Source organism: Ferruginibacter lapsinanis (assembly GCF_020783315.1).
In the GTDB taxonomy this organism is placed as follows: Bacteria; Bacteroidota; Bacteroidia; order Chitinophagales; family Chitinophagaceae; genus Ferruginibacter; species Ferruginibacter lapsinanis.
In genome coordinates this window covers 692,057-749,727 of sequence record NZ_CP086063.1, presented here as the reverse complement: position 1 = coordinate 749,727, position 57,671 = coordinate 692,057, and the positions used below count along the sequence as shown (strand labels likewise).

At 36.1% G+C, this 57,671-nt stretch carries 54 protein-coding genes (2 of these 54 running past the window's edge); 32 read left to right on the top strand and 22 right to left on the bottom strand.

All coding sequences use genetic code 11. From position 1 onward, the window contains the following. Both serS and LK994_RS03225 read left to right on the top strand, forming a co-directional pair. A protein-coding gene (serS, locus tag LK994_RS03230) for a serine--tRNA ligase (protein ID WP_229761450.1) crosses the window boundary here: on the top strand, positions 1-794 show its 3' portion. Its footprint begins 478 nt before the window's first position; only the last 794 of its 1,272 coding nucleotides appear in the window; its start codon lies beyond the left edge, outside the window; the stop codon is at positions 792-794. Positions 795-856: 62 nt separating this feature from the next. Beyond that, the gene (locus tag LK994_RS03225) at positions 857-1,183 is read left to right on the top strand and encodes a cytochrome c family protein (RefSeq protein WP_229761449.1); all 327 of its coding nucleotides are present in this window, start codon (positions 857-859) and stop codon (positions 1,181-1,183) included. Here LK994_RS03225 and LK994_RS03220 read toward each other — a convergent pair. Next, positions 1,180-2,229: an alkane 1-monooxygenase gene (locus tag LK994_RS03220; RefSeq protein ID WP_229761448.1), complete on the bottom strand. Its 1,050-nt coding sequence runs from the start codon at positions 2,227-2,229 to the stop codon at positions 1,180-1,182. The genes LK994_RS03225 and LK994_RS03220 overlap by 4 nt on opposite strands. A gap of 133 nt (positions 2,230-2,362) precedes the next feature. Between LK994_RS03220 and LK994_RS03215 the strand changes: the two genes are divergently transcribed. Both LK994_RS03215 and LK994_RS03210 read left to right on the top strand, forming a co-directional pair. After that, positions 2,363-3,817, top strand: coding sequence for a DUF1800 domain-containing protein (locus LK994_RS03215; protein ID WP_229761447.1), 1,455 nt, complete (start codon positions 2,363-2,365; stop codon positions 3,815-3,817). A 153-nt stretch (positions 3,818-3,970) separates the two neighbouring features. Then, positions 3,971-5,164 (top strand): DUF1501 domain-containing protein, encoded by a 1,194-nt coding sequence (locus LK994_RS03210; protein WP_229761446.1) that lies wholly within the window; start codon positions 3,971-3,973, stop codon positions 5,162-5,164. An 8-nt stretch (positions 5,165-5,172) separates the two neighbouring features. Here the strand turns inward: LK994_RS03210 and LK994_RS03205 are convergent, their stop codons facing one another. Beyond that, positions 5,173-6,660: a peptide MFS transporter gene (locus LK994_RS03205; protein WP_229761445.1), complete on the bottom strand. Its 1,488-nt coding sequence runs from the start codon at positions 6,658-6,660 to the stop codon at positions 5,173-5,175. Between the two features lie 115 nt (positions 6,661-6,775). Beyond that, complete coding sequence (locus tag LK994_RS03200; protein WP_229761444.1) at positions 6,776-8,281, bottom strand: peptide MFS transporter; 1,506 nt, start codon at positions 8,279-8,281, stop codon at positions 6,776-6,778. A 194-nt stretch (positions 8,282-8,475) separates the two neighbouring features. On the opposite strand from LK994_RS03200, the gene purD reads away from it, so the two are divergent. The 8 genes from purD to LK994_RS03160 all read left to right on the top strand — a co-directional run bounded on the left by purD (position 8,476) and on the right by LK994_RS03160 (position 18,039). Next, positions 8,476-9,759, top strand: a complete 1,284-nt coding sequence (gene purD, locus LK994_RS03195; RefSeq protein WP_229761443.1) for a phosphoribosylamine--glycine ligase — start codon at positions 8,476-8,478, stop codon at positions 9,757-9,759. Positions 9,760-9,987: 228 nt separating this feature from the next. Continuing rightward, a complete protein-coding gene (locus LK994_RS03190) occupies positions 9,988-11,013 on the top strand; it encodes a rod shape-determining protein (RefSeq protein ID WP_229761442.1) in 1,026 nt (341 codons plus the stop codon). A 160-nt stretch (positions 11,014-11,173) separates the two neighbouring features. Then, the gene (gene mreC, locus LK994_RS03185; protein ID WP_229761441.1) at positions 11,174-12,031 is read left to right on the top strand and encodes a rod shape-determining protein MreC; all 858 of its coding nucleotides are present in this window, start codon (positions 11,174-11,176) and stop codon (positions 12,029-12,031) included. An 18-nt stretch (positions 12,032-12,049) separates the two neighbouring features. Further along, positions 12,050-12,583 carry a rod shape-determining protein MreD gene (mreD, locus tag LK994_RS03180; protein ID WP_229761440.1) on the top strand — a complete coding sequence of 178 codons (534 nt, stop codon included), beginning with the start codon at positions 12,050-12,052 and terminating at the stop codon, positions 12,581-12,583. Between the two features lie 147 nt (positions 12,584-12,730). Then, the gene (locus tag LK994_RS03175) at positions 12,731-14,869 is read left to right on the top strand and encodes a peptidoglycan D,D-transpeptidase FtsI family protein (protein WP_229761439.1); all 2,139 of its coding nucleotides are present in this window, start codon (positions 12,731-12,733) and stop codon (positions 14,867-14,869) included. An 81-nt stretch (positions 14,870-14,950) separates the two neighbouring features. Then, positions 14,951-16,300, top strand: coding sequence for a rod shape-determining protein RodA (gene rodA, locus LK994_RS03170; protein ID WP_229761438.1), 1,350 nt, complete (start codon positions 14,951-14,953; stop codon positions 16,298-16,300). Between the two features lie 59 nt (positions 16,301-16,359). Further along, the gene (locus LK994_RS03165) at positions 16,360-17,148 is read left to right on the top strand and encodes a hypothetical protein (RefSeq protein ID WP_229761437.1); all 789 of its coding nucleotides are present in this window, start codon (positions 16,360-16,362) and stop codon (positions 17,146-17,148) included. A gap of 147 nt (positions 17,149-17,295) precedes the next feature. Beyond that, positions 17,296-18,039 (top strand): MBL fold metallo-hydrolase, encoded by a 744-nt coding sequence (locus LK994_RS03160; RefSeq protein WP_229761436.1) that lies wholly within the window; start codon positions 17,296-17,298, stop codon positions 18,037-18,039. An 8-nt stretch (positions 18,040-18,047) separates the two neighbouring features. Here the strand turns inward: LK994_RS03160 and LK994_RS03155 are convergent, their stop codons facing one another. The 9 genes from LK994_RS03155 to LK994_RS03115 all read right to left on the bottom strand — a co-directional run bounded on the left by LK994_RS03155 (position 18,048) and on the right by LK994_RS03115 (position 25,474). Further along, positions 18,048-18,485, bottom strand: a complete 438-nt coding sequence (locus tag LK994_RS03155; protein WP_229761435.1) for a tail fiber domain-containing protein — start codon at positions 18,483-18,485, stop codon at positions 18,048-18,050. 81 nt (positions 18,486-18,566) lie between these two features. Further along, positions 18,567-18,893: a hypothetical protein gene (locus LK994_RS03150; RefSeq protein ID WP_229761434.1), complete on the bottom strand. Its 327-nt coding sequence runs from the start codon at positions 18,891-18,893 to the stop codon at positions 18,567-18,569. Positions 18,894-19,085: 192 nt separating this feature from the next. Continuing rightward, positions 19,086-19,514 carry a hypothetical protein gene (locus tag LK994_RS03145; protein WP_229761433.1) on the bottom strand — a complete coding sequence of 143 codons (429 nt, stop codon included), beginning with the start codon at positions 19,512-19,514 and terminating at the stop codon, positions 19,086-19,088. Between the two features lie 2 nt (positions 19,515-19,516). Next, positions 19,517-20,266: a hypothetical protein gene (locus tag LK994_RS03140; RefSeq protein WP_229761432.1), complete on the bottom strand. Its 750-nt coding sequence runs from the start codon at positions 20,264-20,266 to the stop codon at positions 19,517-19,519. A 33-nt stretch (positions 20,267-20,299) separates the two neighbouring features. Further along, entirely contained in the window at positions 20,300-20,854 is a 555-nt protein-coding gene (locus LK994_RS03135; protein ID WP_229761431.1) for an RNA polymerase sigma factor, read from the bottom strand. 78 nt (positions 20,855-20,932) lie between these two features. Continuing rightward, positions 20,933-21,892 carry a transketolase family protein gene (locus LK994_RS03130; RefSeq protein WP_229761430.1) on the bottom strand — a complete coding sequence of 320 codons (960 nt, stop codon included), beginning with the start codon at positions 21,890-21,892 and terminating at the stop codon, positions 20,933-20,935. A 57-nt stretch (positions 21,893-21,949) separates the two neighbouring features. Continuing rightward, positions 21,950-22,975 carry a UDP-glucose 4-epimerase GalE gene (gene galE / locus LK994_RS03125; RefSeq protein ID WP_229761429.1) on the bottom strand — a complete coding sequence of 342 codons (1,026 nt, stop codon included), beginning with the start codon at positions 22,973-22,975 and terminating at the stop codon, positions 21,950-21,952. Between the two features lie 54 nt (positions 22,976-23,029). Then, entirely contained in the window at positions 23,030-24,736 is a 1,707-nt protein-coding gene (locus LK994_RS03120) for an inorganic phosphate transporter (protein ID WP_229761428.1), read from the bottom strand. 87 nt (positions 24,737-24,823) lie between these two features. Next, entirely contained in the window at positions 24,824-25,474 is a 651-nt protein-coding gene (locus LK994_RS03115; RefSeq protein ID WP_229761427.1) for a DUF47 domain-containing protein, read from the bottom strand. A 160-nt stretch (positions 25,475-25,634) separates the two neighbouring features. Here LK994_RS03115 and LK994_RS03110 point away from each other — a divergent pair, with 160 nt between their 5' ends. Then, positions 25,635-26,900, top strand: coding sequence for a porin (locus LK994_RS03110; RefSeq protein WP_229761426.1), 1,266 nt, complete (start codon positions 25,635-25,637; stop codon positions 26,898-26,900). A gap of 1 nt (position 26,901) precedes the next feature. On the opposite strand, the gene LK994_RS03105 is transcribed toward LK994_RS03110, so the two are convergent. Together LK994_RS03105 and LK994_RS03100 are read right to left on the bottom strand one after the other, a co-directional pair. Then, positions 26,902-28,860: a TonB-dependent receptor plug domain-containing protein gene (locus LK994_RS03105; protein ID WP_229761425.1), complete on the bottom strand. Its 1,959-nt coding sequence runs from the start codon at positions 28,858-28,860 to the stop codon at positions 26,902-26,904. Between the two features lie 48 nt (positions 28,861-28,908). Then, positions 28,909-29,238, bottom strand: a complete 330-nt coding sequence (locus tag LK994_RS03100) for a DUF6660 family protein (protein WP_394799436.1) — start codon at positions 29,236-29,238, stop codon at positions 28,909-28,911. Positions 29,239-29,367: 129 nt separating this feature from the next. On the opposite strand from LK994_RS03100, the gene LK994_RS03095 reads away from it, so the two are divergent. From LK994_RS03095 to LK994_RS03085, 3 genes are all read left to right on the top strand, one after another. After that, entirely contained in the window at positions 29,368-32,166 is a 2,799-nt protein-coding gene (locus tag LK994_RS03095; RefSeq protein ID WP_229761423.1) for a TonB-dependent receptor, read from the top strand. Positions 32,167-32,215: 49 nt separating this feature from the next. Next, on the top strand, positions 32,216-33,616 hold the full coding sequence (locus LK994_RS03090; protein WP_229761422.1) for a hypothetical protein: 1,401 nt from the start codon (positions 32,216-32,218) through the stop codon (positions 33,614-33,616). A gap of 142 nt (positions 33,617-33,758) precedes the next feature. Then, a complete protein-coding gene (locus LK994_RS03085) occupies positions 33,759-34,163 on the top strand; it encodes a hypothetical protein (protein WP_229761421.1) in 405 nt (134 codons plus the stop codon). A 5-nt stretch (positions 34,164-34,168) separates the two neighbouring features. On the opposite strand, the gene LK994_RS03080 is transcribed toward LK994_RS03085, so the two are convergent. Both LK994_RS03080 and LK994_RS03075 read right to left on the bottom strand, forming a co-directional pair. Further along, positions 34,169-35,218: a sensor histidine kinase gene (locus tag LK994_RS03080; RefSeq protein WP_229761420.1), complete on the bottom strand. Its 1,050-nt coding sequence runs from the start codon at positions 35,216-35,218 to the stop codon at positions 34,169-34,171. Positions 35,219-35,335: 117 nt separating this feature from the next. Beyond that, positions 35,336-36,010, bottom strand: coding sequence for a response regulator (locus LK994_RS03075; RefSeq protein WP_229761419.1), 675 nt, complete (start codon positions 36,008-36,010; stop codon positions 35,336-35,338). Positions 36,011-36,174: 164 nt separating this feature from the next. Here LK994_RS03075 and LK994_RS03070 point away from each other — a divergent pair, with 164 nt between their 5' ends. From LK994_RS03070 to LK994_RS03030, 9 genes are all read left to right on the top strand, one after another. Continuing rightward, entirely contained in the window at positions 36,175-38,388 is a 2,214-nt protein-coding gene (locus LK994_RS03070) for a hypothetical protein (protein ID WP_229761418.1), read from the top strand. A gap of 41 nt (positions 38,389-38,429) precedes the next feature. Further along, complete coding sequence (locus tag LK994_RS03065; RefSeq protein ID WP_229761417.1) at positions 38,430-40,223, top strand: ABC transporter ATP-binding protein; 1,794 nt, start codon at positions 38,430-38,432, stop codon at positions 40,221-40,223. Positions 40,224-40,319: 96 nt separating this feature from the next. Then, positions 40,320-41,444: a F0F1 ATP synthase subunit A gene (gene atpB / locus LK994_RS03060; protein WP_229761416.1), complete on the top strand. Its 1,125-nt coding sequence runs from the start codon at positions 40,320-40,322 to the stop codon at positions 41,442-41,444. A gap of 34 nt (positions 41,445-41,478) precedes the next feature. Continuing rightward, positions 41,479-41,727: an ATP synthase F0 subunit C gene (gene atpE, locus LK994_RS03055; protein WP_229761415.1), complete on the top strand. Its 249-nt coding sequence runs from the start codon at positions 41,479-41,481 to the stop codon at positions 41,725-41,727. An 88-nt stretch (positions 41,728-41,815) separates the two neighbouring features. Then, entirely contained in the window at positions 41,816-42,310 is a 495-nt protein-coding gene (atpF, locus tag LK994_RS03050) for a F0F1 ATP synthase subunit B (protein ID WP_229761414.1), read from the top strand. Positions 42,311-42,395: 85 nt separating this feature from the next. Further along, positions 42,396-42,959 (top strand): ATP synthase F1 subunit delta, encoded by a 564-nt coding sequence (gene atpH, locus LK994_RS03045; protein ID WP_229761413.1) that lies wholly within the window; start codon positions 42,396-42,398, stop codon positions 42,957-42,959. Positions 42,960-42,983: 24 nt separating this feature from the next. Beyond that, positions 42,984-44,561 carry a F0F1 ATP synthase subunit alpha gene (gene atpA / locus LK994_RS03040; protein WP_229761412.1) on the top strand — a complete coding sequence of 526 codons (1,578 nt, stop codon included), beginning with the start codon at positions 42,984-42,986 and terminating at the stop codon, positions 44,559-44,561. 509 nt (positions 44,562-45,070) lie between these two features. Further along, positions 45,071-46,123, top strand: coding sequence for a glutamine synthetase beta-grasp domain-containing protein (locus LK994_RS03035; protein ID WP_229761411.1), 1,053 nt, complete (start codon positions 45,071-45,073; stop codon positions 46,121-46,123). Positions 46,124-46,242: 119 nt separating this feature from the next. Continuing rightward, the gene (locus tag LK994_RS03030; protein ID WP_229761410.1) at positions 46,243-46,938 is read left to right on the top strand and encodes a zinc metallopeptidase; all 696 of its coding nucleotides are present in this window, start codon (positions 46,243-46,245) and stop codon (positions 46,936-46,938) included. Positions 46,939-47,007: 69 nt separating this feature from the next. Here the strand turns inward: LK994_RS03030 and LK994_RS03025 are convergent, their stop codons facing one another. From LK994_RS03025 to LK994_RS03005, 4 genes are all read right to left on the bottom strand, one after another. Next, a complete protein-coding gene (locus LK994_RS03025) occupies positions 47,008-47,568 on the bottom strand; it encodes a hypothetical protein (protein WP_229761409.1) in 561 nt (186 codons plus the stop codon). A gap of 180 nt (positions 47,569-47,748) precedes the next feature. Next, positions 47,749-49,296, bottom strand: a complete 1,548-nt coding sequence (locus LK994_RS03020) for an Rne/Rng family ribonuclease (protein ID WP_229761408.1) — start codon at positions 49,294-49,296, stop codon at positions 47,749-47,751. A gap of 298 nt (positions 49,297-49,594) precedes the next feature. After that, positions 49,595-50,446 carry a tetratricopeptide repeat protein gene (locus tag LK994_RS03010; protein WP_229761407.1) on the bottom strand — a complete coding sequence of 284 codons (852 nt, stop codon included), beginning with the start codon at positions 50,444-50,446 and terminating at the stop codon, positions 49,595-49,597. A 27-nt stretch (positions 50,447-50,473) separates the two neighbouring features. Continuing rightward, positions 50,474-50,782 carry an HU family DNA-binding protein gene (locus tag LK994_RS03005; protein WP_229761406.1) on the bottom strand — a complete coding sequence of 103 codons (309 nt, stop codon included), beginning with the start codon at positions 50,780-50,782 and terminating at the stop codon, positions 50,474-50,476. 205 nt (positions 50,783-50,987) lie between these two features. Between LK994_RS03005 and mutY the strand changes: the two genes are divergently transcribed. The 4 genes from mutY to gldD are packed head-to-tail and all read left to right on the top strand — an operon-like array spanning position 50,988 to position 54,621. Further along, positions 50,988-52,070 carry an A/G-specific adenine glycosylase gene (gene mutY / locus LK994_RS03000; protein WP_317206740.1) on the top strand — a complete coding sequence of 361 codons (1,083 nt, stop codon included), beginning with the start codon at positions 50,988-50,990 and terminating at the stop codon, positions 52,068-52,070. A gap of 34 nt (positions 52,071-52,104) precedes the next feature. Next, positions 52,105-52,530: a single-stranded DNA-binding protein gene (locus LK994_RS02995; RefSeq protein WP_229761405.1), complete on the top strand. Its 426-nt coding sequence runs from the start codon at positions 52,105-52,107 to the stop codon at positions 52,528-52,530. 29 nt (positions 52,531-52,559) lie between these two features. Continuing rightward, a complete protein-coding gene (gene gldE / locus LK994_RS02990) occupies positions 52,560-53,903 on the top strand; it encodes a gliding motility-associated protein GldE (RefSeq protein WP_229761404.1) in 1,344 nt (447 codons plus the stop codon). 13 nt (positions 53,904-53,916) lie between these two features. Further along, on the top strand, positions 53,917-54,621 hold the full coding sequence (gene gldD, locus LK994_RS02985; protein WP_229761403.1) for a gliding motility lipoprotein GldD: 705 nt from the start codon (positions 53,917-53,919) through the stop codon (positions 54,619-54,621). 1 nt (position 54,622) lies between these two features. Here the strand turns inward: gldD and LK994_RS02980 are convergent, their stop codons facing one another. Both LK994_RS02980 and LK994_RS02975 read right to left on the bottom strand, forming a co-directional pair. Further along, positions 54,623-55,027 (bottom strand): hypothetical protein, encoded by a 405-nt coding sequence (locus LK994_RS02980; RefSeq protein WP_229761402.1) that lies wholly within the window; start codon positions 55,025-55,027, stop codon positions 54,623-54,625. Positions 55,028-55,098: 71 nt separating this feature from the next. Beyond that, positions 55,099-55,785, bottom strand: a complete 687-nt coding sequence (locus tag LK994_RS02975) for a DUF2306 domain-containing protein (protein ID WP_229761401.1) — start codon at positions 55,783-55,785, stop codon at positions 55,099-55,101. Between the two features lie 129 nt (positions 55,786-55,914). Between LK994_RS02975 and LK994_RS02970 the strand changes: the two genes are divergently transcribed. The 3 genes in view from LK994_RS02970 to ispG are tightly spaced (at most 32 nt apart) and all read left to right on the top strand, a layout consistent with a single transcriptional unit that may run on beyond the window. Next, positions 55,915-56,493, top strand: a complete 579-nt coding sequence (locus LK994_RS02970) for a DUF3109 family protein (protein WP_229761400.1) — start codon at positions 55,915-55,917, stop codon at positions 56,491-56,493. 32 nt (positions 56,494-56,525) lie between these two features. Further along, entirely contained in the window at positions 56,526-57,344 is an 819-nt protein-coding gene (blaOXA, locus tag LK994_RS02965) for a class D beta-lactamase (protein ID WP_229761399.1), read from the top strand. Positions 57,345-57,374: 30 nt separating this feature from the next. Then, on the top strand, positions 57,375-57,671 hold the start of the coding sequence (gene ispG / locus LK994_RS02960; protein ID WP_229761398.1) for a (E)-4-hydroxy-3-methylbut-2-enyl-diphosphate synthase. 1,686 nt of this gene lie beyond the right edge of the window; 297 of the gene's 1,983 nt are visible here — the first part of the coding sequence; the start codon lies at positions 57,375-57,377; its stop codon lies off the right edge, out of view.

The window sequence follows — 57,671 nt, the reverse complement described above, 5'->3', positions numbered from 1 at the left end:
AATTGACCGGTAGCGGGTTTCCTTTATATAAAGGGAAAGGGGCAAAATTACAAAGAGCGTTGATCCAATATTTTTTAGATTTTAATACAGCAGCAGGCTATACAGAATATTTACCACCATTGATGGTGAATGAAGCCACAGCATATGGTACAGGACAATTGCCGGATAAAGAAGGGCAGATGTATCATGTAACTGCCGATGGATTTTATCTGATTCCCACGGCCGAAGTGCCGGTTACGAATATTTACAGAGATGAGATCATAAAAGAAAATGAAGTACCTGTAAAGATGACGGCTTATACGCCATGTTTCAGAAGAGAGGCTGGTAGCTTTGGTAGTGATGTTCGTGGATTGAACAGAGTACATCAGTTTGATAAAATTGAGATTGTACAATTGGTTCATCCCGAAAAGAGCTACGATGTGCTGGAAGAAATGGTGCTGCATGTAGAGAAATTATTAAATACTCTTGAGTTGCCATATCGTATTCTTCGTTTATGCGGTGGTGATATGAGTTTTGCCAGTGCCCTCACGTTCGATTTTGAAGTATATAGTGCTGCTCAGCAAAAATGGCTGGAATGTAGCAGTGTTAGTAATTTCGAAACTTTTCAAACCAACAGGATGAAGATCCGTTATAAAGACGCTGCAGGTAAAACACAGTTGCTACACTCTTTGAATGGTTCATCTTTGGCATTACCACGTATTGTTGCTTGTTTATTGGAGAACAATCAAACAGAAAGCGGAATACAACTACCTAAAGTATTGCATAGTTATTTTGGTGCAGAAACAATTGGTTAATTTTTTGTAAACGATACGTTTTGTGCGGTAAAAATTGTATTTTCATTACCTAAACTCGTTACATGAAAAAAGTATTTGTTCTCTCCATATTGGCGTTTACCATTTTTAGTTGTGCTAAAAAAGTAACTCCTGCCACTGCGGCTGAAAAAAAACCTACAGAAGAACAAACAGTTGTGGTTGCTCCTGAGGCCATGGCAACAAATGTTGCATCTGGAAAGGTTACCTACGAAGCCAAATGTGGCAGATGTCATGGACTTAAAGAACCTGGTGAGTTTACTGCTGAAAGATGGGTTGGTCTGGTTAACTGGATGGCACCAAAAGCACATCTTAGCGATACCGAAAAAGCGGATGTGTTGGCATACGTTCAGGCAGGGGCTAAAAAAGGTTAATGAGTTTTTTCTAATTCCTTTATTTTCTTATTCATTACATAAAACCATACTGGCGGAATACAAGCCAACATCATACTGCCGGGGTATCCTGTTGGTAATTGAGGGGCATCATCGTGATGTCGTAAGGTTTGATATTTTTTACTGGCAAGATAATGGTGGTCGCTATGGCGGCTGAGTTCAAACAGCATCAATCTTCCTAAAATATGATCACTGTTCCAGCTATGCCATGGCATTGCTCTCTCATATTTATTATCGGTTATTTGCTTACGCTGCAGGCCATAATGCTCAATATAGTTTACGGTTTCTAAAAGTCCGATGCCAATTCCAGCAGCACATAAATAATAAAGAGTAACTATCGGTCCGAATAATATTAAAATGCTTATCACAAAAGCAGCCTGAATGATATGCGCTGAAAACATTTCATTTCTCCAGTGCAAAACCGGTAATCCTTTTTTTCTCATTTCCTCATTGGCAATTTTCCAGGCAGATAAGTAAGAAAAAATGATTGTTCTAAAATAGAAAGCATAAATAGGTTCATTGTATCTGGCACTACTTGGATCTAACGGAGTTGCTACATTTTTGTGATGGCCTTTATTGTGCTCAATAAAAAAATGCATGTATAACGAGCTAAGTAAAGAGGCTTTTGCTAAGGCCTGTTCAAATTTATTGACCCTATGTCCTAATTCGTGCCCGATATTGATGCCAAATGTGCCGCAAAGTAATCCCATTGTCCATACCCTTCCAATGATTTCCCACCAGTTCAATACATCCTGTTGCATACTTCTAAGAAATACCCAAAGCACCACAAATTGAAGCACCACAAAAAAATAAAGCATGTAATCATACATCTTGTCTTTTTTTGCAAGTTCTTCTTCTGCTGCGTCGAAATTTTTGGGATCTGGTTTGATGAATAATTCCGCTAATGGTAATAATAAAAAGGCATACACCAATGGTGACCAGGTAAGCAATCCCTTGTTAGTAAATGCTAGCCAGGCAAGTATATATACGGTTACAGGAGATAAATACTTAAATGCTTTAATATTCATCGGAAAAATTGAGATATACAAGTTAGTAAAATTAATTTAGATATGTAAAGAACAAACTATTGTTAAACTTTTATGCTTAATCAAAGTCTTATACCAGTTGCATACATTTGAAAGATAAAACACACTTACTCCTATGGCAGTTTCTAACCGCATAAAAAATCAACATCTTTTATGGAGAGCAGGATTTGGTCCAATGGCCGAACTGGCAGCTGATCTGGATACGATGCCGCAAAAAAAATTATGGAACCTGCTTGTTAAAACATCAGAAAAATCACCACAAAAATTAGATGTAGCCAGCGATCTGTTTGGAGGTTTGGTAAAAGGAATGCAGGACTTTTCACAATTTGATCAGCTAGATAAATACCAAAAGAAGGAACTGCAGCAGCAGTCTAGAGAAGATCTAAAAAATCTTAACCTACGCTGGCTGGATGAAATGATCAGTAGTGAAGCGCAGTTGAGAGAACGAATGAGTTTATTCTGGCATGGCCATTTTGCCTGCAGGGTGATCAATATTTTTTATCAGCAGCAATTGCTTGATGTGATCAGGACAAATGCACTCACTAATTTTGGCGACTTGCTAAGAGCAGTAAGCAAGAGTCCGGCGATGTTACAATTCTTAAATAATCAGCAAAATAAAAAGAAACATCCCAATGAAAACTTTGCCCGAGAGGTAATGGAATTGTTTACAATGGGTAGAGGAAATTATACGGAGAATGATATTAAGGAGGCCGCCAGGGCTTTCACAGGATGGGGGTTTAACCTGCAAGGTGAATTTGTTTTCAGAAAAAATCAACATGATGACGGAGTTAAAACTGTTTTAGGTAAAACGGGCAATTTTACCGGAGATGATATAATTGATATCTTATTGGAACAAAAACAAACAGCTAAATATATTACTCAAAAAATGTATAAATATTTTGTAAATGAGAAAGTAGATACTGCAAAAGCTGACTTGTTGGCAACCAGGTTTTATGCAAGTAAATATGATATTAAAAAGCTAATGGAAGATATTTTTACAAGTGATTGGTTTTATGACGAAAAAAATATCGGCACTAAAATAAAGTCTCCGGTTGAATTATTGGCGGGTATCAGGCGTTTACTTCCATTACAGTTACAAAATGATACGGCACAATTATTATTTCAACGGGCTTTAGGACAAATTCTTTTTTATCCGCCCAATGTAGCCGGATGGCCGGGAGGCAAAAGTTGGATAGACAGCAGCACGTTAATGTTACGATTACGGATACCACAGATCATTACGGCCAATGAAACCATTAATATTCGTCCTAAAAGTGATGATGATACAATGATGGGGCAAATGATGGAAGAGAAAATGAAACAACGACAAAATAAAGAGTACGCATCAAAAGGAGGAACAGCAATTGTTGATTGGGAGATGGTTGCAAAGGTTTTTGCTAAAACACCAAGAGAGCAGTTATTGCAGAAAATTTCAGATACAGTTTTACAAACAAAAAGCAGGGTGAGCAATGAGGTGCTGAATAAATATCTGAATAATGAAAGCAGAGAAAATTTTATAAAGAGTGCTATCATTAATTTGATGAGTACACCGGAATATCAACTTTGCTAAAAGAATGTACGATTTGAGATTTGGGATTTACGATTTTTCAAACTTTGAAATGTTTTTGAAAATAATAACATCTTTTAATTTAATGAAATCGTAAATCGTACATTCCAAATCGTACATCCAAACAATCCAACAACCACCATTAAAATTGAAACCATGTTTATCAAACGCAGAGAATTTATACAGATCGGTTCATTAGCTACAGCATCTTTAATGCTGCCTCAATTTTTAAAAGCTTTTGAAAAACCTACTTTGGTTCCAAAAGGGAATAAGGTAGTAGTAGTTATTCAATTTAGTGGAGGCAATGATGGGCTGAATACAGTGATACCTATCCGCAATGATATTTATTATAGAGAACGTCCTAAGTTGGGAATTGTAAAAGAAAATGCATTGCAGCTAACCGACGAAGTGGGATTAAATCCAGCATTGGTTGGCTTTAAGGAATTATTTGATAACGGTGATCTAAGTATTTTAAATAGTGTGGGATATCCCAATCCCGACAGATCGCATTTCAGAAGTATGGATATATGGCAAAGTGCCAGTGAAAGTAATGAATACATCAGCACTGGCTGGCTTGGCCGTTATCTCGATGCACAATGTCATGGTTGTGATAAGCCAACGCAGGCACTTGAAGTAGATGATATTTTAAGTCTGGCGTTGAAAGGAGAAAACAATAATGGGATTGCGGTAAAAGACCCGAGAAGATTGTATAGTAGCAGCAACGAAAAGTTCTTTAAAGATATCTGTGCTGCACATCATACAGAAGAGGAAACTGCTGATTATTTGTATAAAACGATGAGCAGTACGCTTAGTAGTGCTGATTACATTTTTGAGCAAAGCAAATTACATCCTACTAATGAGATATATCCTTCCACAGAGTTAGGGAAAAGCTTAAAAACAATAGCTTCACTCATTCTTTCTGATATCAATACCAAAGTGTATTATGTTTCTTTGGGCAGTTTTGATACCCATGTAAATCAGGATAATCAACAAAAGAGATTATTCACAGAATTGAATGATGCGGTAAAAGCTTTTACCAATGATCTGAAAAAGAATAATCGTTTTGAAGATGTATTGATGATGACCTTCAGTGAGTTTGGAAGAAGGGTAACACAGAATGCAAGTGGAGGTACGGATCACGGCACAGCAAATAATATGTTTTTCATTGGCGGTGCATTAAAAGAAAAAGGAATACTCAATGCAATGCCCGATCTGTCTGATTTGAAAGAAGGTGATTTAAAACATACAATCGATTTTAAAGATGTATATGCTACTGTATTGAACAAATGGTTAGGAGCAGATGATAAAACTATTTTAGGTAAGCAATACGATTATTTGAAATTTATTTAACGTCGTTATTATTTTACTTCCTGCATTAATTTTTTTACTAAAGGGGATATAATTAATAAGATGATTCCTGCAATTAAAGCATAGATGGCCAGTTGCTTATAACCTGTTGTATAAGAGATGAGTTTTTCTGTCAGTGATGCATGTTCATCCGGATTGCTCATTCCTGCGCCTAATATCCCGGCCACATATTGTCCATATGCACTTGCTAAAAACCACATACCCATCATTACACCTTGTAATGGTTTAGGTGATAGTTTTGTCATAATGGAAAGTCCGATAGGTGACAAGCACAACTCTCCAAATGTGATAATTAAATTGGCAAATGTGAACACATTCAAAGAGGTAATACCTTTTTCATTAGCAAAAAAACGAGTAGCATAAAACACATAAAATGCACCTGCTAAAAAAAGAAATCCTATCCCGAATTTAACAACAGTATTCGGTTCTTTTTTTCTATTACTTAACCATAGCCATAGTAATCCAAACAATGGACTACATGCAATGACGAACAATGAATTAGCAGCATTATTTACTCCATTGGGGTCTAAATGAATACCTGCAACAGAATCATTCAGATTAGTAGCAGCAAACAAACTCAGCGAACCGCCACCTTGTTCAAAGAATGCCCAGAAAACGATAGAAAACATTATGAAGATCAATGCCGCAAATAATTTTTTTCTCTCTGGCGCAGAGAACTTAGACATCTCATAAAAAATATAGATCAATGCACATGGACCGATGATGTACATGAACCAATCGGTGTATTCGGTTTTTGCAACCATGGTCATTATAACCGGAATAACTAATAATGAGCCTGCATATACTGCATAGCTATGCCACTTTTTTTGAGTATTCCCATTTTCACTTCTGCCCGGAGGAAGCCCTATCGGTCCCATGCTCTTTTGCGTATACATGAATGTAATAAGACTTAACACCATTACAATGGCGGCAAAACCAAATGCAAGATGCCATGAATAACTTTTACCAATGGCTACACATGCATATCCGCCAATGAGAGCCCCGATATTGATCCCGGAATAAAAAAGAGAGAAGCCGGCATCTCGTCTGTTGTCGCCGTCTTTATACAAACTGCCTACCATGGTAGAAATATTGGGTTTAAAAAAACCGGTACCAATGATCGTAAAACTTACTCCTAAAAAGAAAAACTGTTTTGGGTCTACTGCCAAAATACAACTACCGGTTATCATTAACAACCCACCCCAGAATAAGGATTTTCTAAAGCCGAGGATTTTATCTGCAAACAATCCTCCTATAAATGTAAAGGCATAAACAAAAGCTTGCGTGGCACCATATTGTAAATTAGCAACACCTTCTTTCATCAATAGCTGATCAACCATAAAGAAAGTTAGCATGCCTCTCATTCCATAAAAACAAAAACGCTCCCACATCTCACAAAAAAAAAGATACCATAATTGCTTAGGGTATTTACCTTTAAAATTTTGTATTTCTTCCAATGAGATTTGAGTTGTATTCATATATTGAATGTATGATTTTTTTTGCTGATACACATATCCTATAGAAAATGTTGAGTTTTCGCATAAAAAAAAGCTGCCCGTTAAGGCAGCTTTTTTTGTGTTTATAAATGATGAGTTAACCTAAGCCATGCATCATAGTTTTTAATTTTGCACTAAGTACATATAAGATGCCGGCCGCTGCACCGGTCATTATAATGAAAAGCATAAAGAACTCATAAAGGTTAGTGATTTGAAAACCTAAAAAAGATGGAAATACAATAGGGCCGGTAGCTTTTGCCACATCTTCGGCATTTGGTGGTATCAAAGCACTAAGTGTGCCAGCAAATTTATTAGCTGCAGCATTAGCTAAAAACCAGGTACCCATCATTAATGACGATAATCTTAAAGGTGCTAATTTAGATACCATAGATAAACCGATAGGTGACAAACATAATTCACCCATTGTATGAATAATATACAACGCTACCAACCACCACATACTCACTTTATCTGTAATACCAATACCTTTAACCGCTATTGCAATAATAACATAGCCAATTGCAACAAGTAGTAAGCCTAGAGCCATTTTTTTAGGAGAAGATGGTTCCAGCTTTCTTTTGTATAAATAGCCCCAGATAACAGTAAATAAAGGAGCTAACAAAATTATTGCTAAAGGATTAACTGATTGAAAATAAGAGGCTGAGATTTCGGTTCCTAAAAAGTTTCTGTTAGTTTGTCTGTCAGCAAAAAGTGTTAACGAGGCTCCTGCCTGCTCGAAAGCACCCCAAAAAAAGATAACAAAAAAAGCAAGGATAAAAACTACCCATATTCTTCCTTTTTCTTCTTTGGTTAAACTTTTATCAGAAAGAATAATGATAGGCATTATAATGATTGCACCGTATATAACATAACCGATGATATCGATATCACTTTTAAAAACCTTCTGAAAATTCAACATAAAAAATACGATACCGATCGAACCGATGATCACCAAGATATTTTTCAGATCCAATTTTTTAACTGGCAATCCAATTTCTTTTCCTTCTTCAGAGATCAAATATTTTTTTTGATAGATGATGAAAGTCAATAGTCCAATTAACATACCAATACAAGCGGCAAGAAACCCCCATTTATAATCCATACTTCCGCAAACAAGCGGAGAGAAAAATGCACCCAGATTAATCCCCATGTAAAAAATTGTAAAGGCGCTGTCCACTCTGCGATCTCCTGCAGGATACAATTGTCCCACCATCGTAGAGATATTAGGTTTGAAAAAACCGTTACCAATAATGAGAGAAGTTAACCCTATCCACATTAGCGCTATACCATCAGCACCTGCAGTAGCACTTAAAAACATAAAAAATTGTCCAATGGCCATCAACAAACCTCCAATAATAATACTTCTTCTGTTACCTAGGTAACGATCACAAAGATATCCCCCTAAGAGAGGAGTTAGGTATACAAGACCGGTATAACTTCCATAAATGTTTGATGCGGAGGCGTCACTGAGTAATAAAACTTTGGTCATAAACAGAATAAAAATTGCCCTCATTCCATAATAACTAAATCGCTCCCACATTTCTGTAACAAATAAAAAATATAAACCTTTTGGATGTCCTTTTTGTGTTAATTGCTCACTCATATAATTTGAATTTTATATCAATCAAAAATAAAATATCTCTCAAAGTAGCGAATTTCTCTTTTATTAGTATAAAAAATGCAGCTTAAACAGTTTAAAAAATAAATTTGACCGCTTGTAAAAATATTATTGCTGGAAACGTTGGTAAGATTAATTTTGTGCCCACAACTTATCCTAATAAAAAACTAACTATATAAATGAATATACTTATTATAGGTAACGGCGGCAGAGAGCATGCCCTGGCATGGAAAATAAATCAAAGCGACTTATGCAAACAATTGTATGTGGCTCCTGGTAATGCGGGTACTGCAGCATGTGCTCAAAATATTGATATAAAAGCAACAGATTTTGATGCGTTAGCAAAATTTTGTTTATCTAATAAAATTGATATCATCCTGGTAGGTCCGGAAGAACCTTTGGTAAAAGGGATTTATGATTTTTTTACAACTAATCCCGAAACAGCTCATATATATGTGATCGGTCCTTCACAAGAAGCAGCACAATTAGAAGGTAGTAAGGCTTTTGCCAAAGCATTTATGGATCGAAATAAGATTCCTACTGCAGCATACAGGGAGTTTGACAATACCAATTATGAAGAAGGAGTGGAGTATGTTCGTAATCATGCTTTACCAATTGTTTTAAAGGCAGATGGATTAGCTGCTGGTAAAGGAGTGCTTATCTGTCATAACCATATTGAAGCGCTGGCCGAGTTTGAATTAATGATCCAGCAATCAAAATTCGGCGATGCAGGCCGTCGTGTGGTGGTTGAAGAATTTTTACATGGAATAGAGATGAGTGTGTTTGTGGTAACTGACGGAATAAACTATGTTTTGTTACCTGATGCTAAGGATTACAAGCGTATCGGGGTAGGTGATACAGGCCTGAATACAGGCGGAATGGGTGCTGTAAGCCCTGTTCCATTTGCTGATGCCGCATTTAAGGACAAGATCATCCAACGAATTGTTGAGCCTACTATCGCAGGATTAAAAAATGAAAAACTTGAATACAAAGGGTTTATTTTTATCGGTATCATTAAGGTAGATGATGATCCGTATGTGATTGAATACAACTGTCGCCTTGGCGATCCGGAAACAGAAGTAGTGGTGCCAAGGATAGAGAGTGATTTTGTAGAAATTCTAACAGCAATAGCCGAAAAGCGTGTAAATGAACTCAACATCGCTATCAGTAAAGATGCGGCAGCTACTGTGGTAGCAGTAAGTGGAGGATATCCCAATCAATATGAGGTAGGAAAAGTGATCAGCGGATTAGAAGTGACCAGTTTTAAAGACACGGTAATTTTTCAATCAGGTACAAAAATATCCGGAAACGATATTGTTACAAATGGCGGTCGGGTGCTGGCTGTAACCTCTTTTGGCGACAATATTTCAGAAGCGGTAGAACAATCTGTATATATGCTTGAGCAGATCTATTTTGATGAAATTTATTTCAGGGAAGATATTGGATATGAATTCAAAAAATAGCCTGCAAGTATTGGTAACGGCAATGTATAACCTATATTTTTTTGCTTAAATCAAAAGACAAATACTAATTTGTTTAGTATTTAGTTTTTTCTAATAGATTAGGCAGCTTTTAACAAATTCACAATTTTGCCCCAAATGTTTAAAAATAAAGGGTTTGCCGTTGTTATTTCGAATAATTTCCATCACCTTTGCTCACATTAAATAAAACTTTATTTTCACAAATAATATATGGGTCTCTTTAATTTTTTTACACAAGAAATTGCCATGGATTTGGGTACTGCAAATACCCTTATCATCTTCAATGACGAAGTAGTGGTAAATGAACCTTCCATTGTTGCTTTAGACAGAAACAATCCGAAAAATATTTTAGCTGTGGGTAAGAAGGCATTGATGATGCATGAAAAAACCCACGAAAGCATACGTACGGTTCGTCCGTTAAAAGATGGTGTAATAGCCGATTTTAATGCAGCGGAGTTGATGATCAGAGAGATGATCAAAATGATCTACCCTAAAAAGCCATTGTTTGCGCCAAGCTGGAGAATGATGATCTGTATTCCAAGCAGTATCACAGAAGTTGAAAAACGTGCCGTAAGAGATAGCGCAGAACAAGCTGGTGCTAAAGAAGTTTACCTGATACATGAGCCGATGGCAGCTGCACTAGGTATTGGTATCGACGTAGAAGAGCCAGTGGGTAATATGATCATTGATATCGGAGGTGGCACTACAGGTATTACCGTAATTGCATTGGCAGGTATAGTTTGTGATCAAAGTATACGTATTGCCGGTGATGAGTTTACTGCGGATATTATGGAAGCACTTCGTCGTTATCATAGTTTATTAATTGGAGAACGTACTGCTGAACAGATTAAAATTCAGGTAGGTGCTGCAATGAAAGATCTTGACAATCCGCCGGATGATATTCCTGTGAATGGTCGTGATCTGGTAACCGGTATTCCTAAACAGGTAATGGTTAGCTATCAGGAAGTTGCCGAAGCGTTGGATAAAAGCGTGTTCAAAATTGAAGAAGCTATTCTGAAAGCGTTGGAAACGACTCCGCCTGAATTGGCTGCTGATATTTATCGCAGAGGATTGTACTTAACTGGTGGTGGTGCTTTATTACGTGGGCTGGATAAAAGAATTGCCGCTAAGATCAAATTGCCGGTACATGTTGCCGATGATCCACTTAAGAGTGTGGTAAGAGGTACAGGTATTGCGTTGAAAAATTACGACAGGTATCCGTTTGTAATGAGATAATGGTATATTAAAAATTGAATGCTTTTATATTTAGTTCTTAGTTTATAGTTTTTAGTTGATTAAATACAACAGAGAAAATCAATTCTTTCAGTTAAAAGGTTTAAGCCTTCAATGAACTACAAACTAAGAACTATAAACTAAAAATTTATAACTCCCCGAGGTGCGTAATATATTTCTCTTCATCCGCAGGTATTCAAATTTTATTTTCTTCCTGTTATTGCAGGGGTTTTGCGTTTATTTAATTGTTCACTATAACCGTTATCAAAATGCTGTCACTACTGCTTACATGACAGAACTTACCGGTAAGGTAAATACTCAGTATGATAGAGTCGAAGATTTTTTTCATCTTAAAAATGAAAATAAAAGACTGGCTACTGAAAATGAGCGGTTGAGGAATTTGTTGAGACAGAATTTTGAGAGTCCTGATACCATAAACAAAATCGTTACCGATTCTATTCCTTCTGATACTTTAGGTACTCATCGTAAATGGTTATATAAAATGGCAAAGGTGGTAGCTAATTCAGTTACTTCTCAGGAAAATTACGTTGAATTGGGCAGAGGCTCCAATCAACAGATGAAAAAAAATATTGGGGTAGTGGATGCAAACAATGCAGTGGTAGGAATCATAACAGATGTAAGCGAAAATTTTTCTGTAGCCATGAGTTTATTACACAAGGATAGTCATTTAAGTGGTAAACTTTTAAAAGGCGGTGAAATTGGCACATTGAATTGGGATGGTAAAACACCCAATATTGTTTCTTTAGTGGGCATTCCAAAAAGTGCGAAAGTGGCAAAAGGAGATACTGTTATTACAAGTGGCTACAGTAACGCATTTCCGCAGGGGATGAAGATTGGTTATGTTTATTCAGTGGTCTCTGATAAAACAACCAATAACTATTTGATTGAAATAAAAACTGCTGCAGATTTTTATAATCTGCAATATGTGTATGCGATAGACAATTTGCAAAAGGAAGAACTGAATAATTTGATGGATAAAGTAAAAAAGCAAAATCAATAATTATTACAGTAAGTAATTATGAGTGTATTGGTAAAAAATATATTAAGATTTGTATTGCTGATCCTGGTGCAGGTTTTTGTGCTGGATAAAATACACTTGCATCAGATGGTTACTCCATACATTTATATGTTGTTTATTTTATGGATGCCATTTCAGTTGGGACGTATGTGGCAAATGATATTGGCCTTTGCGCTTGGGTTTGCTCTAGACAGCTTTAGGCATAATCCCGGATTTCATGCATCTGCCTGCGTTTTAATTGCTTACCTGCGACCGTTTTTTATCAATGTACTTATCCCCCAGGAAGGAGCTGATACCAACTACGATGAACCCTCAATTAAAAGTATGGGAGGATTTTTCCCTTACTTAGTATACACCGGCTTACTTATAATAGTGCATCATGGATGGCTGTTTATGTTAGAAGCCTGGCAAATTGGTAATGTTTGGTATTTTATCATCAAAACTTTCTTCTCCGCAATCATTAGTCTATTGTTAATTGTTATTACAGAATTATTGTTTAACCGTAAGCAACAGTTCAAGACAAATACGGTTTAGATATTTACGATTAACGAATGTTGAATTACAAATGCATTTAGTTGAATGCTTTTGCTGTTTCAATGAAAGTATTATTCAGAATAAAATCGTCAATCGTACATCAAAAATCGTAAATTGAGAATCTCATTGCTAAATTTATAATTTCAAGTGCCAGCATTTAATCAGAGTCGTAAAAATATCATTCGAATGATCTTTGTAGTGATGTTCATCATCATCATTGCAAGACTTTTTACATTACAGGTAATTACTTCCAAGTATAGAATAATGGCGGATGATCAAGGGAAATTCCGTAAAGTGATCTACCCCGATAGAGGGATTGTATTTGATAGAAATCGAAAAGCGATTTTAGAAAATACTACTATTTATGACCTGATGGTTGTGCCCAATAAAGTGAGAGGAATAGATACGTTTTCTCTTTGTAAAATATTAAACCTCGATACCGCTCAATTCAATAAAAAAATTGTTGAATTAATTATCAAAAATGGCAGAAGCAGACCCTCGATATTTGATGGTTTATTAAGCGACGAAAAAATGGCCAAGCTGAATGAGGCCATGTATAAATTTTCTCCCGGCTTTTATTTGCAGGAGCGTTCTGTGAGGAGTTATCCATTTGATGCAGCAGGTAATATTCTTGGCTATCTTTCTGAGGTTGACACCAATTTTTTAAAATCACATCCTGATGATGGGTATCAGATAGGTGACTATGCAGGGAAGACAGGCATTGAGCGTACCTATGAAAAAGTGTTGATGGGGCAACGTGGTATTCAGTATTGGAAAAGAGATAATAAAAATCGTTTAACGGAAAGGCTTGAAAAAGGAAGGTATGATACGGCTGCCGTAGCCGGACAAAATATGTATACTTCTTTGGATATAGAGTTACAGGAATTGGGAGAAAAATTAATGGAGAATAAGTTGGGGTCGATAGTAGCGGTTGACCCTAAAACGGGGGGCATCTTATGTATGGTAAGCAGCCCAACCTTTAAACCAAAATTACTCACCGGAGCAGAAAGAAAAAAACATATTGCTGAATTATTGTTGAATCCTGCATTGCCATTGTTGAACAGAACTGTAGGAGCAAGCTATTCTCCGGGTTCTACATTTAAAACACTACAAGCATTGGTGGGGTTACACGAAGGGGTGATCACTACAGATTTCAAAGTGTCTTGCGGCGGGGCATTTTATGGCTGCGGTAGTGGCAAACCTATGCGGTGCCTGGATTTCGGAACATTCGATCTGCGTAATGCGATCCGTATTTCTGATAATACTTATTTTGCTACGGTAATGCAACGGGTGATTAATAATCCTAAATATCCTAATATCGATAGTAGTTTGGCGGTTTGGGACAGGTACATGTATGCCTTTGGGTTAGGCCACAAATTAGGAGTAGATGTTCCATCAGAAAAAAGAGGAAATATACCAACGCCAGCTTACTTCAATAAAGTATATGGTAATGGTAAATGGAATTACTGTAGTTTCCGTTCAGTAAGTATTGGTCAGGGAGAGGTAGATGTTACACCGATACAGGTGGCCAACGAAATGGCTTTTATTGCAAATAAAGGTTGGTATAAGATACCGCATTTGGTAGATTCAATCGAAGGTGGAGATAAATTCGACATGTTGTCAAAATTTAAAGACAAACACAACACCACCGATATACCTGATAGTGTTTTTGAAGCAGTGCATGATGGAATGCAGGGTGTGGTGGATAATGGAACAGGTGTTGCAGCAAAAGTTAAAGGGATTGTCGTTTGTGGTAAAACAGGTACAGTAGAAAACTACTATCGTGGTGTAAAGCAACCCAACCATGCTTTCTTTTGTGGTTTTGCTCCAAGAGACAATCCAAAGATCGCCATCATGTGTGTGGTGGAAAACAGTGGTCGTTTTGGAGGTACATATGCAGCGCCTATTGTGGGGTTGATGATTGAAAAATATTTAAACGATTCTATAACCGATAAAGCAAGGCTGGCGAGAATAGATCAGTTGTCAAAATTGAACCTGATACCTAAAAGGATATTTACAGAAATGCAACGACAGGATTCTCTGATGCATGCCAAAGATTCTGCGTATCTTATTGCTAAAGGCTATATTAAAATAATCAAAGACACACTTGATCTGGATGCGGAAGATGAAGCAGATGCATTAGATAAAATGAAAAAAGATAAAGAGCTGGCCAAAAAAGATCAATCTAAAAAGGACAGCGGTGATAATAAATTAAAAATAAAATCACAAGCAATTTTACCAGACGAAAGAAAAAGAGCAGAGCCAAAGGATACGGTTAGAATATAATGTCTGAAGTAATTGAATTACGAATGTGTTTCTTAATGAGGTCCCTATAAAAACCAGAGGGGTAAATAAATTTATAAAGCAGTGAATCAGAGAAATCCTGAAATAGGAAAAGGAATAGATTGGGTAATAGTATGGTTATACGCCATACTTGTGATCATCGGACTGTTGTGTATTTTTTCAGTAGAGTACAGAAGTGGTGACGGAGTGATACAAAGTTTTTTAGGCTTCAAAAAAAATTACAGTAAACAATTATTTTATTTTGGCGCTTGTATTGTTATAGCCACATTTATTTTATTAACCGACAGTAAATTTTTTACAGCAACGGCCAATTTGTCTTACCTCATCGGTATTGTATTGATATTAGCCACATTTGTAGTAGGTAAAGAGATCAAAGGTTCAAAAAGCTGGATACCATTAGGGTTCATGAATTTGCAACCGGTAGAGTTATGTAAAATATTTGCTTCGCTGGCATTGGCAAAATATCTATCCATGCAGGAAACGGATTTTGAAAAGCCCAGATCACAAATGATCGCTGCGGCCCTTTCATTTACCCCTGCATTATTATCTATTTTGCAGGGAGAAACCGGATTGGCATTGGTGTATTTTTCTTTACTGATACCCATGTATAGAGAAGGATTACCCCCGGGCTATTTGGTGGCTGGTTTTGCTATGGCAATACTACTCATTGTATCGTTATTATTTAGCACTAAAACATTATTGATCGCTTTTGCGGTGGCGGGCATATTGTTTCTTTATATGAATCGCAGACAGATAAGACGAAATCGGCAGTTGTTGGTGTTAGTAGTAAGTGTCTGGGCATTCTGTTCAGTATTTGTAGGAATAGTTGTGCCGTTTACATTTAAGCATGTATTTAAAAAATATCAGGCGGACAGGATCTTCAGCATGGTTGGCGTTGATAATCCTTTTGTAGATGCCAAAACAGCGGGTTTGAGTTCAGAAGAAGAAAAGACCAAACAGAAAAAAAATGATCAACAGAATTACAATGTGAAACAATCTAAAATTGCAATTGGCTCCGGAGGGTTTTTAGGGAAAGGGTTTTTAAAAGGGACACAAACACAAGGAGATTTTGTACCTGAGCAACATACCGATTTTATATTTACTTCTGTAGGAGAGAATTTTGGTTTTTGGGGAAGTACTCTGTTAATGCTCATTTACATGGGCTTATTACTTCGTATTGTGAATATTGCCGAACGGCAACGAAGTACCTTCAGCCGGGTATACGCTTATTGTGTAGCAGGCATTATATTTTTTCACGTTGCAGTGAATATTTGTGTAACCATCGGATTGGCTCCTGTAATTGGTATCACTCTTCCTTTGTTAAGTTACGGAGGATCTTCCCTGGTAACATTTACCATTCTTATTTTTATTTTAGTTAAATTAGATGCTGATAGGCAGATGGTGCTTCGGTAATTATATATAACGACGAGGAAGTATGAGTGTTGAACAGGGGCAGATTACTAAAAATATTTATGAGAATACTGGCAATTATATTGATCATTTCTCTCAGTGCTTGTTCAAGTTATCCAAGACTTGACGGGCTATATTTTTCTAACAGACAAGACTGCCTGATGATCCAGGATGAAAACAATGCAGCCCAAATAGAAAATATTGATGATGTTGTGTTGGATGATCTCCACGTAAAACAAAAGCGGAAAAAAATAACGTTCACTTCAGGAACTACTCCGCTTTATGGAAAAAAATCAAAGAAGGATATAAAAAAATACATTTTTAAGTATGTGTATAACAGAGACGATAGTTTTATGCTAGCACCGGTATCTAAACTGGCTAAGAAATATTTTTCACCTAGAAAATCTATTGTTTTTAAATCTAAGTATTTATATGCTGATCGAAATTTTGCTTTTGATTCGATCATTTATCATTCCAGCAGATGTATGGGAAATTGCTACGGACTTCATTTACAGATTGATAAGGAAGGAAACTTAAAGGTTACAGACAACGGAGATGGCATTACTGATACCACCAGAAATGATAATTATTCAGGTAAGCTTAATGTTTACGAACTGGAAAAGCTCAATAAAATATTGCGTTATGCTCAGATAAAAACGCTACGATGGCCTCCACGTATGTGTTGCGACGGCCCAATGGTTACCCTGATCATTTATCAGAATAAAAAAAGATATTATTTTAAAGCTATGTTCTTACCGTTGATCAGCTATGATCTTCGCCAATTTTTAGACAGGCAATTTTTTAACAAAAGCTTGCAGAAAGTAGAAGAGACATTTATATATGAAGAATAGCTGACTGGCAGCATAGATAACTCCAATTAACAAAAGCGATCTTAAGCTACAAGATCTGTTTCGATTTATGGAGAATACAAATGATGAGTTATAGAATCTCTGCCGTAATTTTGCGGAGAATAATTTATCATTTATAATTTATAACTCTTGAAGATCATTCCACTTAGCGAAGGTGCTTTTACAGTAGATAGAACCAAGCAATTTATTCCTTTTAACAAAGAAAAAGATGATTTACAGCAAAGACCTGTGGGAAGCTTGCTGGTAGAAGTACAGCCATTTTGCGTAGTAACTTCAAAAGATATTATTGTGATAGATGCAGGGTTGGGGTTTACTCAAAACGGTATTTTGCAAATACATAAAAATTTAATGGATAATGGCATCGGTGCATTAGAAGTAACTAAAGTACTGTTGAGTCACTTGCATAAAGACCATACCAATGGGATGGCTATTAAAGATGAACAATTGAATCAGTTTTTTTTAAGTTTTCCCAATGCGACCTATTATGTAAATAAAAATGAATTAGACGCAGCATTAGAAAAAGGAGAGCCCACCTATGTAGTTGAGAAAATACAACTATTGCAACATTCCGATAAGGTTCATTTAATGGGAGATGTTGAAACCATTGATGATTATATACAATTTGAGGTTACTGGCGGACACTCTCCGCATCATGGCGTTTTTTGGATAAAAGAAGAAGGGGAAATTATTTTCTTTGGCGGAGATGTGGCACCTCAATTGCAACAAATGAAAAATAAATTCATTGCTAAATATGATTTTGATGGCAGAAAATGCATGGAGTTAAGACAACAATGGTGGCAACAGGGAGAAACAGAAAACTGGACCTTTTTATTTTACCATGATATAAAAACCCCCTTTCTAAAAAGGGGGTGAATACTTCTTTAACTTTTTTTCATAGTCTCTATTAATTCTTTTAGTCGCTGGATCTCTTCATGCAACTCTTTAATGGAAGCAACCAGGAATGGAGTAAGATTGTTATTGTCTATTGTACTGATCAATGCATTCCTGGTATCATTTTTTCCGTAGCTGTATCGTACATTTTTTTTAGTTACTAATTCGGGTAAGATATGTAGAACGTTTTCGGTCAAAAATCCATACTGTACTCCTTTTGGAAGGTTTAATTGTTTGTATGCATTAACATTATACTCAAATTTTTGAGGTTCTAATTGTATTAAACTGGCGGTTGCATTTTCAATGGGAGTGATATTTTTTTTGATGTCTTTATCAGTTGTGCTTTGTGAAGAAGCTGTAGACCCGGATAAAGAAATAACGACAGAAAATAGTAAAGCTCTTACATACTTTATATGAATTGGTTTCATGATTTTAATATTTAAAAAGTAATAAAATAGTACTACCTGCCATCTTTGATAGCAGATACACGAGTCAATTAAAAACGAAAACTAAGTAACAATCGGTTTTTCGGGAGGAGGGGTTAGGATAGTACGGATAAATAACTGAATACACTTATCAGTATACTCCTGAGGTTTGATCAGTTCAACAAACTTGATATCCGCAGGTAGAATATTATTTGTATGTAAATGATAATATTCTTTACAGGGCTTTTCAATTTCTTTTTCAGTTTCAGCTTTTTCAGCGTCAGTTTTTATATTTTGTATACAGGAAAACTGGCGAGAAAGGATAGGCAGTATAGATGTAAAACCGGCTGTAAGGAATATGCCGACGAGAAATACAGCAATAATGTATGTATAGGTAAGTCGTCTTTTCACAAAATTTAATACTGAAGTATAAAGATACTAAATCAACATACATAGCTCTTTGTTTAAAATTATAAGTAAAGAGGTTTTAACAAAAAATTTCAGATTAATTTGTTTTGTTATACTGATAAAGTTTTTACGCAATAATTAAAAGAGCACAGATTTTATCTGTGCTCTTTTTGTATTCTATTTTCGCTCTCAATCTTAAAAACTTCTCTTTAAATAGGGACGATTAGGTTTATTTTGGTGCATATTCTGTTGTTTACGCATTGCTTTTATCAGCAGCTTATGAAAGCGTCCTTCAGCTCCATACATCTTATTTATCCTGGGTTGACCAAGCACTTTTACAAATTGTTCTTTGTAACGTTTTCTTACATTCAATACTTTTTCATCCCTGTCTAATACATCCGGGTTGTCTTGCGAAGCAACTGCCAACTCTTTGGAATATTGATTATAGATCGGCCAAAATTTTTGTGCTTCTTCTGGAGTAAGGTCTAGCTCTTTGCTGATGAAGGCAACTTTCAACGCTTCAATATTATCCTGTTGTTTTTTTTCATCAACCGGGGGTTGTTGTGCTTTTGCTACATTGAAAAATGTTGCAAAAATGATCAATATAAAGTAGATTTTTTTCATGGTTAATTATTTGTACTGCTTAGATATTTTTCAAGGGTTTTTTCATCTAATAAATAATCATCTTCATTAGGCAGTGAACTTTGATCAATTGAAGACACTAATACGGCAACATCTTTTTCGCTTGCATTCTTCTCTAAATATTTAGCAATGGCTTCTTCAGATAAATTATTAAGTGTTTCATTAAACTGTTTATCATTCATATTTTTTCCCTGTTCAATAATGGGGTCTAATGTTGCAAAAGCTTGCGATTGTTCCACTTGTACAATATTTACAGGCTTATCAAAAAGTTTATAAACTCCCAATGCTACAGCACCGGTAAGCATAGCAGCAACAGCATATTTAGCTATGCGGCTTGACATACGTACCAACTTGCCGGTTTGTTTTGTTTGTGTTTTGCTGCTGATGGTTTCAGGCAGATCAGCAAAATAATTTACAGGTACTTCAAATACATTTTTATGTTGAATGCTATGTAGAACCGGTGATAATTCTCTTATTTCATCTGTAGCATTTATTGGTTGATTTTTTATTTTATCTAAAATAGATGAAGCAAGGTTATCGAAATAACCTTGAGGAACGCTGCCTGTATTAACTGTTGTTGAAATGCCGTGTTCTTCTTTAATGCAGATCAACACCGTATCACTTATGTTATCGAAATAACCTTGCGGAACAGAGAAAATATTTTCCCTTCCGATCTCCGCCAATAAAGGACTGATATCTTTTAACTCATTTAATATGTCGGTGCTTCTTTCCATCACTTTAGTAAGACATTTTTTTGATCCCTAAGTTTAATTATTAAGTATATAGCTTTCTATTTTTTTCACTGCATGATGATAGCTTGCTTTTAAAGCACCCTCACTGGTTTCAAGTACACGGCTCATTTCTTCGTATGGCATTTCATCATAATATCTAAGATTGAATACAACTCTTTGTTTTTCAGGCAATTGCTGCATAGCCAATTGCAGCTTCCATTCTATTTTATTGCTGTCGTAATTTGTATCGGCCTTTAGTTTATTGCTTATGCCATTATCAACATCACTCAATGATATTGAACTCCTTTTTTTCTGCTGTTCCAGGAATGTTAGGCATTCATTAGTGGCGATTCGATACAACCATGTATACAATTGACTATCCTCTCTGAAATTATCTAATCCCTTCCAAACTTTGATGAACATATTCTGCAATACATCATTTGCATCTTCATGGTCTACAACCATCCGGCGGATATGCCAATAGAGCTTCTCCTGATATTTTTTTATAATACCGGTATAGGCTCGTTCTCTTGTAGCAGCTTCTTTAAACTGAAACAACAGCTCTTTGTCATCTAAATGTTTGTCAGCCATAAGTGTTAAGCAAGTATAAAAGTAAAAAAACCAATCGTATGATTGGTTTTTTATCGAAAAGTTTAACGGTGATTTGTATTAAGCATTCTTTCTTGCAATAACTCTCTCCACAGCGTCAACAATATTTGGAGCATCTAAACCATATTTGGTCAATAATTCAGAGGGCTTTCCGCTTTCTCCAAAAGTGTCATTAGTACCAATATATTCAATAGGTATAGGTAGATGTTTAGCTGCAACTTGTGCAATGCTGTCTCCTAATCCGCCAATGATATTATGTTCTTCGCAGGTAACAGCACATTTTGTTTTGCTGATAGAAGCAATAACAGCATCAACATCTAAAGGTTTGATAGTGTGAATATTAATTACTTCAACGCTGATACCTTTTTCTTCTAAAATTCTGCCGGCTTCAACTGCTTTCCAAACCAAGTGACCACAAGCAAAAATGCTCACATCTTTACCATCAGATAATTTTTGTGCTTTACCAATTACAAAATCTTCTTCTTTAGTAAAAATAGGCCATACCGGTCTGCCAAAACGTAGATATACCGGACCTTCATATTCAGCGATCGCTTTAGTAGCAGCTTTTGTTTGGTTGTAATCTGCAGGCACGATCACTGTCATGCCCGGTAACATTTTCATTAATCCAATATCTTCCAATATCTGGTGAGTAGCACCGTCCTCTCCCAATGTTAGTCCGGCATGTGATGCACAGATTTTTACATTTTTTCCGCTGTAAGCAACAGATTGACGGATCTGATCATACACTCTGCCCGTACTGAAGTTGGCAAAAGTAGTGGTATAAGGAATTTTGCCACCAATAGTTAAACCAGCTGCTACACCTATCATGTTAGCTTCTGCAATACCGCACTGTATAAAGCGTTCAGGGAATTCTTTAATGAAGGTGTTTAACTTCATTGAGCCCAATAGATCAGCTGTAAGCGCAATAATATTTTCATTTTTTCTGGCAGCTTCTACAATGCCATCTCCAAAACCGCTACGGGTATCTTTGTTGCCGGTAACCTCTATTTCTTTAAGCATATAAATAATTATTCAATTGTATAGGTAATAAATGGGGTGCAATATACTTGCTTGTTTTTAATTTAACTCGTTTTTTAGCTTTAATTCCCATTGCCATGCTGTGTGCATCATATCTTCCAGGGTATATTGAGGGTTCCAGCCCAATTCTTTGGTTGCTTTATCCCTGTTAGCGTAAATGGCAACTACATCGCCGTTTCTTCTTGGTCCGATGGTATAGTTAAGACGTTGCCCTGTTACTTTTTCAAATGTTTTTATCACTTCCAGCACTGTATAGCCGTTACCTGTTCCTAAATTGAACACAGTACAGTTGGTCTTATTTTTTTTATCAATAAGATAGTTGAGTGCTAATGTATGTGCATGTGCAATATCGCATATATGTATATAATCCCTCAAACAGCTTCCATCTCTTGTAGGATAATCATTACCATGTACCTGCATGGCAGGTAATTTACCTATTGCTGTTTGTGTGATAGCCGGAACCAGGTTAGCTGGTTTCCCTATCGGTGTTTCACCGATCAGGATAGATGGGTGAGCGCCAACCGGGTTGAAATATCTTAGTAAGATCGTTTGGATATTATCTACTTTGATTGTTTCTGTAATTATTTGTTCACCCATTTGTTTGGTGATACCGTAAGGTGATTCTCCTGGCTTTTGCGGAGTACTTTCTGTTACAGGGATTTCGTCGGGATTGCCGTAAACTGTGCAGGAAGATGAAAAAACAAAGTTAGAGATATTAAATTCTTCCGTGCATTTGAGAATATTAACAAGAGAAGCCAGGTTATTATCAAAATACATCAATGGATTACCAACTGATTCTCCAACCGATTTATAAGCTGCAAAATGTATAATACCTACGATGTCAGGATTTTCTTTGAAGACTTGTTTTGTGTCATCATAATTACATAGATCAACTACATAATTTTTTACCTGTGTTCCTGTGATACTTTCTACTCCTGTTAAAATATCCGAGCTACTTCTGGAATTATTATCAATTGAAATAACCTCGTATCCGTTTTCTATCAAGTCTACAATTGTATGAGATCCGATATAGCCACATCCACCGGTCACTAAAATTTTCTTCATGGTGCAAAGAAACTAAAAAAAGCGGTACAGGTAAAGGTTTTGTTGGTCTGTAGGTTAAAAAAGCGATACGATCCAGTAAACGATTGCCGCAAGGATGGCGCTTACCGGAATTGTTAGTACCCAGGCCCACAACAAATTGATAGTAACACCCCAACGTACAGCACTTAATCTTTTAGTGGCTCCTACGCCCATGATAGAACCTGTAATTGTATGTGTTGTTGAAACGGGGATACCCATTTGTCCGGTAAAGAATAGGGTGAATGCCCCTGCAGTTTCTGCTGCTACACCTTCAAGCGGCGTAACTTTTGTGATCTTTGTACCCATGGTCTTTACAATTTTCCAACCCCCACTCATGGTGCCAAGACCAATAGCTAAATAACACGAAATAGGAACCCAATTAGGCAGGTCTGAGAAATTTTGTATCTGGCCGCTTGATATCAGCGCCACGCCAATTACCCCCATTACCTTTTGTGCATCATTACCGCCATGTCCTATACTGAAGGCAGCAGAGCTGAATAACTGCAATTTCTTAAACATATTGGCAACCCTGAAAGCTGTTGGAGTTCTTATTTTTTCTACATATATGTAGATCAAACAGAATAAAAGAGAGGTAAATACAATTCCCCAGGCAATTACTCTGTTGTCGGATTTCTCAATGTCTTTTGTAAACGATTTTTCTATGTTGAAACTAGATATCTTGGTTTCTATCTTAGATTTATTAGGGTCTGCGATAGAATAAATAGTATTCAACAAAATCATTGTACTGTCTAATGAAATGGTCTTATTGCAATATAGCTTCAGCGGTTCTTTATATTTTTCTGTCAGCTCTTTTGCTTTTTTATACGCCTCATTATCAGCCTTACTTTCTACTGCTTTTGCTTCCAGGATCAAAAATCCATTAGCATTTCTAACTTCATCTTTTAGCTTACTGGCTTCAATCTCTTTCAAAGCACCTTCTTCATTGGCTTTTTTAGCGATAAAGGCAGCACCGGTATTATCATAATCACCTAGTAAGGGCTTTATTTTTTCGTAATTAGCAGTAGCTTTTGTTAGTTTGTCCTTTGCTTCAGCCAATGTTTTAATATTAGAAGAATCGGCTGGAGAAAGGGTTAGCTTGGCTTCTGCCGCCTTTACGTCAGCTTTATATTTATCAATTTTTAAAAACTTTTGTGTTCCTTCCTCTATTTTACTGCTCTCAAATTGGTCGAATAAAATAAAAGTAAAGAATGTTGCTATTGCTATGATCCCAATTCTTAACCACACATTTCTCATGATGGTTACAATGGTTATAAATATAGAGATTGCCATCCCGATCAGTGGTGCCAGAAAAATAAATAGTACTGTTTTAATGATGGTGTCAGCTTCGATAATACTTGCCCAGCTTACACCTATTCCTTTCATAGAGATCGCATGTGCAATAGCTGCACCGGCAAGTCCGCCGATCAATGTATGAGAAGAAGAAGAAGGAATACCATACCACCAGGTTAATAAATTCCAGAATATGGCTGCAATTAAACCCGATAAAATTACCGGTAATGTAATAAACTCTTTATGTATGGTTTTGCTGATAGTATTTGCAACGGCATGATCTTGAAAAATGAAATAAGCAGCGCAGTTGAACAGTGCAGCCCATAGCACAGCTTGAAAAGGCGTCAGTACTTTTGTAGAAACTACAGTGGCAATGGAGTTAGCGGCATCGTGAAATCCATTGATGTAATCAAAAATTAAGGCAAGTGCAATGATTATTACTACTAAGGTCATTTCTTTGATTTGATGATTTGGAGATTTGGAAATTTGAAAATTTTAGAATGCTTCATACTCATTACATCTTCAAATCTCCAAATTGAATTAAGCGTATTTTACAATGATGCTTTCGATTACATTAGCAGCATCTTCACATTTATCAGTTACAATTTCCATTACCTGATAGATCTCTCTTTTTTTAATTACCTCTTTAGCATCAGCTTCGGTAGCAAATAAACGTTCAATACTCATATCAAAAATATCATCAGCCTGGTTCTCAATGCTGTTGATAGCAACCAATGCATCAGTGATCTGACGCATGTTTTTCATATTGCGTAATTCAGTAACAGCTTTATGTACATGTACACAACCTACCGAAATTAATTCTGCTAATTTCTGAATGCCAATATCATTCGGATTTACACGATAGAAATTTATCTTTTTTGCAGATGCATAAATATAATCAGCAATATCATCTAAAGCAGATGCCAGATAATGAATATCTTCTCTATCAAAAGGAGTAATAAAATTTTTACCTAATTCAGTAAAGATGTTATGTGTAAAGTCATCGTTTACATGCTCCATATCTTCAATCTCCTGAATCAATTGAGCCCTTTTGTCGAAGTCGGGTTCGTTCACTACTTCTTTCAATTTTTCCCCCATTTTTACCAATTCTTCAGAAACACTTTCAAATAACTGAAAAAACACTCTGTCTTTAGGTAAAAAGATTTTCAAGATTGAATTAAAGCCTGCCATAGTTGTAAATTTTGCGGCAAAAATAAACTTATTGCCTTGTGATTTATGGTCTTTACAATTGTTAATAATTACTTAACATTGGAGTAATATAAAATTATTATTCCTTTGCCGGAAATTTGTTATTGTGCTTAAAAAAATCTCCTTTTTGGTGCTGTTTGTCATGGCATCTATCTTTTGTAATGCTCAGTTTTTAATGGATATGATCGATACCACTAAGGATATCGGTAAAGGGATGTTGTCCATTTATAAAAAATTCGACCGTGTAAAATTCAGCGGTTACCTGCAGCCGCAATTTCAGGTGGCTCAGCAAAAAGGGGCTGCCAGTTATAATGGGGGAGATTTTTTACCGAATGTGAACAATCGCTATATGCTTAGAAGGGGTAGAATGCGTATAGATTATATTCATTTTGCAGAAGGAAAGGGGCCAACTGTACAATTTGTATTTCAATTTGACGGTTCGGAAAAAGGCTTTTTTACCCGTGATTTTTGGGGGAGGGTGATGGAAAACAAATACCAGGTATTTTCTTTAACTGCCGGTTTATTCGCAAGACCCTTCAGCTATGAACTAAATTTAGGGTCGGGGGATAGAGAAAGCCCTGAACGGGGAAGAATGAGCCAGATATTAACGAAAGTGGAACGGGATCTTGGCGCCATGGTTTCTTTTGAACCAAGAAAAAAAGATCACAAACTGAAGTATCTGAAAATTGATGCCGGAGTTTTTAATGGCCCGGGATTAAATGCTACTGCAGATTTTGATAGCCATAAAGATTTTGTTAGTCGTGTTGCATTAAAGCCATATCCTGTAGCAAAGAATGTTACTTTAAGTGCTGCTGTTTCTTATTTTAATGGAGGTTTGTTGCAAAGCACAAAATACATTTATACAACCAAAACCATTGGTGCGGATAAAATAATGAGAGTAGATTCTTCATTAAACAATGCAGGCGCAATAGCTCCCAGGAAATATTATGGTGCAGATGCTCAATTGAAATTCAAGCACAAATATGGCTTTACTGAATTGAGAGCAGAGTTTGTAATGGGGACTCAAACTGGCTCCGAAAATAGTAATGAGCCTCCGGCTACTTTATTGGCAGGGAATAACGGCTATTATATCCGAAAATTTAACGGGGCTTATTTTTATTTGTTGCACAATATTTTTAATCCTCATCATCAACTGGCGGTTAAATATGATTGGTATGATGCGAATACTGATGTAAGCGGCAATGATATAGGGAAGGCTGGAGCTAACTTGAATGCAACCAATATCAAGTACAGTACATTAGGGCTTGGATATATCAATTATGTAACCGAAAATCTCAAACTGGTACTTTGGTATGATATAGTAACAAATGAAAAAACTCAGTTGTCCGGTTATACAAAAGATGTAAAAGATAATGTTTTTACATGCCGCTTACAATTCAGATTCTAATTTACAATTTGATCTTTATCCCTCCGTTTACAACAAATCCTTCTGTATGATTCCAGATATCATCAAAGGTTGGATTGTCATGTGGAGGGTTAGCTACAGATTTGTATTTGCTCTGTCGTTGATCTGTAAAGTTTTCGAAATTTATAAATATTGAAACTTTGCTGAAAGTTTTTTGCGCCATAAAACCAAATTCCCAAAACGATGGCGTTTTGTAGCCATTATATAAATATTGATGATCGGTAAAATATCCTTCCAGTCCCAATTTGAAATTATCTTCCTTTTCATACATCATTGTAAGATTTAATTTATGCTTTGGCAATAATGGTAAAAACTGATTGGCTGGTAAGTATGTAGCTTTTGCGTTTGTATAAGTGTAGCCAACAAATAATTTAAGATCATCTTTAAAAACGAATTTCAAATTTGTTTCAAAACCTTTGCTGATAGTATGTTTTGCGGCATTACTAAAAGAATATGTTCCGAAATTGTCTGATTGTAAGATCAACGGGTTATTGATACTTGTGTAAAAGAACAATTGATTAAGACTAAACGACAGATCTTCATAAATATTTGTTCTGTAATTGATGTCAGCCGTTCCTCCAATACTTTTTTCAGCGTCTACATTATTTAACGGTAATACATGTTGGTATTGCATCGCTTCGGTTTGTTCTGTGAAAACAGTTGGTATTTTATAACCCAAACCTCCGCCAATTCTTGAGCTGATCTTATCCGTAATTTTGAATAGAGAAGAAACTCTTGGTAACACAAACGTTTGGTTCTTATCGTAATTAATATTTTTATAAGAAACATTATCTATTCTTATTCCACTTTCAATTTTTACTTTATCGCTGATATCCCAGGTGTCTTGGAAATAGGTGCCAGCGGTAAATGATCGAGTATTCTGGGTATTAGTGTTCTCCTGTTTAAACTTATCAAAAATAATATTTAACCCACCGATCATTGTATGTTTTTGAGTAGAAAAAACTACCGATAAGTCTGTAAAACTATTAGTACTGATCCCGGAAAAATTATAATCAGGAATACTTATATGTCTGTCAAAAACGCTTAGGCTTTGTTTTAATTTAATACTGGTATTATTTTTAAATTTTTTGTCCAGCTCGAATGTTGACGTATTTCTGATAGTGCTGTTTTTTTCGAAATATGTATGTGTAGGATCAGGTGTTCCTTTTATCGCATGCATGTCTCCACCTATGTTGGTGCCTTTTGTATAACTATTAGAGAGCATTAATGTAAGCGATGCGTTTGGGTAATAAAATATTCCTGGATGAATAGTAAAATTGTTGCTTTTGGGGATTTCAGAAAATTCGTCATTGTCAACGTCATAAGCTTTTTGGATATTTACTGATCCTAAAATTGAGTATCCGAATTTTTTGTTCTTTTCAGAAATATATCCACCCAAATTGCTTTGCCCGATATGTGATTGGTTCAAAATGAAGTCGCCTTCAAATTTTTCTTTCGGCATTTTGCTGATGAAGTTGACCACACCTGCAATAGCCCCACCACCATACAAAGTAGATGCAGGTCCTTTTATTATTTCTACTTGTTTAAGGTCTAAAGGAGGAATCTCCATAATACTCAGTCCGCTTGCAAAATTTCCAAAATTGGGATACCCGTCTTTTAAGAGTTGCGTATATCTACCATCCAATCCTTGTACCCGTATGCTAGGGTTGCCACTGGTAGCAGAGGTTTGTTGTACCTGTAAACCTGTACTTTCATGTAATAACATAGATACATTTGCTGGACGCATGTTGTTTTTTTCATCCAACTCTTCTCCGTCTATTGTTTCTACTCTTGTAGGTGTATTTTTAATTGTTCTGCTGGTCCTGGTGCTTTGCAGAATAATTTCATTCAAATCTTTTTGAAATGTACTATCTATTGCTTGTGCGTTGGCGGTATTATACGAGATTGTAACAGCCAACAGCAATACAATAATTTTTTGCATTGATTAAACTTTGGTTAAATAAATTTTAAATGAATTGTTTATGATCAATTAACCAATTTTTGGCGGTTGCCAGATATTGCCGTAAAAGTCCGAAGAAAGAGAAATGCTTTTATAGAAAGGCTTTCTTTTTTTCGTGGTTAAAAAATGGCCACCTTCAGTTTTATTAAGTAAGATATTTGAAACTGTAATGCTGCCGCAGCAAATGCAGTTGCAAAATGGGTTGCAGGCTTCTTCTTCATGCTGGTGGTTTTGGTGATTGGCAGAAGGTTTAAAAACAGTTGATTGTGTGGTATTGCTGCATTCATTGCTATCCGCACAGGTAATGCATGGCAGCAGGAGAATATAAATTGCAAATATGACGGTTAAAAATTTCACCATTCAAAGATACAATGTTTCAATGTTTTCTGATTTGGTAACATTGGCTTAACACAGGCGTAACCTTTTCGTAACCTTTCATTCATCTTGGCATAACATTCAAGTGTTCTCTTTGCAGTAAATTATAACTGCATGAGATTTTTATCAATAATCATTGTTTTTATTGCCACTTCACTCAGCTCCACCGCACAACAGGGGAAAATAGAAGGTAAAGTTACAGATGCAAAGACAGGCAATAAAATATCCGGCGTTTCAATTTCTCTTACTGATAATAAAGTAGTAGCTGCTACGAATGTGGACGGGAGTTTTGTTATCAATGTAGATGCTGGTAAAAAATACACGATCAAATTATCATCAGTTGGATATCATACTAAAGAAGTGTCCGATATAGAGGTTGTAGCCAACCAGGTAACTAATATAGATATCGTATTAGAAGCGGCTTCTAAACTTGAAAATGAAGTTGTAGTAAAATCTTCATCACGTAAAGAGAGTACCAATGCTTTAATTTCTTATCAAAAAAATGCTTCAGTAGTTGCACAGGTAATAAGTGCTGAAGCGATCAGGAGAAGCCCGGATAAAAATACCGGGGAAGTTTTAAAAAGAGTGCCTGGAGCTTCTGTACAAGATGGTAAGTACTTAGTGATTAGAGGATTGGCAGACAGATACAATCAATCTATGTTGAATGGTATATTGTTGAGTAGCACTGAGCCGGATAGAAAAACTTTCAGCTTTGACATTTTACCTTCTTCAATGATCGATAACATTATTATTAATAAAGCATTCACGCCCGAATTGCCAGGAGAGTGGGCTGGGGGGTTGATTCAAGTGAATACCAAAGATGTACCATCGAAGAATTTTTTCAGCGTGCAGGTCGGTACAGGGTTCAATACCCAAACAATTGGGAAAGACTTTTATACTTATAAAGGAAGTAATACAGATTTTTTAGGTTTTGATAATGGTGCAAGGGCGTTGCCAAAAGATATTCCTACCAAAGCAAATTTTGCTCAGTTAACCAGTGAAGAAAAAATAGTTTTTGGGAAGCAATTTAAAAATATCTGGGCTGCAGAAAAAGTGAATTCAACTATAGCGCCATTGCTTAATGAGAGTTTATTGATCAATGGAGGTTTTACGAAGAAGATTGGAGGTAATAGTAAGTTAGCGGTGATATTAGCTGCAAACTATAGTCGTAGTAATAAAAGAACAGACTTTATTAACCAGATAAATACATTTGATAACAACAATGTACCTAACCTAAGTTTTAATTATAGTAATAAAAAATACAGTCAGGATATTTTGGCAGGAGCATTGGGAAATATTACACTTCAATTGGGTAATAATAGTAAGATATCTTTCAAAAACATGTTGAATGTAAACACCACTAATTACACAACATTAAGAACAGGGAGAGATTACGAATCGAGAGGTGAAAATATCAGGGCTACTGAATTGGCCTTTAAAGCAAACACTTTTTTTAATACGCAGCTTTCAGGAGATCATAATTTAAAGCAGTATAAAGCCAAGTTGCATTGGTTCGGCAGTTTCAATATATTGGATCAATATATACCTGATCAAAGACGTATCCAATATAATCAGGAAGATGAAAATGATGATAATTCAGCTTATCTCTTGCAGATAGGCGCTTCTCCGACCTCTCAAAAATTCGGTAGCAGGTATTATGGTTTTTTAAGTGATTACATCTATACGGCTGGCGGCGATTTGGCAAAGAATTTCACTGTCAAAAATTTACAACAAACGATTAAAGGGGGGTATTTTTTACAGATAAAAGATAGATTGTTTGATTCGAGACCTTTTTCTATTTATCTGCCATCTGATAACCGGGCATTAGTGTTGCTTACTGCGGATAAGGTTTTTGCTGCAGAGAATTTTGGTAATGGATCAGACAATAAATTTTCATTTAATGAATTGTCAGGAGATAGATACAGGTATGTAGCCAATTCGATTTTGAATGCAGGGTTCCTGCAATTTGATAATCAGCTTTCAGATAAATTACGTGCAGTATGGGGCTTACGTGTAGAAGACTTTGATCAGGTGATTGGCAGTATGAAGAAAAGTGATCCTCGTTATGTATACAATAAGGTTACAGATTATTTGCCCGGCATTAATGTTACTTATAAAATAAATGACAAAACAAATTTCAGGGTTTCAGGTTCACAAACAGTTATCCGCCCAGAGTTTAGAGAGTTAAGCACTTTTCAATTTTATGATTTTGATTTAGGCGCTACCGTTGCAGGGTATACGAAATTAGTGAGGACGAAAATAACCAATGCCGATGTTCGTTACGAGTATTATCCTAGAGGCGGAGAGTTGTTTACTGCAGGTATATTCTACAAATATTTCAGAAATCCGATCGAGTCTATTTTTAATCCAGGGTCAGGCGGAGCAAGTAATACATATAATTTCATCAATGCTGATAAAGCGAATAGTTTTGGCGCAGAGATAGAGTTTAGAAAAAAATTAGATTTTAATCCTACCCTTAAAAACTTTACTGTACAAGGAAACTTTTCTTATATCTACAATCGTGTAGTTGATGAGAACTCCTCTACCGACAGACCGATGCAAGGGCAGAGTCCTTACCTGATCAATGCGGCTGTTCAATATGATATTGAAAAATATGGCATCAACACTACATTGTTGTTTAATCAGATCGGCAGAAGAATATCTTATGTAGGCGGATCTGGTCAGCCTCCGATCTGGGAAAACCCTCGTCCGGTTTTAGATTTCCAATTTGCTAAAAAAGTATTCGGAAAGAAAGGAGAGGTTAAGTTAAATGTTTCTGATATTTTAAATACAACGGCGATCTATTATCACGATCCAAAGAATATTGGAAAATATGATGGTTCAAATACGCCATTTGCTATCAAAAGAAAATTCGGAACCAATGTGGGGATTTCATTCGGGTATAATTTCTAATCAAATATTTATAAGTCAGTAAATAAAATATTTAAACCAAAAAACAATCATGAAAAAGATTCTTATTGTAGCTATGGCCGCTAGTTTTATAGTAAACACAGGTTGTAGAAAAATTGAAGTTGATGGTACAACAACTACCATAACAGAAAACCCTGAAAACACCATTTTAGAAGGAAGAATTATAGCAAATCGTACACTAAAGGCTGGCAACACATATAAATTGCGTGGATTGGTATACGTTACCAATGGGGCGATCCTTACCATTGAGCCAGGTACAAAAATTGTTGGAGAATATGGTAAAAATGGAGGGTTGATAATAACCCGTAGCTGTAAAATTATTGCAGACGGTACCGTCGACAAACCGATTGTTTTTACATCTGAAGCAGCTACACCGCAACGTGGTGACTGGGCGGGGCTTGTTATTTTAGGAAATGCACCAACCAATGCATCTTTTAATGGTGTACAAGGGGTAGGAGAAATTGAAGGAGGTATTAACAACAGCGATGGACTTGGCTTGTATGGAACACCTGCAACACAAGGACAAAATCCTGCAGATAATAGCGGTATTTTACGTTATGTACGTATTGAGTATGCCGGCTATGCATTTTTGCCTGATAAAGAGATCAACGGTTTAACGTTTGGTGGTGTTGGTAGTCAAACTATAGTTGACAATGTACAGGTTTCTTATGCAGCAGATGACTCATTCGAATGGTTTGGAGGTACAGTGAATTGTAAGCATTTGATTTCTTACAAAACTTTAGATGATGATTTTGATACTGATAATGGGTACAGCGGTAAGGTTCAATTTGGGATTTCTTTGAGAGATTCTTCTGTAGCAGATGTTTCTAACAGCGAAGCTTTTGAGAGTGACAATGATGCTCAGGGTAGTTCTTTATTACCACAAACAAGTGTTACATTCAGTAATATGACAGTAATGGGGCCTAAAGAAACATTGGCTAATACGGGGCATTCAAGATTTGTATGGGGAGCACAGATCAGAAGAAATTCAAGTATGTCTCTTTTCAATTCTATTATAATGGGTTATCCTAAAGGGTTATACATTGATGCTACTAAAGGGGTGCCAACCGATAATAATATACCGGGATCATTAATAGTACAAAATAATATTATAGCAGGATGTCCTACTCCTGTCTTGTACAGCATTGCAGGCAATACGAATGTTCCGCTTACAGCAAATACGTCAAATGCAATTACAGACTGGTATAATTCTCCCGCTTTTGGTAATAGTATTTTAACCACTAATGCAGAAGTTGGTTTAACCGCGGCATTTAACTATTCAGCGCCTGATTTTAATCCTACAGCGGGGTCAGTAGCAGTTTCCGGTGCAGCATTCACACATGCTAAATTGGCTACAGGTTTTACTCCAGTTAGTTATAAGGGTGCATGTGCAGTAGGAGATACCTGGTGGAAAACATGGACAAAATTCTAATCAATAGCAAGCAATCGTAAAAACAAGTCCTTAAGCAATAACAAATTTTTCTCAACTTGTACCACCCTGTATTCTTACAGGGTGGTTTCTTTTTATGGTTAGATCAACTCATTTTGTATCTTCATTTAATAAATAGATAAAGATGAAAAATTGTTTTTTATTGCTGTTAATTATTTGCTGTTTAGTTGCTTGCAAAAGAACGAATTCAAAACTGAAAGAACAGATCATCGCATCTGATAGTGTGGCGATCAATTATTTTACCGGGGATGGGAAAATGGATACCGTGACAGCAGTAAAAATAATCAGCGATAAAAAAATAATTGCGCAACTAGTAGATATGATCTCGGCTAAAAAACAATCTATTGTCGGTAAATGTGGCTACGACGGATCATTGCATTTTTTTAAAAACAATGTGGTGATACAGGATGTTGATTTTAGAATGAATGAAGCAAATTGTATGCAGTTCTCTTTTATGCAGGAGGGGAAGCTTGCGGCTACAACATTAAGCCCGGAAGCCAGACAGTTGTTGGAAAATATTCGAAAGTAAAATAATTAATCTTTTTTGCTCTCTAGTGTAAAGCCAAATGTAGTGCCAATATCGAGTGAGCTTCTTACATGTATAGTTTGGTTATGAGCCTCTATAATATGTTTGCAGATAGCCAGCCCTAATCCGCTGCCGCCAATTTTCCGGCTTCTTGCTAAGTCTGTTCGGTAGAAGCGTTCAAATATTCTGTCTAAATGTTCTTCGCCAATACCTAAGCCATCATCACTTATCTCGACCAAAATTTGTTTACCATCAATTTTGTATGCGCTGGCCTCGATCTCTCCATTTTGTTTGCCATACTTTATGGCATTGTCAATAAGATTGATCAACACCTGGCGTATTTTTTCCTTATCAGCATAAACGGTCAAAGGGAATTCGCAGCCTTTTTTAATGCCTAATTTTAATTGCTTCTCGTCTGCTTTAATAGCAAGCGATTCAAAAACTTCTTTTATAAGATCTTGAATAATAAAATTGGTTTGATTCAATGTCAGTTGCCCCATTTCCAACTTAGAAATTTCATCCAGATCATCGGCCAGATTTACAAGCCGATCTATATTACGAGATGTGCTGCTTAAAAATTTTCTGTTTACCTCTGGGTTTTCTAAAGCACCATTCAGTAAAGTATCTACATAGCCCTGTATAGCAAAAATGGGTGTTTTAAGCTCGTGACTGAGGTTTTGCAAAAACTCTTTTCGATAGGCTTCGTTTCTTTTCAATAATTCTATCTCTTCTTTTCTTTGAATGGCCCATTCCTCTACATCTTCTCTCACATCATCAATACTTTTTTGCGGTAAAATATTTTTGTAATAAAATTCTTCTCGTTTGCTTGCCTTTGTTTGGTAAATGAGTTTATAAATGAGTTTTATTTTACGATACACAAATTTTTGTACCATAAATAATATGAGTCCAAAGCTTCCCAGAAAAATGACAATGAAAGATAATAATGTAACCCACCATACAGGATAAAAGAAATAAATGCCCAGTGCGATCGGCACAGCAAGTATCAATGCTGTTAAAGCAGATAACTGTTGAGGAGAAAAATTTTTTGCTGAAAACATTGGTTAGTTCTTAGTTTTTAGTTCCTGGTCAGTGAGCAATGCGCTGCTAAAGTAAATAACTATTTGTAACTATTTAAGATTTCGAAACTAAAAAATAAGAACTAAAAACTTGAGAGGTTATAGTTCAAACTTATACCCTACACCTTTTACTGTAGTGATGCAATCGAGATTTAATTTTTGTCTGATCTTTCTGATATGCACATCGATGGTCCTGTCGCCTACAATCACTTCTGTTCCCCACACCTGACTTAATATTTCGTTGCGTAAAAAAACTTTGCCCGGTTTGGAAGCCAGCAAAGCCAGCAATTCGAATTCCTTTCTTGCCAGAATAATTTCTTTTCCTAAATAATTGATAATATACTTTTCTCTGTCAATTTTAAGATCACCGATCTGTAACAAACTGCTATCTTCTTTATTTAATCTTCTGAACAAAGCATTTACTTTACTCAAGAGTACTTTAGGGCTGATAGGTTTGGTAAGATAATCATCAGCGCCTGTTTCCAAGCCTTTTACTTCAGTGGCCTCGTCGCTTAAGGCGGATAAAAATATAATAAGTGTATCTTTAAAATCGGGTTGTAAGCGGAGAATATTACACACATCTATGCCATTTTTGCCAGGCATCATGATATCTAATATGATAAGGTCCGGCAAATGTTTTTTTGCCTGTTCAATAGCCTCATCACCATTTTTTGCTGTAACTACTTCGTATCCTTCAATTTGCAGATTAAATTGAATGATCTCCAAAATATCCGGTTCATCATCAGCAATTAAAATTTTTTTAACAATACTCATACGCTTTTATCATTACAAAAGTAGTCTATACCCTTAATTAAAGGCTTTTTGTATATTATCAAATTGTTAACCCATTTAACTGCTACAAATAACTAAATTAGCACAAAATGAGATGCATGCAACCATTGGTATAATTTTTGGCATCTTTGCATTGAAATTTAATTATGAAGAAACTTGTACTCTATCTTATAGTAATTCTTATCAGTACTGATTCATTTGCATGGGGAGATACCTGCACTATTCCGTTTCAGCGCATTCGTTTTCACGACAGAATAAATGATGAGCAAAAAAAATGCGATAAATCGGATGGGAAATCAGATGGAATAGTTCATGTGTCTAAGAACGAAGAAATTAATTTACAGGTAACCGATGTAATTACGAGAAAAATTGATGCCTTACAATGTTTTGTAGAAAACTCTCCTAAAATTGTAGGCAATAATGAAAAGATCCGCAACCTCAATTATATCGAAGAAGTATTAAGAGCCTTCAGAACAGGATGGAAAAGCAGACAATTAAATCCGGCACTTGCACCCGAATTACTCAGTGTTTTTGAAAGGTCTTTGCACGCTAATATTGATAGCCAGAGCATTGCTCCTTATATTGAAGAATCTCCGTTAGAGATCGGGAATATATTAGTTACGATATTCAGTAAAAATATAGGTTATGCCGAAAGCAAGAAGATATTATTCATAAAATATGCCCAGGCTAATCCTGATAAAATTCTTACAAACATAAAGCCTTACGTAAATGAATCTTTCGCCGATAGCCTGGTAATATTGGCTTGTCAAAAAGATCCGGTACAAATGTACTCTTTTGCCCAGGCGATTAATACGCCTGTTGGAAAATTGATTCATAGAAGTTCAGATCCATTGGTTGTTGCAATATCTAAATTGAGCCAGACACCTAATGCTTTATTTTATTTTCCTTTTTTGGATGATATTTTAAGCGGTAAGCAAACAATAGAAAATATCAAAAAGGTTGTTGGTGACGGTAATATTGGTTACGATAGTGTTGGCTATTTTCAGTTATTGGTAAAGACAGAAATTGATTATTATGCAAGATTGGTAAAAAAAGACACGCCCATTGCGATGTTTGGTACAAATGGGCTGAGAGATGTTTTGCAGCGAAAAGCCATTCAGCATTTTATTACTCCAATCAATGAATTGCATGAACAAAATAATCTGAACATCAGAATGAGGGCAATTGCGCCATTAAGTCCTCAGGAAATTTATTATGTGATGGTAATGGGAGAGAATGATATCTACACTTCAAGCTACAAACATAGTTTTACAAGATTAATTGAGAAATTAGGGCCAAAACCTAAAACCGATGACCTGTTAATGTCGGTCAATATGGATTACTTTAAAAAGTTTATAAAGATGGCGGCTAACTTTAATCAGTTAGATACTTTCTTAAAACTAATGCCTCCTAAAAGTTCCGTTACATTAATGAAGGCTTTCGTTGCTAAGTTGGATAATGCGGATAATTTGGAAGATGCGGTAGATGTTGCGGATAGCTATAGTAGTATCAGGGATAAAGATTTATTAAGAACAATATTGGATAATGTGACATTGAACGAACTGGCTAGCATAGACGAAAACAATGAAAAAGGGATAGTTATTTACGGTCTTTTAAAAACGATTTTTTTATCTCTCAATCCGGCCAATAATATCGATCTGACAACAGAAATTGGTATACCGCCAATCTATTCCGTTGACCCTAAAAACCTAACAGATGATAGTGGAAGAATCATTCAACAGGTTTTCTTTTATGGAGATGATGATGGTAAAACTAATTTCAATGGTTTTATCAATTCTTTTTCTCCTAAAGAATGGCGGATAGAGAAAAATGAAGAGTGGGTAACAATAAAATCACTTAAAGGAAAAAAAGTGTGGATATATGCCAATAGGCCATTAGACAGCGATAAGAATTTGGATGATTCGGCTCAGGTACATTTAAATAATTATCTTAGTAAAAATGACCTGGCGCCATCTGTGGTAATACATCGTGGACATAGTTATTGGCTACCCGGTACGATCAAGCGTATGCCCGGAGATGCGAAAATTATTGTGCTCGGGTCATGTGGGGGATACAAAAATCTGAATCGGATATTATCACTTTGTCCTGATGCACATATCATTTCTACTAAAGAGATCGGCAAAGGAGATATAAATCGACCAATTTTGAATTATCTGAACCAGACATTTCTTTCCGGCAAAACATTGCAATGGAAAGATATGTGGGCTTCTCTTACAAAAACGTTTTCTACCGATCCGAGTGCTGCGGTCAGAGAAAGTTGGGAAGATTACATTCCTCCATATAAAAATTTAGGAGCTATATTCATCATTGCTTATAATAAAAAAATAGAGAGCCAATAGTTTGAAGAAGAATAAAACACCAAAGCAATTACCTTTGCATTATGGGTGCACTAAAAAGGAAAAAAGTTTTTAATTTTTCATTACTTCGAAGAGTATTCAGGTTTGCAGCACCCTACAAACAAAAGTTTTATCTGTCTGTATTCCTGTCGATCTTATTAGCTGTACTTTCTCCAATCAGGCCGTGGCTGATACAACTTACCATTAATAAAGGATTACATCCCGGGGCCAAAGTTGGTTTCTTAGAAGGGGCTATGCAGGTTATCATTGGCATTACCATTATACAATTTGTACTACTTGTAATTGAAAGTATCTGCCGTTTTATTTTTACTTTTTACACGGCTTCATTGGGGCAAAATGTAGTAAAGGATATGCGGATAGCTACCTACAAAAAAATATTGAGTCTTAATTTATCCCAGTTCGATAAAACTCCCATTGGCACCCTTACCACCAGAACAGTGAATGATATAGAATCTATTAATGATATATTCAGCGATGGTCTTATTCCAATCATAGCCGATCTGCTGTCGATCATATCTGTACTCACATATATGTTTTTTGTAGATTGGAAATTAACACTGATATGCTTGGCACCTTTCCCGTTATTGATTTTCGCTACTTATATCTTCAAAGAAAGCGTGAACAAATCATTTATACGTGTACGTAATGCAGTGGCAAATTTGAATGCATTTGTACAGGAGCATATAACAGGCATGGGGATTGTACAGGCTTTTGCAGCAGAAAAAAGGGAGTTCAATAAATTCAATGAGATCAACAAAGAACACAGAAATGCTAATGTGAGGTCAATCATGGCGTATTCAGTTTTCTTTCCGGTAGTGGAGCTGGTGTTGGCAATATCTTTAGGACTGTTGGTATGGCGGGCCGGAGGGCAACAAAGCGCCAATGCGGCCGGCACCATTACCGCATTTATTTTGTGTTTGAACTTACTGTTTCGTCCGTTAAGGGTTTTAGCAGATAAATTTAATGTGTTGCAAATGGGGATGATCGCAGGAGAAAGAGTATTTAAAGTGTTGGATAATGAGGATACGATCCCTCAAACATTTAGCGAAGCAATAACTCCCCATGTTCCGATTGAGGGTAAAATAGCCTTTGAACATGTTTGGTTTGCCTACAATGACGAGAATTATGTGCTGAAAAACCTTTCATTTAGTATAGATGCCGGTAAAACATTAGCGATAGTTGGTAATACCGGAAGTGGCAAAACATCTATCATCAGCTTATTAAATCGCTTGTACCATATTCAAAAAGGACAGATAAAAGTTGATGATATAGATATCGAGTCTTTCGATTTGTTTTATCTACGGAGCAAAATAGCAGTGGTGTTGCAGGATGTGTTTCTATTCAGCGGCTCAGTATACGATAACCTGACCCTCAGAAACCCCGATATAAAAAGAGAGCAGGTAACGGAAGCAGCGAAAATGATCGGAATACATGATTTTATCATGCAATTGCCCGGAGGATACGATTATAATGTAATGGAAAGAGGAGCAACACTTTCACTAGGGCAGCGACAATTATTGTCTTTTGTTAGAGCGTTATTATATAACCCCTCTATATTGATCCTGGATGAGGCTACATCTTCTGTAGATACTGAAAGTGAGCAACTTATACAGCATGCCATTGATAAATTAATAGCCGGACGGACCTCTATAGTAATAGCACACAGACTTAGTACCATACGTAAAGCCAATAAAATAATAGTGCTCGATAAAGGCGAAATAAAAGAGGAAGGTACGCATGAAGAACTCATGGCTTTGCAGGGTAATTATTACCAGTTACATAAAATGCAATTTGAAAAACAAGAGCATGTAGCCTAATATTAAAAATTTATCCGATTTTCTCTCTAAATTCTTCATTTTCATCCACCCAATATTCATTATTTACATATCTTTGCGGCAAATTTCAGGGAAAGTATGGCAGCAAGGAGCATCAAATCATTACTGGTAGCGGTTTTAAGTGTATTTTTTATGCTTTTTTCATTTAATGTAAAAGCACAACATGAAGCACCTGAAACTGCTGAAGGTCATCATACAGAGAAAAAAGAAGGATTTAATGCCAAAGAAGTAATTTTTGGCCACATAATGGATGCTCATGAATTCCACTTTTTGTCTTACAAAGGCAAGGATGGAGAGCATCATGCATTATCTATTCCCCTACCAGTTATTTTGTATTCTCCTCAAAAAGGATTTTCTGTTTTTATGTCTTCAGCGTTTGGCCATCATGGTGAGCATGAAGTGAAGGGATACAAGATCAGTGAAGAGGGTAAAATTACTGCTGTAGATGCCTCGGTAAAAGTGTACGATTTCTCTTTGACTCGTAACGTAGTTCAAATGATCTTAGCATTGGCTATCCTTTGCTGGTTAATGCTTAGTGTTGCAAAAACTTACTCAAAAGGACAAGGGGTAACATCTGCGCCAAAAGGAAAACAAAATCTGGTGGAAGTATTAGTAGCTTTCGTAAGAGACGAGATCGCTAAACCAAATCTTGGGCATAAAGTAAACAAGTATCTACCTTATCTCCTAACAGTATTTTTCTTTATTCTTATCAATAATATATTCGGCTTAATACCCGGAACAGCGAATGTTACAGGAAATATTGCTTTCACTGCCATATTAGGTGTTATCTCTTTCGTAGTAATATTAGCAAGTTCTAATGGTCATTATTGGGGGCATATTTTTAATCCTCCCGGAGTGCCATTAGGAGTTAAATTCATTTTGGTTCCGGTGGAATTTTTGAGTGTATTCATCAAGCCATTTGCGTTGATCATAAGGTTGTTTGCCAACATGGTAGCAGGTCACATTATTATCATTTGTTTGATCTCGATGATATTCATCTTTGCCGAAAAAATTACCATGGGTGCAGGTTGGGGAATATCTCCTGTGTCATTGGCATTTACAATTTTTATTTATTTCATTGAAGTATTAGTAGCGTTTTTACAAGCGTTCATCTTTACAATGCTTACAGCTGTGTTTATCGGTCAGGCATTTGAAGGGGAGCATCATGGTGGCGAACATCATGACGATGCGGTAGTTATTTAAGTAGTTTATTTTTTAACCAACATAAAACAGAAGTATGAGTTTATTAACTGTGTTTTTAGCTGCAGGTCCTATTGCGAGTGCAGGCGGTGCTATTGGTGCCGGTTTAGCAGCAGTAGGTGCTGGTATTGGTATCGGACAGATTGGTAAAGGTGCTGTTGAAGCAATTGCCCGTCAACCGGAAGCCTCTAACGACATTCGTGGTAACATGATTCTTACAGCGGCTCTTGTAGAAGGTGCTGCATTGTTTGCGATCATCGTAGGGTTCCTTGCAATGGTATTGTAAGACCAACCACAAGTCTTTACTGCATCCAAAGTACAGGACGGCGGATGCAGTATTTTAGTTTTTAATTTTTAGTTTTTAATTTTTTTATATGCAATTATTAACACCCGATTTAGGATTATTGATTTGGACGCTTTTAGCCTTTGTGGTTGTATTATTTATCTTAGGAAAATTTGCATGGCCGGCGATCGTAAAAGGTTTGAATGACAGAGAACACAACATCGCTGAATCAATTGCTTCTGCTGAAAAGATAAAACTTGAAATGGCGCAGTTGAAGAATGACAACGAACTGTTGTTAACTAAAGCCCGTGAAGAAAGAGCTCTGATGTTGAAAGAAGCTAAGGAAACAAAAGATAAAATGATCCATGACGCTAAAGATGAAGCAAAAGCAGCGGCTGCAAAAATTATTGCTGATGCACAAGCGTCTATCAACCATCAAAAAATGGCTGCTTTAACTGAAATTAAAAATCAGGTTGGTAAATTAGTAATAGAAGTGAGTGAAAAAGTATTGCGTAAAGAATTGAGCAATAAAACAGAGCAGGAAGGATATATTAAACAATTAGCTGAAGAGGCAAAATTAAATTAGTCGATTTGAAAATTTGAAGATTTGAAAATGCAGGTAGTCTCTCATCTCCAAATCTCCAAATCCCTCAAATCTCCAAATTAGAAAAATGAATAATCCACGTTTAGCAGGCAGATATGCAAAGAGTTTGATTGATTTAGCTACAGAGCAAAATCAAGTGGATGCTATTTGTGCAGATATGAAATTCTTACAGAGAATCTGCAAAAGCAACCCCGATTTTGTAGCAGTATTGCGTAGCCCGATCATTAAACCGGAAACTAAAGGAAAAATAATTGAATCAGTTTTAAGTACTCAGGTAAGTAAACTTACATCTGCTTTTATTACTTTATTGGTTCGTAAAGGGAGAGAAATTAATCTTCCTGAAATTGTAAATGCTTTTGTTGAACAGTTTAACAAGCTTAGAAACATTCATCGTGTAAAGATCACTACTGCAGTACCAATAAGCGATGAATTGCAAAATGCAATTGTTGCAAAGGTTAAATCATCTACATCTTTACAAAACATCGAATTAGAAACAGCAGTAAAAGATGAACTGATTGGTGGTTTTGTGTTGGAAATGGAAGGTAATCTGGTTGACGCAAGTATTCAAAGAGACCTTAAAGACATTAAAAAACAATTTATGGATAATCAATACATCCATAAACTTAGATAAAACAACTTTTTAAATTAAATAGTTATGGTAGAAATTAAACCGGATGAAATTTCAGCGATACTCCGCCAACAACTTAGCAACTTCAATGCAGGTGCTAGTTTGGAAGAAGTAGGAACCGTATTGCAAGTGGGTGATGGTATTGCCCGTGTGTATGGTTTGAACAATGTAAGTAGTGGAGAATTAGTTGAGTTTGATAATGGCGTAAAAGCAATTGCATTGAACCTTGAAGAAGATAACGTGGGTGTGGTATTGATGGGTGATAGCAGCGAAATTAAAGAAGGAGACAAAGTAAAACGTACCAACAAAATTGCTTCTATTAAAGTAGGAGATGGTATGTGTGGTCGTGTTATCAATACGTTGGGAGAACCAATCGATGGTAAAGGTCCTATCGCCGGTGAATTATATGAAATGCCGTTGGAGCGTAAAGCACCTGGGGTAATTTTCCGTGAGCCGGTAAAGGAACCATTACAAACAGGTATCAAAGCGATCGATGCGATGATTCCAATTGGTCGTGGCCAGCGTGAGTTGGTGATTGGTGATCGTCAGACTGGTAAAACTGCCATCTGTGTTGATACCATCATTAATCAAAAAGAATTTTACGATGCAGGCAAACCTGTTTATTGTATATATGTAGCGATCGGACAAAAAGCTTCTACCATTGCAGGTATCATGAAGACTTTAGAAGATAATGGCGCAATGGCATATACAACTATTGTTGCTGCTTCTGCTGCAGATCCAGCTCCTTTGCAATTCTATGCTCCATTTGCCGGTGCTGCAATTGGCGAGTTTTTCCGTGATACCGGTCGTCCAGCGTTGATCATTTATGATGATTTGTCTAAACAAGCGGTGGCTTACCGTGAGGTATCCCTTTTATTACGTCGTCCGCCGGGCCGTGAAGCTTATCCTGGTGACGTATTCTATCTTCATAGTCGTTTATTAGAAAGAGCTGCAAAAGTTATTGCAAAAGATGATATCGCTGCTCAAATGAATGACTTGCCAGAATCTATCAAACATTTAGTAAAAGGTGGAGGATCTTTAACAGCTTTACCTGTTATTGAAACACAAGCCGGTGACGTATCTGCATACATTCCTACAAACGTGATTTCTATTACCGATGGACAGATCTTCTTGGAAGGTAACTTGTTCAATGCCGGTATCCGTCCTGCAATCAACGTAGGTATCTCAGTTAGCCGTGTGGGTGGTAATGCTCAGATCAAATCAATGAAAAAAGTTGCCGGTACACTTAAATTGGATCAGGCACTTTATCGTGAGTTAGAAGCCTTCTCTAAATTTGGTGGTGATTTGGATGCTGCTACTAAAAATGTAATTGATAAAGGTGCTCGTAACGTGGAAATCTTAAAACAACCACAATACACTCCGTTCAGTGTAGAAAAACAAGTTGCGATCATTTACTTAGGTACTCAAGGTTTATTGAAAGAAGTTGCTGTTAAAAATGTGAAAGCATTTGAAGATCACTTCTTACTAGAAATGACAAATAAGCATCCTGAAATTTTAGCTGAATTTAAAAAAGGCGTGCTAAACGATGAAAGCTTGAAAAAAATGACAGAATTATCAAATAGTATATCTGCTCAGTACAAATAAGCTAAGACTCTATATAATGAATTGCCCCGATCTTTAGATCGGGGTTTTTTATTTATTAATACGCCGGCGATATTTCTTTACTCAACTTTGGCCCCGCTATTCACTACTACTACGGCACAAAACCATCGCACAAAACCCTCACCGTGGTATCCGTTCCTATCGGGCGTATGCCCCCATCAATAAAATATACATCAACATTTAATCACATTAAATATAATTGCATATGAATATTTTATACAAATATTTAATAAAATCAGGACGTATTTTATTTATTGATATGTTTTTATAGGTATAAATCATTTTTTTTTTGGCGCATTAACAAATAAAAAACATATTTTTTTAAACAATATCCATTTTTTTAGAAGAAAATTTTTTATTTTCGCATTGTCGAACTTTAAAACGTAAAGGTATTGCCTGAAGCCCTCCAGCAGAGGGTAATGCCTTATTTAAAAGCAAGTGGAGAGTGATTGATTTGACAAAATGCAACTTTTTAACTTAAAATAATCAATATGTCATCCTCAAAATTAGAGTACATCTGGCTTGATGGTTATCAACCTATCCAAAGCTTACGCAGCAAAACAAAAATTGAAAAAGATTTTTCAGGCAAATTAGAAGATTGCCCAATGTGGTGTTTTGACGGCTCTTCTACAGAGCAGGCACCAGGCGGTTCTTCAGATTGTCTATTGAAACCTGTTTACATAGCAAAGGATCCACAACGCAAAAATGGTTACCTGGTAATGTGTGAAGTATTGAATCCTGACGGATCAGCTCACGTAAGTAATGGCAGAGCGTTGATCAATGATGATGACAATGATTTTTGGTTTGGTTTCGAACAGGAATACTTCCTTTGGAATCCAGAAACAAACAAACCAATCGGTTTTCCTGATGGAGGATACCCTCGTCCGCAAGGACCATACTACTGTTCAGTAGGAGCAAAAAATGCTTATGGCCGTGACATGGTGGAAGAACATTTAGATGTTTGTCTGGAAGCTGGTCTGAATGTTGAAGGTATCAATGCAGAGGTAGCTGCAGGCCAATGGGAATTCCAGATCTTCGCTAAAGGTGCAAAAGAAGCCGGCGACCAAATTTGGATAGCACGCTATTTATTAGAAAGAATAGGCGAAAAATATGGTATCTCTATCAATTGGGAATGTAAACCATTAGGTAGCCTTGATTGGAACGGAAGTGGTATGCACGCTAACTTCTCTAATACTACTTTAAGAACTTGCGGAAGCCGTGAAGTATTTGAGCAAATCTGCGAAGCTTTCAGACCTTATGTTAAAGAACATATCGCTGTATATGGCCCGGACAATCATCTTCGTTTAACCGGTAAACACGAAACTGCTGCTATCGACGAATTTAAATTCGGGGTATCAGATAGAGGAGCTTCTATCAGAATTCCTATCGGAAGTGTTGAAAGAGGTTGGAAAGGTTGGTTAGAAGACCGTCGTCCAAACAGCGCTGCAGATCCATATAAAGTGGCTGCACGTATTATTAAAACTGTAAAAACAGCTCCTGTTGCTTCTCTGAACGGAAAAGCTAAAGCTGAGGCAATGGCGTAATAAATTTTGAATAGTTCTAAAAAGGGAAGAAATTTTTCTTCCCTTTTTTTTGTCTTTTTGTCAGCAATAAAAATTGGCGCATAGTTTGTAATTTTAAAGAATAAATAAAAATTGCAACTATGACAATGGGAATTATGGCGATATCAGTAGTATTTATGCTGATTGGTATGTTTGTTCAATTCAGATTAAAAAGTAAGTTTAAACAATACACAGATGTGCCTACTTCATCGAGAATGAGTGGTAAAGAAGTAGCTCAAAAAATGCTGAGAGACAATGGCATTTACGATGTGGATGTTGTATCAGTTCCCGGATTTTTGTCAGATCATTATGATCCGACTAAAAAAACGGTCAATCTTAGTCCGGATGTGTTTGAAGGGAGAAATGTAGCTGCAGCCGCTGTGGCGGCGCATGAATGCGGACATGCAGTACAACATGCAACGGCGTATTCGATGTTGCAATTGAGAAGTAAGTTAGTGCCTGTAACCCAGATTAGCACTAATCTTTCTCAATGGGTAATTCTTGCAGGTATTGGTTTCATGGGTTTTGGCGGTGGCAATCAAACCATACTGTTAATTGGTATTGTACTGTTTGCAGTATCAACTTTATTTACTGTTGTTACTTTACCGGTTGAATTTGATGCATCGGCAAGAGCTTTGAAATGGTTGAATACTGCCAATATAACAACCAGTGATGAAGATGCAAAAGCTAAAGATGCGTTAAAATGGGCTGCGTTGACTTACGTTGTGGCTGCACTTTCCTCTATTGCTATGTTGGTGTATTATATAATGATCTATAATGGACGAAGCAGAGATTAATTTAAGTAATTAGATACAAGAAAGGGTTACAATTGCTGTAACCCTTTCTTATATAATCAATTTTAAAAACTATTTTGTTTTGATCACTTTAGTAACAACACTTCTTTTAAGATCGTTTCCGTAATCGGCTACATTGGTAGCAACAACAGCAACATTAAATCTTCCTGTAGCTACTGCAGCATAGTTATAACTAAAAACACTATCAGTAAAATACATACCACCGCCGAATGTTGTGGTCACATCGTCTTTATATTGATGGCCAAGATCACCTGTATAAATTACCCGGTAATTTGAAGGGGTTCCGCAATATTTAAAGAATACACGTTGCTTGTATACTGGAGTTGAGTCAGCTAAAGTCACTAAAAAATCGGCAGCATTTATTTTTATTACGCTATCTACTCTTACATGATTTATAGAATCCATTTTGCTGAATAAGTATGCACTATCTATCAAATATTGTGATGAATGACTTAATATCTCTCTTACTTTTGCGGTATCAGCATTCTTTACTTTTACAGAGTCTATAATTGCAGCGGTAAAACAAACTTCTGGAGAGGAAGCGGATTCTTTTTTACATGCCCAAAGAAGTAATGTACAGGCAACAATAACCGAAAGGAATATTTTTTTCATTTTATGGCAATTTAATTATTTTACGAAAAACAAATTTAAATGAATTGATTCTTAAAGATGCATAAAATTGCAAGTGAATAGGCCATCTCGTTAAAATTTCTATGCAAACGTTCCCAATAGGAAAGCTGTTTGATAGCTAATTTACATAAAAAGAAACCCTGAAATTTTCAGGGTTTCTTTTTATAGCTTTATCTCATCATAATTATTATCGAAGAAATGAAATTCTGTGAGATGATAATTACTGTTTGCTTTTAGTTTTATAGTTTGTTTGTATTTCCAGCTCCACCTGCGGCGTTTGCTTGGGAAACCTTTTGTGAGGTATGCAAATAAGATGGGATGTACCTCTACTGTTAAACCCTTATGTTTTTGCATGATAAGATAGCTCAGATTTTTTTCTATCTCATCTTCTAATACCAGTGTAGAAGAAATTTTTCCTGTGCCATTGCAACTCGGACAAACTTCGCTGGTATTAATATTCATTTCAGGTTTCATGCGCTGACGTGTAACCTGCATCAAACCAAATTTGCTGATAGGCAATACAGCATGTTTTGCTCTGTCGGTACGCATAAACTCTTCCATTGCATCAGCAAGGCGTTTACGATTGTCCATCAGTTTCATATCGATGAAATCTACAACAATAATGCCGCCCAGATCTCTCAGTCTCATTTGTCTTGCAATTTCTTCGGCCGCTTCCAAATTGGTCTCCAGGGCATTTTGTTCCTGATTATTACTTACACTTTTATATCCACTGTTTACATCTATTACGTGTAATGCTTCAGTATGTTCTATGATAAGGTAAGCACCACTTGGGAGATTGACTGTTTTACCAAAAGAAGACTTTACTTGCTTGGTAATACCAAAACTATCGAAAATGGGAGAGCCGTTATTGTAGTAAGTAACGATGTCAACTTTCTCAGGCGCTATTCGCTGGATATAATTTTTTGTATCATTGAAAATGTTTTTATCATTTACTACAATACGATTAAAATCTTCGTTTAACAGATCACGAAGCATACTGGTAGCTTTGGCCTGCTCACTTAATATTTTTGCTGGAGGCACCGCTCCGTTTAGATTTTTCTGAATTGTTTTCCAGGTGTTTACCAATGACAAAAGATCATCGTGTAATTCGGCTGTGTTTTTTCCTTCCGCTGCTGTACGAACAATTACACCAAAATTCTTTGGTTTGATCGCTTCAATTATTTTATGTAATCTTTTTCTTTCTTCGGCACTATGTATCTTACGGGAAACAGCGATAATGTCATTAAAAGGAGTGATGACAACAAATCTTCCGGGAAGAGATAATTCGCAACTAAGGCGAGGACCTTTTGCGGCAATCGGCTCTTTTAAGATCTGAACCAATACATTAGGCTTGCCGCTTAAAACTTCGGCAATTTTACCTGTCTTAACAATTTCCGGCTCTACTGTAAACTTTCCAAAATCTAAACCACCTTCACTTTTATCGGCAATGGAAAGATTCGTGAATTTTAATATGGATCTTACATATGGACTTAGATCAGTATAATGTAAAAAGGCATCTTTTTCAAAACCTACATCTATAAAGGCCGCATTTAAACCCGGGATCAGTTTTTTTACTTTTCCAAGATATAGGTCTCCCACAGCAAAGTTTGCATCAGCTTTTTCATTGTGCAACTCCACTAATTTCTTGTCCTCCATCAAAGCGATCTCTACGCCCTGAGGTGCAACATTTATAATCAATTCCTTTGTCAAAGCGTAATACTTTTAAGTAGACGTATACATCACGGAAGGATAACATTAACATACAGCATATACGAATGGGTACCAAAAATTGGCAAACAATCGTGTATGCTGATAAATGTGTGCCGGCGTGGGATATGCCGGCACCTGCTATAAAAAGAAATTAATTATTTCTTCTTATGACGGTTCTTTCTTAAACGCTTTTTACGCTTGTGAGTAGCTATTTTATGACGTTTTCTTTTTTTACCACAAGGCATATCCTAGTCTTTTTGTTGTTGAAAAATAATTTTTATAATCAGTTTCTTGATTTCTACTTCAATTGTTTAATCCTTTCATCTACCTCTTTGCTATAATGTGGATTATTTACAATTCTTTTACTTATTTGATACCATTTCAGCGCATTCTGTTTATCTCCTTTTCCGGCATAAGCATCTGCTAACCATGATATAGCTTCGGCATTATCGGGTTGGTTATTAACTACAATATTTAAACGATTGATCGCTTTATCGTATTGAGTAGAAATTACACCGCCGATTCCTAATACTAACTGTGCCTCCATATTGGTACTATCTCTTTTAACCACTTGCAATAACTCTTGTATACCTTTCATGGTTTCCTGAGCTTCGCCTGCCATCCCCTTACCAAATACGTAGCAACTTCCCTTTCCAACTTTTAAATTGTCGTTGTTGGGATTTAGTACTATTGCCTTATCAAATAACTCTATTGCCTGTTCGGCTTTCCAACCTCTTTTAGCTATATCCTGCTCGTTGCGCAAGCTAGCCAACATCAATTGGGCTGCAAAGGTGAGGTTTTTTTCAGAATTTACCAACTTTGCACTCTCTGAAGTATAAAATAAATGTAAGTCATGGTCATGAACGGAATCTTCCCAGAAGCCGGCCAAGGCATCAAGGTTTTTAATTTGCAGCTCTTTTACATCACCCCTGGACACACCATTTTCTATTTTGTCCAGATAATCAACCTGATACAAAGGGAGTTTTTGCTTTGCAGACTTAATTAGGTCGGCAACTGCAAACTTAGGCACGCCAAGATTGGCAGGCATACCTGCAACGGGTTCTTTTTTTGCGACCGTTTTGCCAAAAATGAATAAAATCACCAAAAGGCATAGGCCTCCTGCAGCAAGAAATATTTGTTGTTTTTTCACAAAGAGAAATTGAGCGGCAAAGGTAGGCTAATCCTCACTTATTGGCGTATCTTCTATTTTCTTATTTTTTACTTCCTGAACAAATTCTTTCGCAGGTTTAAAGGCGGGGATATAGTGTTCCGGAATTTCTACTGCAATATTTTTCTTAATATTTCGTCCGATCTTTGCGGCTCTTTTTTTCGTTATAAAGCTGCCAAAGCCACGTATGTATATGTTCTCTCCGGCTATCAGAGATTGCTTTATTTCTTTGAACATTGTTTCAAGGCTTACCAATACATCAACTTTTGGTATGCCGGTTTTTTCTGAAATTTGATTGATTAGGTCTGCTTTTCTCATGGCTAGGAAATTTAAGTATATAATGGTACACGAAAAGTAAAACAAATAAATGAAAAATGCAACACTAATCATTGATAATCAGTACTTAGCAGCAATATTTATATTTTTTGAATATCTTTTTTGCGGTAATAAATTGATAATCAATAACTTGTAGTTTTGATATATTTATTGTGGATGGATATTTAATTTATAAGAAATTTGAAAAATGATGGCTATCAATACTAATAAGCGTTATTTCAGTAAAGCACTGCTAAAGTGGAACGAGGAAGCAAATGATCGGGAAATGCCCTGGAAAGGAGAAAAAGACCCATATAAAATATGGTTAAGTGAAATTATTTTGCAGCAAACAAGGGTAGATCAAGGCTTAAACTATTATAATCGGTTTGTAAAAACATTTCCTACTATCAACCAATTGGCAAAAGCCCCTGAAACAAAAGTTTTTAAGCTTTGGGAAGGATTGGGCTATTATAGCCGTTGTAAAAATTTAATAGCAACCGCAAAATATATTTCTACAGAGCTAAAAGGAAAATTTCCGGATAAATATGAAGATATCTTATCGTTGAAAGGTGTTGGTCCTTATACGGCTGCAGCAATTGGTTCATTTGCATTTAATTTACCTCATGCTGTTGTAGATGGTAATGTGTTTAGGGTATTGTCGAGATATTTTAATATTGATACACCAATAGATTCGAACGATGGTAAAAAAATATTTACACAATTAGCTGATGATTTACTTGATAAAAAACTTCCTGGAATATACAATCAGGCCTTGATGGATTTTGGCGCAACCGTATGTAAGCCGCAGCAACCATTATGTGGTGAATGTGTCTTGAGATCCGCCTGTGAAGCGTATTTGAAGGGGACAGTCAATTTATTACCAATTAAAGAAAAGTCAATTATAAAAAAAGAAAGATGGTTATATTATTTTATTATTGAGCATAAAGGAAAGGTATTTGTTCGTAAAAGACCTGCTAATGACATATGGGAAAATCTATACGAATTTGTATTGCTCGAAAATAATTCAGCATTGTCAGAAGAAGAACTGCAGTCGTCAACTTATCTAAAGAAAAAAATAGGGGAAGCCTTCAAAATAATTCAAATTTCAAAAGAACATAGACAATTACTTACCCATCAAACGATAAAAGGGAGATTTATCCATGTGGAATTAGGGAAGCCGTTACCGTTAGAAGGCTATTATACCGTATCAAAAGCTGAGATCAAAAAGCTCCCATTCCCAAAATTTATCACTTTATATTTAAAAGATAAAAACGTATCTTTAAATTTGTGATACCGCAATAGCAAACAATATTAAACAAAACACTATGAGAGGTGTAAACAGAGTAATGTTGATTGGCAATTTGGGAAAAGATCCTGATATGCAATTTTTAGAAGGCAATATTGGTGTAGCAAAGTTTTCGTTAGCTACTACCGAAACCTATAAAGACAGGAGTGGTAAACTGGTATCACAAACAGAATGGCATACGGTGGTGTTATGGAGAGGGCTTGCAGAGTTGGCGCAAAAATATTTGCATAAAGGGAGTTTGGTGTATATAGAAGGAAGATTAAAAACACGTAGTTGGGAAGATAAAGAGGGGAACAAAAAATTTGCTACAGAAGTTGTTGGCGATAATTTAATCATGTTGGATAAAAGAACAGACGGAAGTATTCCGGGACACGAAGGAATAGAAGGAGAACATGGAGGGGATATTCCTCCTGCAGACGATGCTCCAGAGAGATTACCTTTTTAAATTAATATTGCTCACTAACATTTACAGTTTTGGATTATCATTCGGTCATTAATTTTTCACAGTACTTTACATTTTTAGCAATAACGCCTGCAGCATCAGCGGTGCTTATATTTTTGGCTGTGGTATTATCTACTATCTCATTTTTGATTGCAGGTTCTGAGGTTGCTTTCTTTTCACTTACCTATAAGGATATCAATATGCTTAAAACCAAGCAGCAGCCTTCTTTCAGGCGTATTGTAACCTTGCTTGAGCAACCTAAAATTTTATTGGCCTCGATGTTGATTGCCAATAGTTTTGTAAATATTGGTATTATTCTTATCGCAAATATTTTGATGGATGGTTGGTTAGAAGTATTTCATCTTAGTTTCTGGCTTAGCTTTTTAATAAAAGTTGCTACTGTTACTTTTTTGATTGTGTTATTTGGAGAAGTGTTACCTAAAGTTTGGGCAACACATCATAAAGTTTGGTTTGCATCTACTGCATCATTGATAGTGGAGATTTCAAATAGTTTATTTTATCGTTTCAGTAAACGGATGGTTGGGTATAGTGATAATATTGAAAAGAAATTTACATCTGCTAATTCATCAATGCTGGATAACAGCGAGCTGGATTATGCGATTGATCTGTTGCCCGAACATGAAGCTACAATAGAAGAAAAGCAGATACTGAAAGGGATCAGAAAATTTGGTGACACAACTGTAAAGCAGGTGATGCGGACACGCCTGGACGTAAGCGGAATTGAGCATACATGTACTTTTGAAGATGTGATAAAACAAGTAGAAGAGTTACATTACTCCCGGTTACCGGTATATAAAAATAATTTAGATGAGATACTAGGCGTGCTGCACACGAAAGACCTGTTGCCTTTCATTAATGCTTCCAAGCCCGATAATTACGATTGGCATAGTTTGATGCGGCATCCGTATTTTGTTCATGAACAAAAACTGATCGAAGATCTTTTGCAGGAATTCAGAAACAGAAGAATGCATTTTGCAGTAGTGGTAGATGAATTTGGGGGTACTTCCGGTATTGTTACGCTGGAAGATATCATGGAGGAAATTATCGGTGATATTAAAGATGAGTTTGATGATGAAGAAAGTGTCAATAAAAAAATTGATGAATACAATTATATTTTTGAGGGTAAGACAATGATAAATGATGTATGTAAAGCAATGAATTTGCCGATGGATACATTTGATGTTGTAAGAGGCGATAGCGATTCTCTTGCAGGATTGGTATTAGAGATTGCCGGAGAATTTCCGCAGATAAACGAAGAGGTTGTAAGCGGTGATTTTGTTTTTATTCCTTTAGAAATAAATAAGAATAGAATTGATAAAGTACAAATTACCATACGGGAAAGAACTGCACAATAATTTTATAGATCCAATGAATTCATACACAGAAAATAATCCCGTCAGTAAAAATAGATCTTGCTCATCAATTGCCTATTGTGTATTGACAATTGCTTATTGCTTGTTTTTAATAGCTTGCAATTCTCCATATGTTTCAAAAAAGCGAGGTTATTTTGCTATAGATTTGCCTCAAAGAAGTTATCAGAAATTTGATCGGACTGGGTTTCCTTATACATTTGAATATCCTTCGTATGCACAAATCATCCAGGACAGTACTTACTTTGACGCCACTCCGGAAAATCCCTACTGGATAAATGTTGATTTTCCGCAGTTCAAGGGGCGTGTGTTTTTGAGTTATAAGATAATTGGAGGGAAAGCTTTGTATAAAGTAAAAGATGCCCGTGGTGTTTACAAAGATTCTACTGCCATCAATCAATTTGATAAGATGGTGAATGATGCTTTTAATCTTACCAACAAGAATGATGTAGCTGCTACATCGATCCGGGATAGTCTTATTCATACCTCTAATGGTGTAAGTGGTGTTTTCTTTAAAGTAGGAGGTAATGCAGCTACAGCTAAACAGTTTTTCTTAAGCGATACTACAAAAAATTTCATACGTGGTGCACTCTATTTTGAAGTAACACCAAATGTTGACTCTTTGAAACCTGTGCAGGATTTCTTACAGAAAGACCTGGAACACATCATCAATACCTTTCAATGGAAAAATAACCAGCAATAGGTCATTGCTCAAACAATTCAGTTTCAGTTTTTGTAAGGGTGTCTGTTATCACAGGTAGCTTAGCTCTCGAAAAATTTTCGAGATTTATTTTTCTATTATTTACGGTCTTAGTTGCTCTGGTAGATTTTTTAGCTGCAGGTTCTTTCTTTTTTTCTTTGACTTCAGCTAAAGAAACAGGTTTGCTTACTGAAGAGGTCTCTTCATTTAAAGAAGTCGGCTCTTCAATTTTGCCTCTTGAATACTCTTCTGTGGTAATTGTTCTTTCTGCATTTTTTAATGTAGAAGGCTCAGTTTCTTTATACAGATTTTTGAGTGTTCCTTTCTTTTCAGTTTGATAATAATCTGCAACACCATATACAGATGCTACAGAGAAAAGGCTTATGCCTGCATAGATAATTGCTTTCATATTTTTATTTTAATTTTTATAACACGAATTTTTTATCCTGATTTTTGTGATCCATTTTAATTGGACAAAAGTCAATTCGTATAATTGATTTTAAATGTGTTTAAATAGTTTTTGCTTTTTCTAAAAATAAAATATTCAGCTACCAGCATATTTCCCAGCACACTTATCCATAAGGATATTTCGTAATTGTGTAAATGATCTACTCCGTAATAGTAAAAAAGTATGTGATAAATTCTGAAAGTAACGGCAGTCATTGCCATACTATAACTTCGAATCATCCAATTTTTATGCGCCAGTACATTTTTTTGTTTGATCAGCTGCAATCCTTTTACTGTGCTGTACATCCAGTACATAGCCATAAACATGAATAATGTTCTTTCCCAAAAACTCCCTTTGGCAAAAAAACTCATATATAATCCGGTTGGAGCTCCCAACACGATCACTACAAAGACATAAATCTTCCCCATCCAGATATGGATACTTTTTCTCTTTTTTAAAATATAAGATGAGAATTGTGTAAGTGCGGCGATAATGCAGAACATTCCGGCAAAAATGTGCGTATAAAAACTGTATTTATAAATAGGTTTCAGAAAAAGGATCGCTCTTTCTTCAATAAAGCTGAAATGTTGACTAAAAGAGAAATATGGTATTGTGTTCTTTACCAATAACAAACTAAAAAAAACTACAGGTATCCAGAAAAGAGCGGTAAAAAAATAGCGAACACTGCTTTGAAGGGTTAGTTGGCGTGAGTTGGGCATAAAGGCTGGTTTGTGGGTATATGATTTGAAGGCTGGTTGAATTTCATAAATAATTCCGTTAGAAATTTGTTAAAGGCTTTAATTGAACTTGCTGCCAATGTAATAAGCGAATGTTTTAACTTTGCGTTAATGATCGCAATTGATAATATACTGGTAAGTGATGAAATCGTGGAGGAGCAGTTTGTTTGTGACCTTAATAAATGTAAGGGTGGCTGTTGTGTGGACGGCGATGCCGGAGCTCCTTTAAATAACGACGAGTTGAAAGAAATCGACAGTGTCTACGAGGCTGTATTGCCTTATTTAAGTGAGGAAAATGTACGAGAGCTTAAACGCCAGGGAAAATATGTATATGATAAGGAATTTGGCTGGGTAACTCCTACCATTGAAAGTAAGATTTGTGTTTATGGGATCGTGGATTCAAATGGAGTTGTAAAATGTGGAATAGAGCAAGCATATAATGATGGTAAAGTGCAATGGAAAAAGCCGATCAGTTGTCATCTGTTTCCTATCAGGATCAAACAAAGTAAAAATAAAAAAACTGAGTATGTGAACTACGAGCCCCGGGAAGACCTATGCAGTGCGGCTTGTAGTCTTGGAAAAAAATTAAAAGTCCCGGTGTACGTTTTTTTAAAAGATGCCATCATAAGAAAATACGGAACTGAATTCTACGAAACATTAGAGGCAACGGCTAAACATTTAAAACCATAAACTCAAGCCTTAAAGGCTTTAATACTTTTAGAATGAAACGAATCCTGACTTTCTTATTCCTTATTTCCTGTTCTTTATTGCTTATTACCTCTTGTTCGGTAAACAGAGCAAAAATTGACGATAGTCTTAAAAAATATTTTGATGAAAATAAAGTAGATGGTTGTTTTACCATGTTCAGCAATAGTAGTGGTAAAGTAACGGTGTATAATATGCGGTTAGATACAATGCGTTTTTTACCTGCATCTACTTTCAAAATAGTGAATGCGTTAGTTGGTATTGAAACAGGAAGAATCACGGATGAAAAAATGATCATAAAATGGGATGGCGTAAAACGTCCTGTTGAAGAGTGGAATAAGGACCTGACAATGGAAGAAGCTTTTAAAGTAAGCAGCGTTCCTTATTTTCAGGAAGTAGCAAGAAAAATAGGAAAGGATACCATGCAACATTGGTTGGATACTTTAAATTACGGGACAAGAAAAATCACTACCCAAATTGATAGTTTCTGGCTTGATAATAGTTTGAAAATTTCTCCGGATGAACAATTAGGGTTGGTAAAACGTTTGTATTTTGATCAACTGCCTTTTCAAAAACGTACTCAGCAAATAGTTCGTGATGCCATGGTGCAGGAGGATAATACATTGTATAAATTATCCTACAAAAGCGGCTGGGGAGTTGATGAACAAAAAACAAATATCGGCTGGTTGGTTGGTTGGATAGAAGAAAATAAACATCCTTATTTTTTTGCTTTATTGGTTAAATCACCTGATGCTAATATTGACATGCAAAAAGTAAGAGAGAATATCATAAAGGGAATATTAAAACAGTTGGGCTTTTTAGAAGGCAAGATGTAATATCAATCTATTTTTATTTGTCGTTAAATTATGCAATTTTATACAGAATCATTAACTGAATATAAACGTCTTAAAACACGGGAGGTAAAAATTGGCAATTTACTTTTAGGGAATGGTCATCCTATTCGTGTGCAAACAATGACCACAACAGATACGATGGATACCATTGCCACAGTAGAGCAATCCATACGTTGTATCGAAGCCGGGGCTGAGTTGGTTCGTATTACAGCACCCTCCAAAAAAGAAGCAGAAAATTTATTGAATATAAAAAATGAATTACGCAAGCGAGGATATAATACCCCGCTGGTTGCAGATATTCATTTTACT

What these genes read in the sequence shown, in the direction of transcription:
- LK994_RS03140 (WP_229761432.1), bottom strand. Translation starts at nt 20,266, where the DNA reads ATGGAAAGAAGCACCGACATATTAAATGAGTTAAAAGATATCAGTCCT.
- LK994_RS03025 (WP_229761409.1), bottom strand. Translation starts at nt 47,568, where the DNA reads ATGAAAAAAATATTCCTTTCGGTTATTGTTGCCTGTACATTACTTCTT.
- LK994_RS03085 (WP_229761421.1), top strand. Translation starts at nt 33,759, where the DNA reads ATGAAAAATTGTTTTTTATTGCTGTTAATTATTTGCTGTTTAGTTGCT.
- atpA (WP_229761412.1), top strand. Translation starts at nt 42,984, where the DNA reads ATGGTAGAAATTAAACCGGATGAAATTTCAGCGATACTCCGCCAACAA.
- LK994_RS02980 (WP_229761402.1), bottom strand. Translation starts at nt 55,027, where the DNA reads ATGAAAGCAATTATCTATGCAGGCATAAGCCTTTTCTCTGTAGCATCT.
- LK994_RS03120 (WP_229761428.1), bottom strand. Translation starts at nt 24,736, where the DNA reads ATGACCTTAGTAGTAATAATCATTGCACTTGCCTTAATTTTTGATTAC.
- LK994_RS03155 (WP_229761435.1), bottom strand. Translation starts at nt 18,485, where the DNA reads ATGAAACCAATTCATATAAAGTATGTAAGAGCTTTACTATTTTCTGTC.
- LK994_RS03145 (WP_229761433.1), bottom strand. Translation starts at nt 19,514, where the DNA reads ATGAAAAAAATCTACTTTATATTGATCATTTTTGCAACATTTTTCAAT.
- LK994_RS02975 (WP_229761401.1), bottom strand. Translation starts at nt 55,785, where the DNA reads ATGCCCAACTCACGCCAACTAACCCTTCAAAGCAGTGTTCGCTATTTT.
- LK994_RS03200 (WP_229761444.1), bottom strand. Translation starts at nt 8,281, where the DNA reads ATGAGTGAGCAATTAACACAAAAAGGACATCCAAAAGGTTTATATTTT.
- LK994_RS03210 (WP_229761446.1), top strand. Translation starts at nt 3,971, where the DNA reads ATGTTTATCAAACGCAGAGAATTTATACAGATCGGTTCATTAGCTACA.
- LK994_RS03220 (WP_229761448.1), bottom strand. Translation starts at nt 2,229, where the DNA reads ATGAATATTAAAGCATTTAAGTATTTATCTCCTGTAACCGTATATATA.
- atpB (WP_229761416.1), top strand. Translation starts at nt 40,320, where the DNA reads ATGGCAGCAAGGAGCATCAAATCATTACTGGTAGCGGTTTTAAGTGTA.
- atpH (WP_229761413.1), top strand. Translation starts at nt 42,396, where the DNA reads ATGAATAATCCACGTTTAGCAGGCAGATATGCAAAGAGTTTGATTGAT.
- LK994_RS03035 (WP_229761411.1), top strand. Translation starts at nt 45,071, where the DNA reads ATGTCATCCTCAAAATTAGAGTACATCTGGCTTGATGGTTATCAACCT.
- atpF (WP_229761414.1), top strand. Translation starts at nt 41,816, where the DNA reads ATGCAATTATTAACACCCGATTTAGGATTATTGATTTGGACGCTTTTA.
- LK994_RS03225 (WP_229761449.1), top strand. Translation starts at nt 857, where the DNA reads ATGAAAAAAGTATTTGTTCTCTCCATATTGGCGTTTACCATTTTTAGT.
- galE (WP_229761429.1), bottom strand. Translation starts at nt 22,975, where the DNA reads ATGAAGAAAATTTTAGTGACCGGTGGATGTGGCTATATCGGATCTCAT.
- LK994_RS02970 (WP_229761400.1), top strand. Translation starts at nt 55,915, where the DNA reads ATGATCGCAATTGATAATATACTGGTAAGTGATGAAATCGTGGAGGAG.
- LK994_RS03005 (WP_229761406.1), bottom strand. Translation starts at nt 50,782, where the DNA reads ATGAGAAAAGCAGACCTAATCAATCAAATTTCAGAAAAAACCGGCATA.
- LK994_RS03130 (WP_229761430.1), bottom strand. Translation starts at nt 21,892, where the DNA reads ATGCTTAAAGAAATAGAGGTTACCGGCAACAAAGATACCCGTAGCGGT.
- LK994_RS03105 (WP_229761425.1), bottom strand. Translation starts at nt 28,860, where the DNA reads ATGCAAAAAATTATTGTATTGCTGTTGGCTGTTACAATCTCGTATAAT.
- atpE (WP_229761415.1), top strand. Translation starts at nt 41,479, where the DNA reads ATGAGTTTATTAACTGTGTTTTTAGCTGCAGGTCCTATTGCGAGTGCA.
- LK994_RS03080 (WP_229761420.1), bottom strand. Translation starts at nt 35,218, where the DNA reads ATGTTTTCAGCAAAAAATTTTTCTCCTCAACAGTTATCTGCTTTAACA.
- LK994_RS03065 (WP_229761417.1), top strand. Translation starts at nt 38,430, where the DNA reads ATGGGTGCACTAAAAAGGAAAAAAGTTTTTAATTTTTCATTACTTCGA.
- LK994_RS03135 (WP_229761431.1), bottom strand. Translation starts at nt 20,854, where the DNA reads ATGGCTGACAAACATTTAGATGACAAAGAGCTGTTGTTTCAGTTTAAA.
- LK994_RS03075 (WP_229761419.1), bottom strand. Translation starts at nt 36,010, where the DNA reads ATGAGTATTGTTAAAAAAATTTTAATTGCTGATGATGAACCGGATATT.
- purD (WP_229761443.1), top strand. Translation starts at nt 8,476, where the DNA reads ATGAATATACTTATTATAGGTAACGGCGGCAGAGAGCATGCCCTGGCA.
- LK994_RS03095 (WP_229761423.1), top strand. Translation starts at nt 29,368, where the DNA reads ATGAGATTTTTATCAATAATCATTGTTTTTATTGCCACTTCACTCAGC.
- LK994_RS03115 (WP_229761427.1), bottom strand. Translation starts at nt 25,474, where the DNA reads ATGGCAGGCTTTAATTCAATCTTGAAAATCTTTTTACCTAAAGACAGA.
- mutY (WP_317206740.1), top strand. Translation starts at nt 50,988, where the DNA reads ATGATGGCTATCAATACTAATAAGCGTTATTTCAGTAAAGCACTGCTA.
- mreD (WP_229761440.1), top strand. Translation starts at nt 12,050, where the DNA reads ATGAGTGTATTGGTAAAAAATATATTAAGATTTGTATTGCTGATCCTG.
- LK994_RS03190 (WP_229761442.1), top strand. Translation starts at nt 9,988, where the DNA reads ATGGGTCTCTTTAATTTTTTTACACAAGAAATTGCCATGGATTTGGGT.
- LK994_RS03110 (WP_229761426.1), top strand. Translation starts at nt 25,635, where the DNA reads ATGGCATCTATCTTTTGTAATGCTCAGTTTTTAATGGATATGATCGAT.
- LK994_RS02995 (WP_229761405.1), top strand. Translation starts at nt 52,105, where the DNA reads ATGAGAGGTGTAAACAGAGTAATGTTGATTGGCAATTTGGGAAAAGAT.
- LK994_RS03030 (WP_229761410.1), top strand. Translation starts at nt 46,243, where the DNA reads ATGACAATGGGAATTATGGCGATATCAGTAGTATTTATGCTGATTGGT.
- blaOXA (WP_229761399.1), top strand. Translation starts at nt 56,526, where the DNA reads ATGAAACGAATCCTGACTTTCTTATTCCTTATTTCCTGTTCTTTATTG.
- LK994_RS03205 (WP_229761445.1), bottom strand. Translation starts at nt 6,660, where the DNA reads ATGAATACAACTCAAATCTCATTGGAAGAAATACAAAATTTTAAAGGT.
- LK994_RS03215 (WP_229761447.1), top strand. Translation starts at nt 2,363, where the DNA reads ATGGCAGTTTCTAACCGCATAAAAAATCAACATCTTTTATGGAGAGCA.
- LK994_RS03165 (WP_229761437.1), top strand. Translation starts at nt 16,360, where the DNA reads ATGAGAATACTGGCAATTATATTGATCATTTCTCTCAGTGCTTGTTCA.
- gldD (WP_229761403.1), top strand. Translation starts at nt 53,917, where the DNA reads ATGAATTCATACACAGAAAATAATCCCGTCAGTAAAAATAGATCTTGC.
- LK994_RS03100 (WP_394799436.1), bottom strand. Translation starts at nt 29,238, where the DNA reads ATGGTGAAATTTTTAACCGTCATATTTGCAATTTATATTCTCCTGCTG.
- LK994_RS03070 (WP_229761418.1), top strand. Translation starts at nt 36,175, where the DNA reads ATGAAGAAACTTGTACTCTATCTTATAGTAATTCTTATCAGTACTGAT.
- LK994_RS03090 (WP_229761422.1), top strand. Translation starts at nt 32,216, where the DNA reads ATGAAAAAGATTCTTATTGTAGCTATGGCCGCTAGTTTTATAGTAAAC.